Genomic DNA, 54,840 nt, shown 5'->3' on the forward strand with positions numbered 1-54,840 from the left:
GTGGGGGGGGGGGGGGGGGGTGGTGGGGGGGGGGGGGGGGCGGGGGGGTGGCTCGCGCAGTTCCCCGCGCCCCCGAAAGCTTTCGGGGGCGCGGGGAACTGCGCGAGCAGCCACGACGGATCCGCACCGGACCACCACGGCGAGCCACCACGTCGCACCCGGGCACCGGCTACCGCGCCCCGCGAGCCGTCGTCACCGTGAACTGGGCACCGTCCGGATCCCGCAGGATCGCCTCGGTGTCCCCCTCGCTCAGCACACTGCCACCGTGTTTCTCGGCGATCCGGGCGCACGCCGCCACGTCGCTCACCGCGAAGTGGATCTGCCAGTGCGGCCGTACCGACGGATCGGGGGCCGCCTCCACCGCCCCCGAGTCGATACGGGCCACGGCGTCGCCGCGGCTGCGCAGCACCACCTCGCCACCCTCGTACTCGACCTCGCAGCAGCCCGGTTTGTCCGAGGCCCAGCCGAGGACCTCGCCGTAGAAGATCGCCGAGTCGAAGGCGTTGCGGGTGTGCAGGCGGATGAAGGTCGGTGCGGCCTGCCGCCAGGTCTCCCAGTTGGCGACCAGTTCCCCCTCCCAGATGCCGAAGACCGCACCGTCCCGGTCGGCGATCAGCGCCGCCCGGCCGGGCGGGAAGGACAGCGGCCCCACCGCCGGGGTGCCCCCGCGCTCCCGGGCCCGGGCCACCGCCTCGTCCGCGTCGGGCACCGCGAAGTACGGCGTCCAGGCCACCGCCATCTGCCACATCGCGGCGACCGCGGCGATGCCCGCCACCGGAACCCCGTCCGCCAGGGCGATCCGGAAGTGGTCGCCGAGCCTGACGCTTCGCCATCGCCAGCCGAGCACGGCGCTGTAGAAGTCCTCGGTCGTCTGCAGGTCGCGGCTGGTCAGGCTCACCCAGCACGGGGCACCGAAGACCGAGTGCGTGGAGACCACCGGCCGCTTCTTCTGCGCGGGTCCGGTCTGCGCGGGTCCTGGGGGAGGCGTGTCGTCGTTCATGGCACTCGCGTCCTGGTGTCGGGGCCGGCAGGGCGACCGGTCTGCCACCAGTCTCCAACCGGAAGCGGTGGGAATGCCTGCCGAGTACCCCGGTGGCGCGGAGCCAGACGGGTGACACGATGGATGGATGGGAGAGAGCGAGCCGGACCGGATCTTCCGCCTGGAGGCCGAGGTCGACCAGCTCAAGGAGGCCGTAGCCTCCCATGCCGTGGTGGACCAGGCCATCGGGATGATCGTCGCGATCGGCCGGGTGACGCCCGACGAGGGCTGGGAGGTGCTCAAGGAGGTCTCCCAGCACACCAACATCAAGCTGCGCAACGTCGCCGAACTGATCCTCGTCTGGGGGCGCACCGGCGACATGCCCGCCGAGATCCGCGTGGAGCTGGCGGAGGCCATCGAGCGGTACGGCCCCACCCAGATCCCCGGCGCACCGCCCGCCGGGTGACCCTCAGCCGGCCTCGGCCAGCAGCTCGTCGCGCAGCCGGTCGAAGCAGGCGCTGAGCAGGCGGGAGACGTGCATCTGCGAGATGCCCAGCTGCTCGGCGATCCGGCTCTGGGTCATACCGCGGAAGAACCGCAGGTAAAGGATGAGCCGGTCGCGCTCGGGCAGGCCCTGGAGGCAGGGTTCCGCGGCCGCACGGTCGACGATCAGGTCGTAGCCGGGGTCCAGGGCGCCCAGGGTGTCGCCGAGCGCGTAGCCGTCGCCGCCGGGCACCTCGGCGTCCAGCGACAGCGCCGAGTAGCACTCCAGGGCCTCCATCCCGGCCACCACCTCTTCCTCGGTGAGCTGGGCCAGGGCGGCGACCTCGGCCACGGTGGGCGGGCGCCCGGGGGTCGCCTGGTCCAGCTCCTTGAGGGCACTCCGGACCCGGTTGCGCAGCTCCTGGACCCGGCGCGGCACGTGCAGGGTCCACATGTGGTCCCGGAAGTGGCGCTTGATCTCGCCGGTGACGGTCGGCACGGCGTACGCCTCGAAGGCCCGGCCGCGCGCCGGATCGTAGTGGTCGACGGCCTTCACCAGACCCAGCGCGGCGACCTGGTAGAGATCCTCCAGGGTCTCCCCCCGGCCGCGGAACCGTACGGCGATCCGCTGGGCCATGGGCAGCCACAGCTCGACCAGTTCGTCCCGCAGTGCCCGGCGCTCCGGGCCCTCGGGCAGTTCGGCCAGCCGGACGAAGGCCCGGGCCGTGTCCGGGGCGTCGTCGTGCGGATGGGACCTGGGTGTGCAGGCGGTACGCATCATGCGCACCTCCCTCGGCGGGTGGTGCTGGTGGACGGACACCGTGGGAGGAACGCGCTCGGACCCCGGAGAGGACACGGGGCGGCCGGCGGAACCCGGCTCCCACGCACGTGCCTCCGGTCCGAAGCACTGTGCTAGGGATGCCCCGAACGGCGTATAGCGAAACAATTCGGGCAAAAAGCTTAGACGGTTCTCGTTCGGCGGCGGACGGTCTTTCCGTCGGACCTTCCCTTGACCGTCCCTTGGGGGAGATACCTCTGTAGCAGAGGTAACCTTCGGTGTGTGGAATCGGAGACCTTTCCCGAAGAACTCGCCGACGCGTTGGTCGGCATCCAGCGGCTGATCCGCCGCAGACTGCGCCGCGGGCTCACCCGGCCGCGGCTGCGCGGCGCCGAGGTGGAGCTGCTGCGCCTGGTCGAGTCACGGCCCGGGATCGGCATCTCGGACGCCGCCAAGGAGCTGTACCTGGCGAGCAACTCGGTGTCGACCCTGGTCAACCAGCTCGTCAAGGACGGCTTCATGCGCCGGGAGACCGACCCGGCCGACCGCCGGGCCGCCCGGCTGCTGCTCACCGACGACGCCGAGAAGCGACTCGCCGACTGGCACCGCCGCCGCGCGGAACTCGTCGCCGGTCACGTCACCCGGCTGGACGAGGCGGACCAGGAGGCGCTCAGGGCGGCGCTTCCCGCGCTGCGCAGACTGGCCGACACTCTGCACGAGGAGACCGGGGAATCATGACAACGGACACCGCCGCAGTCGCCTGCACCGGCCTCTCCTACTCCTTCGGGGAGACCAAGGCCGTCGACGGTCTCGACCTCAGCGTCGGCGAGGGCGAGGTCTTCGGCCTGCTGGGTCCCAACGGCGCAGGCAAGACCACAGCCATCCGCTGCATCACCACCCTGCTGCCCGTCCCCGCCGGGATGGTCCGTGTCTTCGGCCACGACACCGGCCGGGAGCGGATGGCCGTACGGCGGCTGCTCGGGTACGTCCCGCAGCAGCTGTCCGCCGACAGCGGGCTCACCGGACGCGAGAACGTCGAGCTGTTCGCCCGCGTCTTCGACGTGCCCCGGCGCGAGCGCGCCCCGCGGGTCGCCGAGGCGCTCGCGGCCGTCGACCTCACCGACGCCGCCGACCGGCTCGCCGGCACCTACTCCGGCGGCATGGTCCGCCGCCTCGAACTGGCCCAGGCCCTGGTCAGCGCGCCCCGGTTGCTGATCCTGGACGAACCGACCATCGGCCTCGACCCGATCGCCCGCACCAGCGTGTGGGACCAGATCAACTCCGTACGCGCGGCGACCGGCATGACCGTCCTGGTCACCACCCACTACATGGACGAGGCCGACCAGCACTGCGACCGGGTCGGCCTGATGCACCGCGGCCGCATCCGTGCCCTCGGCACCCCCGCCGAACTCAGGCGCGGCCTCGCCGAACGCCAGGGCACCGACGCCCTGCCCACCCTCGAAGACGTCTTCCGCGACGTGGCCGGCAGCGGCCTCGACGACCAGTCAGGAGGTTTCCGCGATGTCCGAAGCACCCGCCGCACCGCGAACCGTGTCGGCTGAGCACACGGGCACGTCCCTGCTCCTGACCCCGCCCCAGCCGCGCTCCGGCTGGCGGCTGCTGCCCGCCCGGGTCGTCGCCATGTGCGCCGTGGAGCTGCAGAAGCTCCGCCACGACCGCACCGAGCTCTACACCCGCGCGATCCAGCCCGCCCTCTGGCTGCTGATCTTCGGCCAGACCTTCACCCGGATACGGGCGATACCCACCGGCGGCATCCCCTACATCGACTACCTCGCGCCCGGCATCATCGCCCAGTCCGCGATGTTCATCGCCATCTTCTACGGCATCCAGATCATCTGGGAGCGCGACGCGGGCATCCTCAACAAGCTCCTCGTCACCCCCACCCCCCGCTCGGCGCTCATCACCGGCAAGGCCTTCGCGGCCGGCGTGAAGTCCCTGATCCAGGCCGTCGTGGTGATCGTCATCGCCGCGATCCTCGGCGTCTCCCTCACCTGGAACCCGCTCAAGCTCCTCGGTGTCGCCCTGGCCGTCGTCCTGGCCTCGGCCTTCTTCTCCTGCCTGTCGATGAGCATCGCCGGCATCGTCCTCAGCCGCGACCGGCTGATGGGCATCGGCCAGGCGATCACCATGCCGCTGTTCTTCGGCTCCAACGCCCTCTACCCCCTGGCGATCATGCCGGGCTGGCTCCAGGTGGTCAGCAAGATCAACCCGCTGAGCTACCAGGTCGACGCCCTGCGCGGCCTGCTGCTCGGCACTCCGGCCCACCTCGGCCTCGACTTCGCCGTGCTGGCGGTCGCCGCCGCCCTCGGCATCGCCGCGGCCTCCTCGCTGCTCGGCCGCCTGGCCCGCTGAGCCGGTCACGGTGCCGGGTACACCGACGTGATGTGCGGCACGCGCCCGCGACCCGCCCCGGACCCCCGGGGCGGGATAACCGCTGCGCAACGCTTGATCAGCGATCAAAGCGGGCGAACCCCCTGGCCACAGCGCATTCCACTCATTTGACAGTGCGCTGAGCACACAGATAAACAGCGGGGGTCGAGAGGGGCACTGTGTACGAGCCGAACGTGGTCGGGGACTGGCACGAGTACGACGAGCATGCCGGTCTGCGGGTCCGCGTCCACCGCCTGGAGGAGTCCGAGCCGCCGCGCGGCCGGGACGACGCCGCAGCCGGGCTGACGTACTTCAGTGCCCGGGTGACCATCGAGAACCGCGGCTCCGGTCACTTCGGCGTGCAGCTGGAGGACGGCCAGATCGACGTCCGGGTCGGTCCCGACGGCGAGGGCGCGTTCATCGACTGGCGCAACTCCCAGTTCATCGAGGGCTTCGACGTCTACCCGCTGCGCCGCGCGACCGCAGTCCTCTACGCCGCCGCCCCGGAGGCCGCCCTGACCCAGGTGGACATCCAGATCCACCTGCGCGTCGACGAGGAGTGGACGGAACGCCGCCTGTGGGCGGGCGGTATCGGCATTCTGGAGACGACCAACGCCACGGCCTGCCAGACCGCAGCCCCGGGCAGCCTGTCCCACCAGGTCACGGTCTTCCTCAAGGATCAGACGGAGCCGGGCCCTACTACTCCCTGAGCTCGGCAGCGCCCCGAAGGGGCGCTGGGGGCACCCCCGTCCGAAGGCCGGGGGAGGAACTGCGCGACCAGCCACGACGATGCCGCAGACGACCGACGACACAACCCGGCCCCACCCAGCGGAGCGCCTAGTGGGGGATACCGTCGATGATCTCCCGCGCCCCCTGCCGCAGCAGCGCCACCGCGACCGACGTGCCCAGGGTGGCCGGGTCGAGACGGCCCGCCCACTCGTGGGCGTTCAGCCGGGTCTTGCCGTCCGGGGTGAACACGCAGGCACGCAGCGACAGTTCACCGCCGCCGTCGACCCGGGCGTAGCCGGCGATCGGGCTGTTGCAGTGGCCCTGCAGCACGTGCAGGAACATCCGCTCGGCGGTGGCCTCCCGGTAGGTGGCCGGGTCACCGAGCCCGCTCACCACGTCGATCAGGTCGGAGTCGCCCTCCCGGCACTGCAGGGCGAGGATGCCCGCGCCGATGGGCGGCATCATTGCCTCCGGGTCCAGCACCTCGGTGATCACGTCCGTGCGGCCGATCCGCTCCAGCCCCGACATCGCCACCAGCAGCGCGTCGGCCTCACCGGCGGCCAGCTTCTCCAGCCGCCGGTTGACGTTGCCCCGGAAGGGCACGCACTCCAGGTGCGGGTGGGTGGCCGCCAGCTGGGCGACCCGGCGGACCGCGGAGGTGCCGATCCGGGTGCCCGGCGGCAGCTCGTCCAGGGTCAGCCCGCCCGGGTGGACGAGGGCGTCGCGGATGTCGTCCCGCTTCAGGAACGCCGCGAACACCGTCCCGGCGGGCAGCGGCCGGTCCGCGGGCACGTCCTTCACACAGTGCACGGCGAGGTCGGCCGCACCGGCCAGCAGCGCGGCGTCCACCTCCTTGGTGAACGCCCCCTTGCCCTCCACCAGGGACAGGTCGCCCAGCCACTTGTCGCCGGTCGTCTTCACCGGCACGACCTCGGTGCGCACCTGCGGATACAGCGCGGCCAACTCGGCCCGGACGCGGGCCACCTGAGCGAGCGCCATCGGCGAGTCGCGGGAGACGATACGGATCAACTCGGGTACCGACATGGGGACACGATAGACCTTCCCGCCGGCCACCCATTCCGACATCCTGTCGGCCGCCGCCCGGTCCGGCCCGCGTTCGCAGACCGCCCGGCGGTCGGTCCGTGTCCTACGGCGGGTCCTACGGCAGGTCCGCCGCCGACTCCTCCGGCGCGAGGTCCGGGCGGAGCCGGAGCCAGGACGGCTGGCGCAGCAGCCCGGCCCGGGTGCGGGTGCTGTAGCTGACCTCGCCGACCAGCCGGGGCACCACCCAGCGGGCGCCCGGGACCGGCGGCACCGGCTCGAACGGGCACACGTCGGTCCCGGCCGCCCGCAGCAGCGCGGCCAGTTCCGCCCGCTCCGCCGCACTCCAGCCGGTGCCCACGCCGCCGACGTACCGCAGCCGCCCGTCGGCGGACCGCTGGCCGACCAGCACCGCGCCCGGCAGCCCGGTCAGCCGCCCCTTGCCCGGCAGCCAGCCGCCGACGATCATGTCCTCGGCGCGCAGGTTCCGGATCTTGATCCAGGCGCGGGACCGCACCCCGGGCTCGTACACCGAGTCGAGCCGCTTGCAGACCACGCCCTCCAGACCGTGCTCCCGGGTCGCCCGCAGCGCCTCCGCGCCGTGGCCCACGACGGCTCTCGGCGTCGACCAGTGCGGCCCCTCCAGGGAGAGGGACTCCAGGCGCGCCCGGCGGTCCGCGTACGCCATGGTGAGCAGCGGGTCCGACAGCAGCAGCGCGTCGAACAGCACCAGGTGGACCGGGATCCGGGCCGCCATCCGGGCCGCCCGGGCCGGCGCGTGGGCCAGGCCCATCCGGCTCTGCAGCAACTGGAAGTCGGCGCGCCCGTGTTCGTCGACGGCCAGCACCTCGCCGTCGAGGACCGCCGGAGTCCGGCCCAGGGCCTTCGCCAGCGGGCGCAGCTCGGGGTAGGCGGCGGTGATCTCCTCGCCGGACCGGGCGCGCAGCAGCAGGCTGCCGTCGCCGGGCAGGTAGAGGACCGCCCGCTGGCCGTCCTGCTTGGTCTCGTAGGCCCACCGGTCGTCCTGGGCGGCGGGCGGCAGGCGGCCGGGAGTGGCGAGCATGGGCGGGATCACCGGGAGGACGGTCACCCAGGAGATGTGACCCGGCACGGCCGCCGCACGCGCCTTCCGGAGCCGGTTCCCCCGAACAGGCCTCCGCCCCGGACGGTCTCCTGTGGTCCTGGCCCGTGATCCGGCGGGCGGGGCAGGCCGGTCGCCGGTGGTACGGCCCGCCCCGCCGCGGATCACCGTCCGCGGCTCAGTGCACGGACTCGGCCGTGGGCGCTGCCGGGGCCGGAGCGGGGTCCGTGTCCGCGGGCCGGCGGCCCGGCAGGAAGGACGCGAGGACGAAGGCCAGGACGGCCGCGCCCGCACCGATCGCCATGACCACCTTGAAGCCGTTCTCGGAGGGCAGGGTGGTGCCGCCGAGGCTGATGGTCAGCTGGGCCAGGATCACCCCGGCGACGGCGCTGGCCACCGAGGTGCCGATGGACCGCATCAGCGTGTTGAGGCTGTTCGCGGCGGCCGTCTCCGACGCGGGGACCGCGCCCATGATGAGCGCGGGCATCGCGCCGTACGCGAAGCCGACACCGGCGCCGATGATGCAGGAGACCAGGACCAGGTGCCAGACCTCCGACATCAGGACGATGTTGAGGCCGTAACCCGCGGCGACGATCACCGCGCCGGTCATCAAGGTGACCTTCGGCCCCCTGGCCTTGGTGACGGCGGCCGAGAGCGGGGCGAAGGCCATCATGACCAGACCCTGCGGTGCCATCACCAGACCGACCGTCAGCATCGACCTGCCGAGGCCGTAGCCCGTCCGGGTGGGCAGCTGGAGCAGCTGCGGAAGCACCAGGGACATCGCGAACATCGAGAAGCCGAAGGCGATCGAGGCGAGGTTGGTGAACAGGACCTGCCGGCGGACCGTGGTGCGCAGGTCGACCAGCGGCCGGGCGGTGCGCAGTTCGAAGAAGCCCCAGGCGAGCAGCGTGACGACCGCGAGCGCGAACAGACCGAGCGTGGTGCCGCTCGCCCAGCCCCAGTCGGCGCCCTTGGAGACGGCGAGCAGCAGCGAGACCAGGCCGACCGCGAGGCCCAGTGCGCCGACCGCGTCGAAGCGGCCGCCCGAACGCACCCTGGACTCCGGCACCAGCAGCATGACCAGCGCGAACGCGACGACGCCGAGGGCGGCGGAGGTCCAGAACAGCACATGCCAGTCGTAATGGTCCGCGATGAACGCCGCGGCCGGCAGGCCGAGCGCGCCGCCGACGCCCAGGGAGGCACTCATCAGCGCCGTCGAGCCCGCGAGGCGCTCCGGCGGCAGCTCGTCGCGCATGATGCTGATGCCGAGCGGGACCACGGCGGCCGCGAGGCCCTGGAGGGTACGGCCGACGATCATCGGGACCAGCGTGTCGCTGAGCGCCGCCACCACCGAGCCGGAGACCAGCAGCACCAGGCTGACCAGCAGCATCAGCCGCTTGCCGAGCATGTCGCCGAGGCGGCCGGCCACGGGTGTGGCCACGGCGGCGGCGAGCAGGGTCGCCGTCACCGCCCAGGCAGCGTCGGACGCGGAGGCGTTCAGGTACTTCGGCAGCTCCGGGACGATCGGGATCACCAGGGTCTGCATCAGGGAGACGGTGATACCGGACAGGGCCAGCACCGCCACCACCGAGTTCGGCTTCGGTCGTGCCGGTCTCGCGGAACCGGCGGTCTGGACAGGGGCTTCGGACATGGAACTGGTCCTCCGTAGGCGGGAGATGGCGCGACTGGGCTCAGGGGCCATATTTAAGTCAGTCGCTTGACTTAGCGTACTGGCAGGGTGTTTCCGCACTCCGCGGCCCTGCCGCGTAGGCTTCTTCGGCTGGACCCCGCCGCTTCGGGCGGGGCCCCGGTGCGGCTCGCGGGACCGGCCGGACCGGGTGGCGGCCGGTCCCGGAGCGGTGGTGGGCATGGCGGGCAGGACGGCGCGGGCGGACCAGGCCGGCGCGACGCGGGAGGCCATCCTGGACGCGGCGGAGCGGCTCTTCGCCGAACAGGGCGTGTACGCCGTCTCCAACCGCCAGGTCAGCGAGGCCGCCGGCCAGGGCAACAACGCGGCCGTCGGCTACCACTTCGGCACCAAGGCCGACCTGGTCCGCGCCGTCGCCGCCCGGCACTTCGACCGGATCGAGGAGATCCGGGTCCGCCTGCTGACCGAGACCGGCGACTCCGACGACATCCGCGACCGGGTGGACTGCCTGGTCCGGCCGATCACCGAACACCTCGCGAGCCTGGGCAGCCCCACCTGGTACGCCCGCTTCTGCGCCCAGGTCATGACCGACCCCGCCCTCTACGACATCATGGTCGAGGAGTCCCTGACCTCGCCGTCGCTGCGCCAGGCCGTCGAGGCGCTGAACCGGCGGCTGCCGGAACTTCCCGCCGAGGTCCGCGCCGAACGCGGCCTGATGGCACGGACGTTGATCCTGCACACCTGCGCCGAGCGGGAGCGCGCCCTCGCCGAGGGCACCACCACCCCGCGCGCCACCTGGAGCGACGCGGCCACCGGGCTCACCGACGCGCTGCTCGGGCTGTGGCTGGCGCCCGTCTCGGCGGTGCGTCGAAGGTGACCGCGGCTACGCGTCGAAGGTGACGACGACCTTCTCCGCCGCCCCCGGCGTCAGCGCCAGCTCGAAGGCGCGGTGGACGTCGGCGAACGGGACGCGGTGGCTGATGAGCCTCGCGAACCGCTCGTGGTGCTCGACCAGTTCGGGGGTGACCTCGAAGATCTCCGTCGGGTAGCCCTGCGAGGCGACCAGGGTCAGCTCGCTGCGGAGCATGCCGCCGAGGTCGATCTCACCCTTCTTCTGCACGGCGACCATGACCAGCCTGGCGTGCCACCTGGCGTTGGCCACCACGGTGTTGAACACCGCCGGGGCGCCGGCCGCGTCGATGAAGACGTCGGTGCCGGGGCGGGGCTGGCCCAGCGCGTTGGCGCTCTGCCCGTGCAGCTCGGTCAGCCGCGCGGTGACGTCCTCCTCCGCGGAATCGAGCACGGCGTCCGCGCCCACCGCCAGCGCCTTCTCCAGCCGGGCCGGGATGACATCGGCGACGACGACATGCCCGACACCCCGCAGCTTCAGCCAGATCGCCGCACCCAGCCCGATCGGCCCGGCGCCGAAGACGACGACCTTGTCGTCCGGCGCGGCCTGGGAGCGGTTGACGGCGTGGCGGGACACCGCCATCGGCTCGTTCAGGGCGGCGACCTCGAAGGGCACGGTGTCCGGGAACACCGCGACACTCCGGCCGGCCTCGGCGTTCTCGATCAGCAGGTACTCGCTGAGGGCGCCGTACCGGCCGCCGCAGCCGATGATCCCGGTGGGTGCGTCCTGTGGGTTCACCACCACCCGGTCGCCCACCTTGAGGCCCGTGACCTCGGCACCGGCTTCGACGACCTCGCCGGCCGGCTCGTGGCCCAGGGCGAGCGGGACCAGTTCGCCGCCCAGGTGGGCGCGGGCGGGCATGCCGCCCATGTGCAGGAAGGTGACGTCGGTGCCGCAGATGCCGCCCGCGCGGATCCTCAGCAGCACGTCCTTCGGACCGGGCACGGGACGCTCGACGTCCACGACCTCGATCCTGCCGACGCCACCGGTCTGTACGGACTTCATCGTGGCCATGGGTGGCTCTCGCTCTCTGGTGGTGCGTGCGCTTTCCGGTGCTGGATCCCGGTCGGGCCGCGGGGCGGGGGAGATGTCCTCGGGCCGGCCGCCGGACCGGGGGGAGTGGGCCGGCGTCCGGCCCGAGGACCGCGCCGGCTTCCGTCCCCACGGGTGCCGGCGCCCGGGCCCGCCGCGGGCAGGCCCTCGGGGCGGCCTCCGCTCAGAACGACCCCGATTACTTGAGTTAGGCAAGCACATGCGGCTTACTTGAGTCAAGCAATTGAATTGTCCCGGCGCCTCGAACGAATGGGTCACCCCGTGAACGGCAGCTCTCCGCTCTCCTCTCCCTCGCCCACTGCGCTCACCGTGGCAGCGGACAGCGCCTCCTGGCCGCCGTCGGCGACCGGGGGGTAAGGGGGCCAGTGGGGTGAGGGGTGGGTTCGGTCGGTGGTTTACCGCAGCCCGGTGGCGGCTGGTCGTGCAGTTCCTCCCCCGGCCTTCGGCCAGGGGTACCCCCCAGCGCCCCTATCGGGGCGCCAGGCTGACCGCGTTCGCAGCGACCACCGCTCCTATCCCCACCCATGCGGGCACCCCCAGCCCCTGTCCCAGCACCACCCACCCCACCGCCGCCGCCAGGACCGGGTTGACGCTCATGAACAGGCCGAAGGTCTGGGGTGGGACCCGGCGCAGGGTCAGCAGGTCGGCCAGGTAGGGCACCGCCGACGACAGGACGCCCGCCGTCACCGCGCAGAGCAGCGCACCGGCCGTCGGCGGGTGCCGCAGCGCCACCACGATGCCGATCGGCAGGAACGTCAGCGCCGACACGCTCGCGGCCGCGGCCGGGCCCTGGGCACCCGGTATCCGGCGGCCGACCACCCGGTTGAGCAGGATGTATGACGCCCAGCAGCCCGCGGCGACCAGGCCGAGCGCCATCCCCGCGTAGTCCGTGGACGGCTGCGGGCGCATCAGCACCACCACGCCCGCCGCCGCCAGCACGGCGCACCCCGCGTCCAGCCGGCGGCGGGACGCGGCGAGGGCGACGGTGAGCGGGCCCAGGAACTCCAGGGTGACCGCGAGACCCAGGCCGATCCGGTCGATCGCGGTGTAGAGGGTCAGGTTCATCGTGCCGAAGACCGCCGCAAGCAGCAGCACCGGCCACCACTGCCGCCAGGTGAAGGCGCGCAGGCGGGGCCGGCCGACGGCCAAGAGGACGAGTGCGGCCACGTACTGCCGTACCGCCACCACTCCCAGCGGTCCGAGGACCGGGAAGGCGAGGGCGCCGACGGCCGCTCCGGTCTGGTTGGACAAGCCGCTGCCGAACATGGCCGCCATGCCGGAGAGCCGGGTCGGCGCGGAGGGGGAGACCGCGGGGGAGGGGACCGGGCGTTCGAGGGCGCGTCGCATGGGAGGAGGGTCCGCCCGATCCGTGCTTGCGCAAAATGCATGAGTGCCGGGATCTATACGCTTGGCGCATGAACGAGGTCGAGCTGCGGCAGCTGCGCTGTCTCGTCGCCATCGTCGACGAGGGCACCTTCACCGACGCCGCGATCGCCCTGGGCGTGTCCCAGGCGGCGGTCTCGCGCACCCTGGCCGGGCTCGAACGGGCCCTGGGCGTACGGCTGTTGCGGCGGACCTCGCGCGAGGTGACGCCGACGGCGGCCGGGGCGCGGGTGGTGGAGCGGGCCCGGCGGGTGCTGGCGGACGTCGCCGACCTGGTCCAGGAGGCCGCCTCCGGGCCGCGCCGGCTGCGGATCGGATACGCCTGGTCGGCGGTGGGGCGGCACACCGTGGCCTTCCAGCGCGGCTGGACCGCCGCGCACCCCGGGACCGAACTGCATCTCGTCCGGGTGAACACGGCCTCCGCCGGGCTCGGTGAAGGGGGCTGCGACCTCGCCCTCCTGCGGCGGCCGTTGGAGGACCGGCGGTTCGACTCGGCCATCGTCGGGCTGGAGCGGCGGCTGTGTGCGCTGGCCGCCGACGACCCGCTGGCCCGGCGCAGGACCGTACGGCTGGCGGACCTCACCGGCAGGGTCCTCCTGGTCGACCGGCGCACCGGCACGACCACCCCGGAGCTGTGGCCGCCCGAGTCGCGGCCGGTCGTCGAGGAGACGCACGACGTCGACGACTGGCTCACCGCCATCGGGGCCGGCCGCGCGGTCGGCGTGACCGCCGAGTCGACCGCCAACCAGTACCCGCGGCCCGGCATCGTCTACCGGACGGTCCGGGACGCGGCGCCCGTCGCCGTCCGGCTGGCCTGGTGGCGGGACGATCCGCACCCCGCCCACCAGGCCGTTCTGGAGCTGCTCAGCGACCTGTACCGCACCGGCTGAGCGCGCCGGGCGCCGGATCTCCCCAGCAATACGGCGGACAAAATTGTTGACAATCTTGTTTGGCTAGATTTACGTTCGACAGGCACTCACTCAGGGAGGGCGCAATGCCGAAGGAAGCCCGTCCGAGCACCGGAGAGCAGGCCAAGCAGCATGCGTTCGCGCAGCTGCGGCAGGCGATCCTGCACGGCGAGATGGCCCCGGCCCAGCGGCTGGTGGAGAACGAGCTCGCCGAGGAGTTCGGTGTGACGCGGGCCAGCATCCGTGCGGCACTGATCGATCTGGAGGCCCAGGGACTGGTCGAGCGGATCCGCAACCGCGGCTCACGGGTGCGGGTGGTGACCGTGGAGGAAGCGGTCGCCATCACGGAGTGCCGCATGGTCCTGGAGGGACTCTGTGCGGCCAAGGCGGCCGTCGCGGCCAGCGACGAGCAGCTCGCCGGCCTCGCCGACCTCGGTACGGCCATGACCAAGGCCGTCGCGGACGGCGAACCGGTCACCTACTCCGAGCTCAACCAGGAACTCCACGCCAGGATCCGGACGATCTCCGGCCAGCAGACCGCCGTGGAACTGCTGGAGCGGCTCAACGCCCAACTGGTGCGGCACCGCTTCCAGCTGGCGCTGCGACCGGGGCGTCCGCAGCACTCCCTGAGCGAGCACCTGGCGATGATCGAGGCGATCAGGGCCAGGGACCCGCAGGCGGCCGAGGCGGCCGTCCGCGCCCACCTCACGAGCGTGATCGAAGCACTGCGCGACTGAGCACGCCCGGGCCGGGTGGGCGCACACCTGTCCACCAAGGAGAGTTTTCCATGACGCACGCCAACGCGCCCGCCACCACCCGACCGCGATCCACCCTGGTCGTCACCGCGCACGCCGGGGACTTCGTGTGGCGGGCGGGTGGAGCCATCGCCCTGGCCGCGTCCCGGGGCGAGAAGGTCACCATCGCGTGTCTGACCTTCGGTGAGCGCGGCGAGTCCGCCAAGGCGTGGCGCGAGGGCAAAAACCTGGAGGAGATCAAGGCGATACGCCGGGAGGAGGCGGAGAAGGCCGCCGCCGCTCTCGGCGCCGAGGTCCGGTTCTTCGACGCCGGCGACTACCCGCTGGTCGCCACCGCCGAGCTGACCGACCAGCTGGTCGCCGTCCACCGGGAGACCCAGCCCGACGTCGTGCTCACCCACCCCGTCGAGGACCCCTACAACGGCGACCACCCGGCCGCCAACCGCATGGCCCTCGAGGCCCGCATCCTCGCGCAGGCCATCGGCTACCCCGGCGCGGGCGACATCATCGGCGCCCCGCCGGTCTTCTACTTCGAGCCGCACCAGCCCGAGATGAGCGGCTTCCGGCCGGAGGTCCTGCTCGACATCACCGAGGTCTGGGAGACCAAGCGCAAGGCGATGGAGTGCCTCGGCGCCCAGCAGCACCTGTGGGCCTACTACACCGACCTCGCCGTCCGGCGGGGCGTCCAGCTCAAGCGGAACGCCGGGCCCAACCTGGGCCTGGCGCACACCACCATGGCCGAGGCGTTCATGCGGCCGTTCCCGCAGATCGCGAAGGAGCTGGCATGAGCGGCGTGATCGTCACCAACCCGCCGAAGGCGGAGCTGAAGGACGTCGACGTCCTGGCCGGCTTCGGTGTCGCCACCGTGAGCGAGGCCATGGGCCGGACCGGTCTGCTGGGCCCGGGGATCCGCCCGGTCCAGCAGGGCGTGCGGGTCGCGGGCACGGCCGTCACCGTGCTCAGCTGGCCCGGCGACAACCTCATGATCCACGCGGCCGTCGAGCAGTGCGGCGAGGGCGACATCCTGGTCGTCACCACCACCTCGCCCTGCACGGACGGGCTGTTCGGCGAGCTGTTCGCGACCGCGCTGCAGCAGCGCGGGGTGCGCGGGGCCGTCCTCAACACCGGCATCCGCGACACCCAGGAGCTGCGCGACATGGGCTTCGCCGCCTGGTCCCGGGCTATCTCCTCGCAGGGCACGGTGAAGGCCACCGGCGGCTCGGTCAACGTGCCGATCGCGATCGACGGCCAGGTGATCCGTCCGGGCGACGTCGTCCTCGCCGACGACGACGGGGTCGTGGTCGTACCCCGCGAGCGCGTCCGCGAGACGGCCGAGAAGTCCGAGGCCCGCGAGGCCAAGGAGGCCGCGACCCGCGCCGCGTTCGTCGAGGGCCAGCTCGGCCTCGACCGGTACGGGCTGCGCGAGACCCTCCAGCGGCTCGGCGTCGAGTACCGGACGTACGAGGAGCAGCAGGAGCAGGGCGCATGACCGGGCCCGCGGAGGTGCGCTGCATGCTGATGCGCGGCGGCACTTCCAAGGGCGCGTACTTCCTGGCCGAGGACCTGCCCGCGGACCCCGCCGCCCGGGACGACCTGCTGCTGCGGGTGATGGGCAGCCCCGACCCGCGCCAGATCGACGGCCTCGGCGGGGCGCACCCCCTCACCAGCAAGGTGGCGGTCGTCTCGGTGCCGGACGACCCGGAGGCGGACGTCGACTACCTGTTCCTCCAGGTCGCCGTCGACCGGCCGGAAGTGACGGACCGCCAGAACTGCGGGAACATCCTCGCCGGGGTCGGGCCGTTCGCCGTGGAGCGGGGGCTCGTGGCCGCCGGTGACGGCGAGACCTCGGTGAGGATCCGGATGCTCAACACGGGGGAGCTGGCCGTCGCGACCTTCCCGACCCCGGGCGGGCACGTCGACTACACCGGGGACGCCGAGATCTCCGGAGTGCCCGGCACGGCAGCCCCGGTGGTGATCGAGTTCCCGCCCGCCGGGAGCCCGCTGCTGCCCACCGGCAACGTCCTCGACACCGTCGCGGGCACGGCGGTGACCTGTGTCGACAACGGCATGCCGACCGTGCTCATCGCCGCGGGCGATCTCGGCGTCACCGGGTACGAGGAGCCCAGGGACCTGGAGGAGGACCTGGCCCTCGCCGACCGCCTCCACGAGATCCGGCTGGCGGCGGGCAAGTTGATGGGCCTCGGCGACGTCGAGACGGCCACCGTGCCCAAGCTCAGCCTCCTCGCACCGCCCCGTGACGGCGGCGCGGTCACCACCCGGACCTTCATCCCCGTCCGCTGCCACACCTCGATCGGCGTCCTCGGCGCCGCCGGTGTGGCCGCGGGGCTCAGGCTGCCCGGCAGCGTGGCGGAGGGGATCGCCCGGCTCCCGGCGCACGGCGACCGCGTCCGCATCGAACACCCCACCGGATTCCTGGAGGTCGACACCAGCGTCGACCCGGGCTCCGGCGGCTCCCCGCCGGCCGTCCGCCGCACCGCGGTCGTCCGCACCGCCCGCAAGATCTTCGACGGCACCGTCTTCCCGCGCGCCGCCGCCCTGCCCGCACAACCTCAAGGAGGCAACGATGGCTCCGCCCCTCGGTGACATCGCCCATATCGGCCATGCCCAGCTGTTCACCCCGGACCTGGACGCCAGCGTCGCCTTCTTCACCGACTTCCTCGGCCTGACCGTCAACGGCCAGGACGGCGAGACGGTCTGTCTGCGGACGTACGACGACTACGAGCACCACAGCCTGGTCCTCACCGCCCGCGACCGGCCCGGCCTCGGCCGGCTCGCCCTGCGCACCTCCAGCCAGGAGGCACTGAACCGCCGTGTGAAGGCGGTCGAGGAAGCGGGCGGGAGCGGCCACTGGGTGGAGGACGAACCCGGCCTCGGCAAGCTCTACGTCACCACCGACCCGGACGGCCACGAGCACGCCCTCTACTGGGAGAGCGAGCACTACCGGGCGCCGGACGATCTGAAGCCCGCGCTGAAGAACCAGCCGCAGGCCAAACCCAACCGGGGCGTCGGTGTGCGCCGTCTCGACCACGTCAACTTCCTGGCCGCCGACGTGCTCGCCAACGCCGAGTTCCAGGAACAGGTCCTCGGAGCCCGGTCGACCGAGCAGGTCCGCCTCGACAACGGGACGATCGCGGCCCGCTGGCTGACCTTCACCCACAAGTCGTACGACGTCGTCTACACGTCCGACTGGACCGGCTCGACCGGGCGGCTGCACCACATCGCCTTCGCGACCGACGGCCGCGAGGACATCCTGCGCGCGGCCGACCTCGCCATCGACAGCGGCGTGTTCATCGAGACCGGCCCGCACAAGCACGCCATCCAGCAGACGTTCTTCCTGTACGTCTACGAGCCGGGCGGCAACCGGATCGAGCTGTGCAACCCGCTCACCCGGCTGGTGCTGGCCCCCGACTGGCCGCTGGTCACCTGGACCGAGGCGGAACGCGCCAAGGGCCAGGCATGGGGTCTCAAGACGATCGAGTCCTTCCACACCCACGGGACACCACCGGTGGGCTGATCCGGTCACAGCAGGCATCCAGGGGGTGGGCGACGCGGTACGACGCGTCGCCCACCCCCTTCGCCACCTGGGGTGTGCTGATTGTTGCTGTGATTGTTGACAAAAGTGTTGACGTTTTTGCCCGCCGCTCCTTAGCGTCTACGCACCACGGGTCAGCCGCACGAGCCGCCTCGACCCCCTCTACCGCTTCCCCTCCAGGGAACGCATCCTGGACGAGAGGAAAACAAAGATGTCCTCCTCAACCGCCCTGTCCGCGCGCGGCAGCAGACTGGCCCTGCTGGTCGTCGGCCTGTGCTGGCTGGCCGTGCTCTTCGACGGCCTCGACATGTTCATCTACGGCTCGGTGCTGCCCCACCTGCTGGAGACCAAGACCTTCGGCATCACCCCGGACAAGGCCGGCGACCTCGGCTCCTACGCCACCTTCGGCATGCTGGTGGGCGCCCTGACCGCGGGCACGGTCGCCGACCGGATCGGCCGCAAGCAGCTGATGGTCGCCTGCGTCACGCTGTTCTCGCTCGCCTCCGGCATCTGCGCCGTCTCCGGGAGCCTCGCGGTCTTCGGCCTCGGCCGCACCCTGGCCGGCGTCGGCCTCGGCGGACTGCTGCCGACCGCGATCAGCATGGTCTCCGACTACGCGAGGGGCGGCCGGATCGCCATCACCATCGGCGTGCTGATGACCGCCCACCACGCGGGCGGCATCCTCTCCGCCTACGTCGCCAAGTGGCTGGTCGACCCCTTCGGCTGGCGCTCCGCCTTCTGGGTCTGCGTGCTCCCGCTGCTCTTCGTCCCCGTCCTGCTGAAGCTCCTCCCCGAGTCGCTGAGCTTCCTGGTCGCCAAGGGCCGCACCGAGGAGGCCACCGCGCTGGCCGACCGCTACGAGGTCGAACTGCCCGCCGTCGCCGGCCGGAAGACCGCCGCCGACCGCTGGGACGCGTTGCTCGGCCTGTTCCGCGGCGGCGAGTGGCTGCAGACCCTGCTGTACTGGCTGGCCTCCTTCGGCGGTCTGCTCCTGGTCTACGGCGTCGCCACCTGGCTGCCCACCCTGATGCGCACCGAGGGCTACGAACTCACCAACGCCCTGACCTTCGTCGTCGTCTTCAACCTCGGCGGCATCGTGGGCATGCTGATCGCGGGCCGCGCCGCCGACCGGTTCGGCGCCCCGCGCATCGCGGCGATCTGGTTCGCCCTGACCGCCGCCGGTGTCTACCTGCTCAGCGTCCACATGCCGATGGGCGTGACCACTCTGGTCGTCTTCCTCACCGGCGTCTTCCTGAACAGCGCCCAGACGATGATCTACGCGACCGTCTCCATCCGCTCCACGGCCGGCAACCGCGCCACCGCCGTCGGCTGGACCTCCGGCATGGGCCGCTTCGGCGCGGTCTTCGGTCCGTGGCTCGGCGGCCAGCTGCTCGCCGCGGGCAACGGGGACTGGGGCTTCACCGCCTTCGCGCTGGCCGGTGTCTCCTCGATGGTGTTCATCGGCATCGCCGCCCTGCGCTCGGCCAGGCAGCCGCAGGCCGGCAACGACCGGGAGAAGCTGGTCGCCGCCCACTGACCGCTCTCCCCGGGGCCGGTCCGGCGCCGCGCTCCTTCCACGGGCGCGGCGCCTTCCTACGGTTCCGCGGTGGAATCCGCCTCCAGCCCGGTGCACGCCAGCTCTCCCGCCACCTCGGCGCACGCCTCCACCCCCCGCGGAGCCGGCACCGCGAGCATCGGGCTGGTGTAGCCGACCGAGTCCGAGGCGGGATAGCTCGCCGAGAGCTCGTCCTCCCCGGCCCGGACCGAGACCTCGCGCGCGACCGGAGTGTGCAGCCGTACCTCGGACCAGGCGGTGCCGCAGGCGGGGGACCAGCGCAGCCGGACGTCGTAGGCGACACCGGTGACGCGGCTCTTGGTCCGTGCGTCCCGGTCGCACGCCGACGCGTCGGGCAACTCGCCCTGGCAGGCGCGGCCGTGACAGCGCGGCGCCGCCGACACCGGCTGCACGCCCGGTGTGCCGCGCCGGTCCGCGACGGTCACGGCCGCCGCCGTCACCCCGGCCACGGCGAGCAGCGCGACCGCGGTCAGCGGCAGCCGCCACCACCGTATCGCCGGCCCCCGCTCCAGGGGCGGCTCGGCGGCCGGCGGCCCCTCGGGGGCCTCGCACAACGCCAGTACGGCGGCGGGATCGGCGCCCGCGAGCCGGGCCAGGGCCTCCACGGCCGCACGCGGCGGCCGCTTGTCGCCGGAGAGATAGCGGTGCCACGCGGACTTGCTGTACGGGGTGCGGGCGGCCAGCGCCGCGAGGCTCAGCCCCGTGCTCTCCTTCAGCTCGCGCAGCCTCGCCGCCGCCGGCTGGTCCGATGGGGTGGTTCTCGCTCCTTCGGGGTGCGGCATGTTGCGTGCCTCGACTTCATTACGCTATGGGCGTTTCGCCCCTGTTGTCGGAATGGCTTCCCATCGGGACCGGGCCCGCAATCGGCGAACAGGTGTGAAGACGGTGAATCAGGGGGTGTATGTCGAAGGCCTGTTCGGGAACGTGGGTTCCCGAACAGGCCTATGCGGTCAGGGGGTACGCCGGTGACGGCCCGTCAGCACCACGGGACGGCGTGGCCGACCCGGACGTAGTGCGCGGAGACGTACCCCTTGTGGTGCGGGAGCCGGTACCAGGTGTGGTTGCCGCGCACCGAGCCGCCGTACGTCTTGCAGGACAGCGAGACGAGCCGGTTGTTGTGACGGTGGCTCACCACGCGGTAGCGGGTGCTCGGGCCGGAGCGGACGTTGAGCCGGACGCGGTGCGTGGTCACCCGGCCCACGGTCCGGTACGTGTAGTGCCGGGTGTGGAGGCGGTGGCCGGCCGGCGCGGGCAGAGTGGTGTAGTTGTAGTACTGCACGATTCCCTGGGGTGCGGGGACCGGGGTGGCGGCGCTCGCGGTGGCGGCCCCGGCCGTGGGCAGGAACGCGAACACCGCGACCGAGGCCAGCAGGCCGTTCTTCAGGATCCGACGGGACATGGAAACCTCCGTGCTGTCGTGCCGGTGACCACGAAGCGTGATCACGACTCGGAGCGTTTCCGTGCCGAACCGTCACCATGTCGTCCCCGCGTGCCCTGGGACGCCTGGGACGTCCCAGGCCACCGCCGGTTCAGCCCATCCGGTCAGCGGCCGACAGGTGTTCGACCGTCTTCCCCGTGGCCGTGAAGGTCCGCGTGACGTACCCCGACGAGTACACCCACAGGATCCGCAGCGGGGTGTCGCCGACGTTGCGGAACAGGTGGGGGACGGGGGACGGGACGTACGTGGTGTCGAACCGGGTCAGCCGGGTCACCTCGCCGTCCACCCACACCTCCGCCTCGCCCTCCAGGACGGTCACGTGCTCGTCGCAGTTGTGCGAGTGCAACGGCGCCCCCGAGCCCACCGGGTAGACGCTCATGCCGCTGGTGACGAGGTTCTCGCCGCCCGCGGACGGCGTGGTGATCAGCGGTGTCGTCACGACCGCGCCGCCCCGGTCGAGCAGGGGCACGGACGCGGCCTTGATGATCGTGGTCATCCGGGGGTTCCTCTCCAGTACGGCGTACCTGACACGCCGACCGACGCTAGGCCGCGCGGACGCGAACGGGTGCCCCGTGGCGTGCAGTTTTACCTTGCGCTCCGGGAGGTGTGAGCGGCCGCGGAGCGGCTGTAGCGTCCACACCCGGCATCCACGGCCGCCGGAGATCCACGGCCGCCGGAGAGAGAAGGCAGGTACCGGCCCCATGAGGCTCCCCGTTCTCAGTGAAGACGACATGAACCCCCGCCAGCGCGAGCTGGCCGCCCGGATCGCGGGCCGCCGCGGCGCCGTCCGCGGCCCGTTCCGGGTCTGGCTGCACAGCCCGGAGATGTGCGAACGCGCGGAGTCCCTCGGCGCCTTCGCCCGCTTCGACTGCAGCCTCCCGAAGCACCTGCGCGAACTGACCCTGCTGATGGCCGCCCGCAACTGGGACGCCCAGTACTCCTGGAACGCCCACGTCCGCCAGGCGATCGAGGCCGGCATCCCGGAAGCGGCCGTGGCGGCCATCGCCGAAAAGCGCGAGGCGGTCTTCGCGGACGAGGCCGACCAGGCGTTCTACCAGTTCTGCCGGGAGGTCCTGGAGGAGCACTTCGTCACCGACGCGACCTTCGCCCGCGCCCTCGCGCACTTCGGCCCCAAGGGACTGGTCGACACGATCGGCGCGCTCGGCAACTTCACCATGCTCGGCATGTGCCTCAACACCTTCCAGGTGGACCTCCAGGCCGACCGGGAGCCGCCGTTCCTGGACGTCCGCGGCTACGTCCGGACCACCTCGTCCGAGGCCCCATCCACCGCCTGACCATGAGAAACGCCGCCGATCTTTTAAGCGAACAGCCGTTGACAGAATTGCCGACATTCCATTTGTGTGGGTGACCAGCGCGAGCGAGCCGCACGCGCGTTCGGAGGGAAAATGGACCGCTTGCTCCTCATGCACAGCTTCGTGACCGTCGCCCAGGTCGGCAGTTTCAGCGGGGCCGCGAAGAAGCTCGGCTCGTCCGGCTCCCTGGTGTCCCGGCACGTGGCGGAGCTGGAGCGGCAGATCGGCGTCCGCCTGGTCAACCGCACCGCCCGCTCCGTCAGCCTGACCGAGCCCGGCCTGCGCTACGCGGGGTTCGCCGCCCGCATCCTCGACGAGATCGAGGCCGAGGACGCCGGCATCGCCCAGCTCCACGACCGGCCCGAGGGCACCCTCAGCGTCATCTGCCCCAAGTGGATAGGCAGCCTCGACCTCGGGGACGCCATCGCCGCGTTCTCGGCGACGCATCCGAAGATCCAGGTCCGGTTCGAACTCGGCGGGATGTCGGACCGTACCTACGACTTCCTGGACAGCGGATTCGACGTCGCCTTCCACACCCGGGACCTCAGGGACTCCAGCGTCCGGCTGAAGAAGATCGCCTCGCTGCCGTTCGTGCTGTGCGCCTCCGCGGAGTACGTCGAGCGGTGCGGCACGCTCGCCCACCCCAACGACCTCGCCGCCCACGACTGCCTGGTCCACCTCAACGACCCGGTCTGGCGGATCGGCCACGGGCACGCCAGCACCCTGCACAAGATCCGGAACATCGCGTTCTCGTCCAACTCCTACATCGCCCTGCAGAAGGCGGCGGTGCACGGCCGCGGCATCGCCCTGCTGCCCCAGCGCCCGGCCTACGACGACCTGGTCTCCGGCGCCCTCCAGGTGCTGCTGCCCGGCCTCGCCGTACCCGAGCGCCCGCTGTACGCGATCTACGGACCCGGGCAGGACACCCCGCGCAAGATCAGCGTCTTCCTGGACTTCCTCGCCGAGTGGTTCGCGCAGAACCCGATTCCCGCGATGCGGTCGTAGCCCCAAGCCGCAAGAAACGCTTGCGCATTGCGTACCGCTCACGCCATTGAGCCCCTCGCCGGCCGATATCTACGCTCGCGAGGCGACCCGGAAACGAGGAATCCATGGGAATCCAGAGAATCGAATCGGTCACCTACGGTATCGACGATCTCGACACCTGCGTCCGGTTCTTCGACGACTTCGGGCTGTTCCCGGTGGAACGGACCGACGAGCACGCCGTGTTCGAGACGCGCACCGGACAGACCCTGCATCTCGACACCCTGCCGTCGTCGCTGCTGCCGGCCCCCGTCGAGGACGGGCCGACGCTGCGCGAGGTCGTGTGGGGCGTCGACACACCGGAGGAACTGGCCCGGCTGGTGACGGAGGCGGGCCGGGACCGCGCGGTCCGCGAGAGCGCCGACGGCGTCCACCACACCGTCGACGAGACCGGCTTCGGCGTCGGCCTGACCCTGGCCCGTCCGACGCCCGCCCCGCTCACGCCCCGCCCCGCCAACACACTCGGCAGCGTCACCCGCTGGAACACCGCCCTGGAGCCGATCACCCGGATCCGCCCGCTGCGCATGTGCCATGTCGCCCTGAACATCCCCAAGGCGGGACGCGCGGCGGCCGTCGGCTTCTACGTCGACCGGCTCGGGTTCCGTCCGACCGACGTGGTCGAGCCGATGGGCGTCTTCATGCAGGCCCCCGGCGACGACGACCAGCACACCATGCTGCTGTGCCACCGCCCAGACAAGGCGGGGATCAACCACGTCGCCTACGAGGTGCCCGGCTTCGACGACGTGATCGAGGGCGGCAACCACATGATCGAGCACGGCTGGCGCGAGGCCCGCAGGCTCGGCCGGCACACCATCGGCTCCAACGTCTTCCGCTTCCTGCATGCCCCGTGCGGCGGCCGCGTCGAGTACGCCGCCGACATGGACCGGGCCGACGAGAAGTACGGCACCCGGGTCCACGAGACGGCCCCGCCGCACCACATCTGGGCCCTGCGCACCAACCGCGACCAGGAAGCCCCCAGCGCGTCCTGACCCTGGTCCCGAACCTGAGAGGGCACCCCTTCATGACCACCGACCACGGCTATCCCGCCGTCCGCATGTACATAGCGGGCGAGTGGTGCCGGGGCGGCTCCGGACGGACCGCCCCCGTCGTCGCCCCGGCCACCGGGGAGACGATCGGCGAGGTCCCCCTCGCCACCCCGGCCGACCTCGACCGCGCACTCGAATCCGCCGAGCGCGGATTCGAGGTGTGGCGCGCGACCTCGGTCGCCAGGCGCTCCGCGATCCTCGACCGGGCCGCCGACCTGATCGCCGAACGCGCCGCCGAGATCGGCCGCGTGATGACCCTGGAGCAGGGCAAGACCCTCGCCGAGTCGACGGGCGAGGCGCGGCGCACGGCCGACACCCTGCGCTGGCACACCGAGGACGCCCGCCGCGCGTACGGCCGTATCGTCCCGTCCGCGCCCGGCACGATCCTCACCGTCCGCCGCGAACCCATCGGCCCCGTCGCCGCGTTCGTGCCCTGGAACTTCCCGGTCGGCGGCCCCAACCGCAAGATCTCCTCGGCCCTCGCGGCGGGCTGCTCGCTGATCATCAAGGCCTCCGAGGAGACCCCGGCGACGGCCGCCGCGCTGGTCGAGTGCTACGCGGACGCCGGCCTGCCCGCCGGAGTGCTGAACCTCGTCTTCGGCGAACCCGCCGAGGTCTCCGCCCACCTCGTCGCCTCCCCGGTCACCCGCATGATCGCCTTCACCGGCTCGGTGCCCGTCGGCAAGCTGCTCGCCGCCGAGGCCGGCAAGGTCATGAAGCCCACCCTGATGGAGCTCGGCGGCCACGCCCCGGTCATCGTCTGCGCCGACGCCGACCCCGGGCAGGCCGCCCGGCGCGCAGCCCAGGCCAAGTTCTTCAACGCCGGCCAGGTGTGCACCTCGCCCTGCCGCTTCCTCGTCCACGACTCCTTGGCCGAGGACTTCACCGCCGAGTTCGTGAAGGCCGCCGAGTCGGTGGTCGTCGGCGACGGACTCACCCCGGGCACCACGATGGGCCCCCTCGCCAACGAGCGACGGCTGCGGTCGATCGAGCGGCTGACGGCGGACGCGGTGACCAAGGGAGCCACCGTCCGCACCGGCGGCGAACGGCTCGACCGCCCCGGCTACTTCTTCGCCCCGACCGTCCTCACCGACGTACCGGCGGACGCGGACCTGCTCTCCGAGGAGCCGTTCGGGCCCCTCGCCCCGATCGTGCCCTTCAGTGACCTCGACGACGCGCTGACCACCGCCAACTCCCTGCCGTACGGCCTGGCCGCCTACGGCTTCACCAGGTCGGCCGCCACCGCCGAGAAGCTCTCGGACGGACTGCAGGCCGGCATCCTCTCGATCAACCACTGCGGCGGCTCGGTCCACGAGGCACCCTCGGGCGGGGTCAAGGACAGCGGGTACGGCCGGGAGGGCGGGCCGGAGGCGCTGGACGCCTACCTGATCACCAAGCGCGTCTCCCACCTGCTGACGCCATGAGGTACGCGCGAGTCTCGGTGGAGGGACGGGCGGTCTGGGGCCGGGTGGGGGAGTCCCGCGTCGAACTGCTCGCCGGGTCGCCGCTGGAGGGCGAGCCCGACGTCCTCGGTACGATCCCGGTCGCCGACGCCACCTGGCTGCCGCCCGTCGTACCGGGCGTGTTCTACGCCGTCGGCTACAACTACCCCCGGCACATCGCCCACGCCAAAGCCGCCACACCCGAGCGCCCCGAGGTCGGCTACCGGGCCAACAACGCCCTCATCGGCCACCGTTCGCCGATCGTCAAGCCGGCCGAGGTGACCGGCCGCTTCGAGGCCGAACCCGAACTCGTCGCTGTCATCGGCCGCACGGCCCGGCACGCGACGTACGACGACGCCCGCAAGTCGGTCTTCGGCTGGACCATCGGCAACGACGTCAGCGCCCGCACCTGGCAGCACCAGGACCGCACCCTCTGGCGCAGCAAGAACAGCGACACCTTCAAACCGATGGGCCCGTGGATCGAGACCGACGTCGACGCCCTCGCCCAGACCACCACGCTCCGGGTCAACGGCGAGGTGCGCGCAGCGTTCCCGACCGGGGACATGGTCTTCGACCCCTTCGACTTCATCGTCGAGATCACCCGGCACATCACCCTGCACCCCGGTGACGCGCTGTGGATGGGCGCCGAGTCCACCTGCCGGCTCGAACCCGGCGACACCGTCGAGGTCGAGATCAGCGGCATCGGTGTGCTGTCCAACCCCGTACACCTGGAAGGGAACCACTCATGACCGCGGCACCCCGCTACATCCACCACGTCAACTTCCCCACCACCGACCCCGACCGCACCGCGGCCTGGTACACCAGGGTCTTCGGGATGAAGCGCATCATGCCCAAGTCCAACACCCGCGTGGTGCTGATGACCCGGGGCAACTTCGACCTGCACTTCACTCCCGTCGAGGAGATGGAGCGCATGGCGCCCTACCACTTCGCCGTCGAGGTGGACGACTGGGACGAGTTCCTCGCCCACCTCGAGGAGCTGGGCATCCGGCACACCCGGCCGATCGAACGCCCCGAGAACCAGTCCAAGTTCTGCTACATCCACGACCCCGACCACACCATGATCGAGCTCGTCCACCACAGCCGCCGCCCCGACTAGGCACATCATTACGGGAGTTCACCCCATGCCCATCGCCGACTCCGACGGCACCTCCATCTACTACGAGCGCCACGGCAGCGGCCCGGCGATCCTCTTCGTGCACGGCAGCGGCGGCCACCACGCCGCCTGGTGGCAGCAGGTGGCCGCACTGCGCGGGGAGTTCACGGTCCTCACCGTGGACCTGCGCGGCTTCGGCAGGTCCGACTCGTCGATGGCGGAGTTCGACGGCCAGGACTTCCCCGGTGACGTGGTCGCCGTCCTCGACCAGGAGGACGTCACCGACGCCATGCTGGTCGGCCAGTCCATCGGCTCCGTCGCCGCCCTCCGTGCCGGGCTGCTCCGCCCCGAGCGGGTCTCCTCGGTCGTCCTCGGCCACTCCCTCGGCGGCATCAGCCACCCCGAGCTGCGGGAGCTGGCCGCCGCGGACCGCGCGGAGGCCGTCAAGCTCCCCGTCATCGACCGGCTGCTGACCACATCGTTCCAGCAGGAACGGGCCGACCTGACCTTCCTCTTCCAGCAGATGGGCACGTTCAACGAGGCCAGGATGCAGGACCTGCGCAACCTCGACACCGACGGCCCGACCCTGGAGGAGATCCGCGCCTCCGGCGTGCGCGTCGCCTTCCTCGCCGGGGAGAAGGACGCCGTCCTCAGCGTCAAGACGGTCACCCGCGCCCACGAACTCCTGCCCGGCTCCCACCTGGAGATCGTCCCGGACGCCCCGCACTCCATGTACTGGGAGACGCCCGAGCGGTACAACGCCGCCGTCGCCCGGCTCCGCCGCACCCTCACCGCACCGAAGGAAGCAGCATGACCAGCCTCACCCTGGCCGCCGCCGAGGAGATCATCGGCGCCGCCCACCAGCGCGCCCGGGAGATCGGCAAGGCGGTGAGCGTCGCCGTCGTGGACGCCGGCGGTTTCCCGATCGCCATCCGCCGCCCCGACGGCGCCCGCCCGCTCACCCCCGACATCGCCCGCGCCAAGGCCTACACCGCGGCCGTCATGCAGCGCCCGGGACCCATGCTGAGGGCATGGCAGGAGAGCCAGCCCGTGTTCTTCGCCCAGCTCTCCCAACTCCCCGGCGCCGCACTGCCGATCATGGCGGCCGAGGGCAGCGTCACCATCAAGAAGGACGGCGAGGTCATCGGCGGGCTCGGCATCGCCGGCGGCACCGCGGACGAGGACCAGCGGATCGCCGAGGAGGTCCTGAAGGCGCTCGGCTACGAGCTGGAGTTCGCCGCCTGGGGCGTCACCGGCTCCGGCGGAAGGGACTGACACCATGGCGGACACGTTCAACTACCGCATCGACCACCACGGCAGCCTGGTCCGCCCCGCAGGCCTGTCGACCGCCGACCCGGAGGCCGTGGACGCGGCGGTCCGTGAGGCGGTCGCCTACCAGCGCAAGCTGCGCTCCACCGTCGTCACCGACGGCGACTTCCCGCGCGAGGACTTCCGCAGCGCGGTCCTCGACGGCGTGTCGGGCTTCCGCCGTACCGACGAGACCGACCCGGACGGCCTGGTCCGCTGGGTCGCCGAATCCCTGCCCAAGGCCAACGGCCCCCTGCTCGCCGACCGGGCCGCCCGGCTCGCCGAGCTGACGGTGATCGCCCCGAAGGCATCGCTGCCCTCTCCGGCGTACCTGGCGGCCACCACCTTCCGGCCCGGCCTCGGCGTCTCCTCGGCCCGGGAACTGGGCGAGGCCCTCGCGGAGATCGTCCGCGCCGAGATCGAACTCCTGGTCGCGAACGGCGTGCGCCTCGTCCAGCTCGACAACCCGCTCCTGCTGGCCCAGCTGAGCACCGACCCGGCCGACCCCGGCGCCCTGTCCTTCACGGACGCGCTGGCGGTCGACGCCCTGGCGGCCCGACTGGACGACCGCCCGGAGGGCGTCCGCATCGGGGTCGCCCCCGGCTGGGCGGCCCCGGCCGAGGTGGACCGGGCGCGCGCCGAGCAGCTGTACGCCGGCATCGGCGCCGACCGCTGGATCCTCCCGTTCGACCAGGGCACGCAGGCCGAACTCGACCTGGTCAGGGCACTCCCGGACGACCGCGACTTCTGCCTGGGCGTGGTCGACGCGACGGTGCCGGAGCTGGCGGACATCGACACCGTGATGTTCCGTATCGACGCGGTGGGCGAGTTCAAGGACCTGGAGGACGGCGCGGTATCCCCGTCACGTGGCTTCGCGGACGTGGCTTCGCGGCCCCTGCTGACGGCGGAGGACCAACGCCGCAAGCTGGTGCTGGTCGAGACCATCGCCCGTTACTGCTGGGGCAACGAGTTCTGAGTGCTCCGCCGTCGTGGCTGGTCGCGCAGTTCCCCGCGCCCCTGAAGGGGCGTTTAGGGGCGCGGGGAACTGCGCGAGCCACCACCGACCACCCGCGCCCATTGCACAACACCAGCCCGGCAGACGCTAAATCACCTCGGCAAAAGTCACCGTTCGCTCGGTCAGCAACGGCCACACCACCCCCACCACGACCTCCTTGAAGTGCTCGGCCGCCTTGTGCGCCTCGAACCCCTCCCGGTCGTCATACCGCTCGTACAGCAGAAACCCACCCGGCTCGCCCTCCACCACATGCACCTCGTACATCAGGTTCGCGGGCTCCGTCCGTGTGGCCTCCCGCGCCTTCAGCAGCGCGGCGCGCACCGCGGCCTCGTCGGCGGGTGCGCAGCGATAGCGGGCGACGACTGCGTATGTCATCGGTCTTCTCCTCAGAACGTGTCCGGTCGGCCCGATTCCAGCATGGATCACGCGCCCGACGGCCGCCGCACAGCGCAATCAATGCCTGCTCCCGCGGGGCTGGTCGACCCCCTCCCACATGGTGTGTTGTCGCAGACGGCCCGCACGGCCGGCACCGCGGACGACGAAGGAAGTGATCTCCATGCGCACTCTGGAAACCCTCTCTGGCGGGGAGTGGGTGAGGTCCGGCGAATGGATCGACGTCCACGACCCCGCCGACGTCCGCACCCCCCTCGCCCGGGTCCCGGCCCTGTCCGCCAAGGACGTCGCCCGGGCCTACGACCACGCCGAGCGCGGGTTCGCCGTCTGGAAGCGCACCAGCCCCTTCGAACGGGCCCGGGTCCTCACCGAGGCGGCCCGCCTGATCAGGGCGCGGGCCGGGGACATCGCCGCCGACGTCACCGCCGAGAACGGCAAGACTCTGGCCGAGGCGACCGGCGAGACCCTGAAGGCCGCCGACTTCCTGGAGTACTACGCCGGACTCGCCCGCCAGGGCTACGGCACCCTTCTGCACGACGTACGCCCGGCCCACCGTACGCACACCCAGCGCGAGCCGATCGGCGTGATCCTGGTGATCAGCCCCTGGAACGACCCGTTGATCACCCCGGCCCGCAAGCTCGCCCCGCTGCTCGCCACCGGCAACGCCGCAGTGTTCAAGCCGGCCACCGAGACACCACTGGCGGGGCTGCACTTCGCGGCCGCCCTGCACGACGCGGGCCTGCCCGCCGGCGTCCTGAACGTCGTCACCGGCCGGACCGCCGAGATCGAGGAGGCGCTGCTCGACGACCCCCGGATCGCCGGCATCACCTTCACCGGCTCCAACGCCGTCGGCAACCGCATCCGGCGCCGCCTCGCCGACCGCAACGTCCGCTTCCAGGGCGAACTCGGCGGCAAGAACGCGTCGGTGGTGCTGCGCGACGCCGATCTGCCGGCCGCGGCGAAGGCCGTCGTGGCCGCCGCCTTCGGCCAGGCCGGGCAGCGCTGCACGGCCACCAGCCGGGTGATCGTCGAGCAGCCGGTGTACGACGAGTTCGCCGGCCTGCTGGTGGCGGAGGTGGGGGCGCTCACCGTCGGCCCCGGCACCGACCCGGCCACCACCCTGTGCCCGCTGTCCAGCCCGAAGCAGCGCGACAGCGTCCTCGCCGGCCTGGGCAGGGCGGTCGAGCAGGGCGCGACCGTGCTCACCGGCGGCCGGGCGGACAGCGGACGGCCCCACGGCTGCTACGTGGAACCCACCGTCCTCGCGGGCATCACCCCGGAGATGGCCATCTGGTGGGAGGAGGTCTTCGGACCCGTCCTCGCCCTCCGCGCGGTCGACGACTTCGCCGCGGCCGTGGAAGCCGTGAACGACTCCGAATTCGGGCTCGCCGCAGCCGTGTTCACCCGTGACCTCGGCTCGGCGTACCGCTTCGCGGACGAGGCCGAGTGCGGGCAGGTCGCGGTCAACACCACGACCACCGGCTGGGACGTCCACCTGCCGTTCGGCGGCTTCCACGACTCCGGCACCGGCTACAAGGAGCAGGGCGAGGAAGTCCTGAGGTTCTCCACGCGCGTCAAGACGGTGGCCGTCCACTTCGGTGCCCCGGGGCGGGCCGATGGCTGACGAGACGGTCGGCGTCGTCGGCGCCGGGATCGTGGGCCTGGCCACGGCCCGGGAGATCGCGCTGCGCCGCCCCGGCACCCGGGTCGTGGTGTTCGAGAAGGAGCGGGAGGTCTCCCGGCACCAGACCGGCCACAACTCCGGCGTGGTGCACGCCGGCATCTACTACACGCCCGGCAGCCTCAAGGCCGACCTGTGCGTGCGGGGCGTGTCCCTGCTGCGCGAGTACTGCCAGGACCGGCGGTTGCCGTACGACGAGATCGGCAAGCTGGTCGTGGCGGTCCGCGAGGACGAGCTCGGCCGGATGCAGAACCTGTACGAGCGGGCGAAGAACAACCACGTACCGGAGCTGCGGAAGATCTCGCGCGAGGAGATCAGGGAGTTGGAGCCGCACGTCGGCGGTATCGCGGCCCTGCACTCCCCGCGCACCGCGATCACCGACTACCCGGCGATCGCCCGCGCGTTCGCGAAGGACGTCGTCGACTCCGGCGGCGAGGTGCGCCTCTGCTTCCCGGTCACCTCGATCAGCACCGTGCCCGGCGGCATCGAGGTCGCCTCCGGCCTGGACCGGGTCCGCGTCGGCCGGCTCGTCCTCTGCGCCGGCCTCCAGTCCGACTCCGTCGCCAGGCTCGCCCAGGACGGGCAGGAGCCCCGGATCATCCCGTTCCGCGGCGAGTACCTGCTGCTCAGGCCGGACCGGGCCCATCTCGTACGCGGCCTCGTCTACCCGGTGCCCGACCCCCGCTACCCCTTCCTCGGCGTGCACTTCACCCCGCGCGTCGACGGCTCGGTCGAGGTCGGACCCAACGCCGTCCTCGCCCTCGCCAAGGAGGGGTACCGGCGCAGCAGGGTCTCGCCACGCGACCTGCTGGCTCTCGCCGGCTATCCCGGCGCCTGGCGGATGGCCGGCCGGCACTGGCGTACCGGCATCAGGGAGTACCGCGGCTCCTTCTCCACGGCCGCCTTCATGAAGGACGCCAAGCTGTACGTCCCCGGCGTCGGCGTCCACGACGTGGTACGCGGCGGCGCGGGCGTGCGCGCCCAGGCGCTGGACCGCGACGGCACACTCGTCGACGACTTCCGCATCCACCGGCTCGGCCGGGTCACCGCCGTCCGCAACGCCCCCTCGCCGGCCGCCACGGCCTCCATGGCGATCGCCGAACACATCACCACCGCCGTCTTCGACGACGCCTGACACGGCGGCCGCATGCCCGGCGAACTGCGCACTTCCGCGCAACAACAGCTTGCGCTCCGGGATCTCCGCAAGAGCGCACCGGCCGCCTAGCGTTCCTGCCACACCACCCCCACCACCCCGCTCCGAGAGAAAGAGTCCGGACATGTTCGTCGTCGACACGCAGATCCACATCTGGAAGGAAGAGACCCCGGACCGCCCCTGGGTGCCCGGCGCCCGGGAGCGGATCCGGCTGAACGGCCACCGCGAGGACCCCTTCTCCTACGAGGAGGCCCTGGAGCTGATGGACGAGGCCGGCGTGAACCGTGCGCTGATCCTGCCGCCGTCCTGGGAGGGCGACCGCATCGACTACGCCCTGGAGGCCTGCGAGGCCCACCCGGACCGGTTCGGCATCATGGCCCGCGTCCCGCAGGACAAGCCCGCAGAGGGCAAGGCGATGCTCAAGGACTTCGCCCGGAACCCGCACGTCAAGGGCGTCCGGCTCACCTTCCACCGGCCGCAGGACCGCAACTGGATGATCGACGGCACCAACGACTGGTACTGGCCGATCGCCGAGGAGCTGCGCATCCCGACCATGGTCCACGCGCCGGTCTGGAAGCGCGAGCTGGGCGAGATCGCCGCGAAGCACCCCGAGTTGAAGATCATCATCGACCACATGGGCATCATGGCCCGCTGCGTCGACGACGCGATCGGCTACTGGGTCTCGGAGACCGCCGACCTGCACGTCCACCCGAACGTCTACGTCAAGGTGTCGGCGCTGCCGGGCTACTCCACCCAGCCCTTCCCGAACGGCAACATCCAGAAGTACGTGCGCGAGATGGTCGACAGGATGGGCCCGCAGCGCTGCTTCTACGGCACCGACATCACCCGGCTGCTCGGCCACGGCATCACCTACACCGACACGATCGAGCAGTTCACCAAGCACTGGGACTTCACGGCCGAGGAGCTTGAATGGATCATGGGCCGCGGTATCTCCGAGGTCCTGAACTGGCCGATCGAGGGCTGAGGAAACACCGGCGATGACCAACGACCCACGGATCGACGGCGGCGACGCCGTCGTCTCCGCCTTCGACGCGGCGGGCGCCGACCACGTCTTCTGCTCCTCGGGCTCCGAATGGGCCCCGGTGTGGGAGGCGCTGGCCCGCCGCCACCGCGACGGCGAGCCCGCCCCGCGCTACCTCGACCTGACCCACGAGACGGTCGCCGTCGGCATGGCGACCGGGTACGGGCTGATCGCGCGCCGCCCGCAGGGCGTTCTGCTGCACGCGGCGCCGGGCCTGCTCCAGGGCTCGATGGCCGTGCACGGCGCACTGCTGGCCGGCGTGCCGATGGTGGTCGCCTCCTCGGAGTCGACGACGTACGGCGACGCCCCCGGGCACGACCCGGGCGGCCAGTGGTACCGCAACCTGTCGATCGTCGGCGGCCCGCACGGCATCGCCCAGCCGTTCACCAAGTGGTCGACCGGGGCCGCCAGTGTGCACACGCTTCCGACCATGATCACCCGGGCGGCGGAACTTGCCTGGCGGGCCCCGGCCGGACCGGCCTACCTGAACATCCCCCTGGAGATCCTCCTGGAGGAGTGGGACGGCCGCGAGGCCAAGCCCGTCGTGCCGCCGGGTTCGACGCACAGCTCGCCGGAGGAGGTCGACCCGGTCGCACAGCTGATCCGCGAGGCGGCCAACCCTGTGATCGTCACCGAGACCGTGGGGCGCGAGGCGGGCGGCTTCGAGGCCCTGGTCGCCTTCGCCGAGGCCTGGCACATCCCGGTGGTCGAGCCGGACTCGGCGGTGTGCGGCAACTTCCCGCGCACCCACCCGCTGCACGCGGGCAGTGACATCGGCCCCTGGATGGACGAGGCGGACCTGATCCTCCTCGTCAACTGCCGGGCGCCCTTCTACCCGCCCTCCCGCCGCCCCGCCAAGGCGAAGATCGTCGTCATCGACGAGGTCCCGCAACGCCCGCATGTCGTCTACCAAGTGCTGTTCGCCGACGCCTACTTGGAGGGCAACGTCGCGAACACGCTACGCCAGCTGACCAAGCGGGCCAAGGACCTCGACGAGCGGGCCGTAGCGGTGCGCCGGGCGGCGCAGGAGGAACGGCATGCCGCAGAGCAGTCCGCGATCGCGGCGGCGGAAGCCACGGCGGCCGAGGCCAGGGGCGTCGACCCGGTGCTGGTCGCCGCCACCCTGCGCCGGCTGCTGCACGGGCAGGACGCGATCGTCGTCGACGAGACCATCACCCACAGCCGCGTCGTCAGGCGGCACGCCCAGACCGCGGACCCGGACTCCTACTTCTACGTCCAGGGCGGACTAGGTCAGGGCATCGCGGTCGCCCTCGGCGTCAAACTCGCCGCGCGGGAGCGCCCCGTGGTCCTCACCATCGGCGACGGCGCCTTCACCTACAACCCGGTGATCCCCTCGTACGACGCCTCGGACGCGTACGGACTGCCGTTGCTGATCGTGGTGTTCAACAACCGTGTCTACAAGTCGATGAATCTCAACCACCGCCGCTTCTACCCCGACGGCGCGGCAGCCGAGACCGGCGAGTGGCTCGGTACGGACCTGCACCGGCTGCCCCGGCTGGCCGCCTTCGCCGAGCCGTTCGGCATGCACACCGAGACCGTCGACACGTCGGAGGTGCTCGCGCCGGCACTGGAACGCGCCCTGAAGGCCGTGGCCGAGGGCACCACCGCCGTCGTGGACGTCCTAGTCACCCGCTAGCCAGGAGACACACCGCAACCATGTCCAACACCCCCGCCAGGATCCTGGTGCCCGCCGACGACCTGCGCGCCTTCTCCGCCGCCCTCCTGGAGAAGGGCGGCCTGAGCGCCGAGCACGCCCGGACCACCGCCGACGTCTTCGTCTGGGCCGCGCGGCGCGGCGTCGACTCGCACGGCACCGCCCGCGTCCCCGCCTACCTGGACCTGCTCGCCAAGGGCGTCGCCAACGCGCACCCGGAGATGACGACCGAGTCGACGGCCCCGGCCGCCGCCGTCCTCGACGCCGACCGCGCCCCCGGCCCGGTCGCCCTGACCGCCGCCGCCGACGAGGCGGTACGACGGGCCCGGGAGACCGGCATCGCCTCGGTCGGCGTCCGCCGTACCGTCCACACCGGCGCCATCGGCTACTACGTGTCCCGGATCGCCGAACAGGGCCTGGTCGGGATCGGGTTCGTGGCCGGCATGCCCAACATGGGCTATACCGGCGTCAGGGGCGTGGCCGTCGCCACCAGCCCCCTCGCCGTCGCGGTACCGGCTTGCGAGCACGCCCCGCTGGTGCTGGACATGGCCACCGCCACCATCGCCCTCGGGAAGATCCGGCAGGCGAAGGCGAGCGGCACACCCTTGCCGGAGGGCGCGGCCGCCACGGCGGACGGCATCCCGACGACCGACCCGGAACTGGCGGTCATGCCCCTGCCGCTGGGCGGCGCGAAGGGCTCCGGCATGTCCCTGGCCTTCGAACTCCTGACCAGCGTCGTCGTCGGCGCACCGATCTTCGCGGCCTTCCACGCCGGCGACCGCAGGCACCGCCAGAACGCCCTGCTCATAGCAGTGGACCCGGCGGCCTTCGGCGACCCGGAGGCTTTCACCGCGAACGTCGACGACACCCTGAGCACGCTGAAGGGCCTGCCGGTCGCGGAGGGCGCCGACGGCGTGTTCTACCCCGGTGAGCGCAGCGCGGCCGTGGCCGAGGAGCGGGAGGCGAAGGGCATTCCCGTGACCGCGAAGGTCTGGGGTGAACTCACCGGGCATGCGGACCGGCTGGGCGTGACCGTGCCGCGCCCCTGAACGCCCGCAAGCGTGCCGGTGGCGAGCCCCGCCGCGGTCAGCGGAGGTCCGGGCCCGGTTCGTCGTGGTCGTGGTGCGGGTGGCCGCAGGGGCCGTGTGCGGGCGGCTGCGCCGGCATCGCGGTGCCCTTGAGCGCGGTCACGCACGCGGCGAACTGGGCGCCCTCGATCATCCGCTCGCTGTCGGACGTGGCCTCGGCCAGGCTTGCGCAGGACAGCGCGAGCAGCGCGGCACCCGCGACGAGCGGCAGCGCGCGGCGCGGCGGCGGCGGCGCGAGCAGCGCCCGCACCCGCTGCGGCACGGCGCCCCCGGTCGCCGCGAGCGAGGCACCGGCGGGGGCCTTGGCCGAGGCCAGGGCCGCCCGGCCCACCGCGCGGGCGACGACCGTCCGGTCCCCGACGTGTTCCGCGGCCTCCTCGTCGGCCCAGCGCTCCAGCACGAACCCGCCGGTCCCGGCGAGCGGCCGCAGCAGGGGGCAGGCGGCGGCGGTGAGCCGCCAAGCGGTCTGGAAGAGGTGGTGGCGGCCGCGGAGATGGGCGCGTTCGTGTGCCAGCAGGGCCTCCCGCTCGGTGCCGCCCAGGCAGCGCAGCATCCCGTGCGAGACCACGATCCGGCCCGGCGCCCCGGGGAGCGCGAAGGCGTGCGGCGAGGCGTCGTCGAGCACGGCCAGCTCCAGGTCCCCGGGCAGCCGTGCGCACTCCCGGCGGGCCCAGAGCAGATGCCGGACCTGCCGCACGGCGGACACCGCGAGGCCGGTGAGGGAGGCGAGCAGGGTGACCGTCGCGACCGCGGACACGGTGAGGTAGACGGGATCGTCCGCCCGTAGCGCCGTCACCGACCAGCGGCCCTCTTCCGCGACCTCGGGGATCTGCGCGAGCCCGGTGAACGTCAGCAGCACCAGCGAGCCCAGCCAGCCGAGCGCCGCCACCAGTGCGCCGCCGGCCAGTGCCCAGGCCGCCGGGCGCGGCGCGAACCGCGTGGCGAGCCGGGGCGCGAGCACCGCGAGGACCACGGTGACCAGGAAGGGGACGTAGACGCTGACGGTCATCGGCTCACGGTCCTTCGCCCGCGGGACCGCCGTCGTGTTCCCCGAGCAGGCGCTGCAGCAACTGCTCGTCCTCCGCCGAGAGTTCGGAGACGAACCGGCTGAGCACGGCCTCCCGGTCGGAGCCGCGCTCCAGCAGGGTGTGCATCCGCTGGGCGGTGTCGGACGCCTCGTCGCGGACCGGCGCGTACGCGTAGCCCCGGCCGGCCCGCTGCCGTACCAGCATGCCCTTGTCGTGCAGCCGGGACAGGATCGTCAGCACCGTCGTGTAGGCGAGGTCCCCGGGCAGCCGTTCCTGGACCCGGCGGGCGGTCAGCGGCTCGGACGCGGCCCACAGGGCGGCCAGCACCCCGCTCTCCAGCTCGCCGCGGGCCCGCCGGCCGGATGCCTCGCCGGTCTCGTCGATCTTCCCGTCGCGCACCGTTCACCGTCCTTCAACCTGCGTTCGAGCACACAGCCTACCCGGACTGCTACTACGGCATGTAGAACCGGGTTCCGGCAGGGCCGGCCGCGCGAACGCCGTCTGCCGCAACCTGTGTCAGATTATCTACTACATGTTGTAGAGTTTCGCCGCTCCACTCCACCTGCGGAGTGCTCTGCGAAGGAACCCACCCATGCCCCACCTCGGAAGTACGGTGCATCTGCGCGCCCTCGCGGCCGCCGCCCTGCGTCCCCGGCCCGCCGCCCCCCGGCCCGTGACGCCGGCCGAGCGCGTCGTGATCGTCTCCGCGAGCATCGGCGCGGGCCACGACGGCGCCGCGCGGGAACTGGAACGCCGGCTCACGGCGGCCGGTGTCGCGGTCGACCGGTGCGACCTGCTCGACCTGCTGCCCGCCCGGCTCGGCCGGGCCGTCCGCGACGGCTACCACCGGATGCTCGTCCGGGCGCCCTGGGTCTACCAGCGCGTCTACACCAGCACCGAACGCGCCGGAGGCGGCGGCCCGCTGGCCCGCGCCCTGCTGCGCACCGCCGAGCACCGCCTGCGCGCCGCCCTCCCGGCCGACACCGGCGCCGTCGTCTCCACCTACCCCGGCGCCAGCCGCGTCCTGGGCAGACTGCGGCTGACCGGCCGACTCGACGTACCGGTGTTCACCTACCTCACCGACTTCTCGGTGCACCCGCTGTGGGTGGCCGAGGGCGTCGACGTCCACCTGGCCCTGCACGCCGTACCGGCCGCGCAGGCCCGCGCCCTGGGTGCCCGGGACGTCCGGGTCGGCGGCCCGGTCGCGGACCCGCGCTTCCGTCCCGCCGACCCCGGGCGGCGCCGGGCGGCACGGGCCCGTTTCGGGCTCCCCGCGGACGCCCCGCTGGCGCTGCTGGTCGCCGGCTCCTGGGGGGTCGGCCCGGTCCGGCAGGTGGCCCTGGAGCTGCGCGACTGCGGCGCGGCCGTACCGGTCGTCGTCTGCGGCCGCAACGAGGAACTCGCCCGGCAGTTGCGCGCCGACGGCATCGAGCACGCCTACGGCTGGGTCGACGACATGCCGGGCCTGATGCACGCGGCCGACGTGCTGGTGCAGAACGCGGGCGGCCTGACCTCGCTGGAGGCCTTCGCCGCCGGTCTGCCCGTCGCGAGCTACCGCTGCATACCGGGCCACGGGCTCACCAACGCCGCGGCGCTCGACGAGGCCGGGGTCGCCGCCTGGATCCGCGACCCGGCCGAACTCAAGGACGTCCTGGCCGACCTGATCGACGGCCCGCGCGGCCTGCTGCAACGCGAGGCGGGCCGCGCCCTCTTCGCAGCCGCCGGGGCGGGCCCCGCGGACGAGATAGCCCGCGCCTGGCGCACGGCCGGGCCGCCGCAGGTGCCGCCCGCCCTCGGCCGGCTGCTCTCGCCCCCGGCGGACCCGGCCGGCCACGCCCCCGGCGGCGCGTCCGCCCGGCGCAGGGCACGCCAGGCCGTCCGGCGCCTCGCCGTCAGCGGGGCCGTCGCCTGTGCCCTCTGGGCCGGCGCGGTCGGCACCGCGGTCGCCACGACCGGCAGCGCCCCGGGCGTCATCCACGCCATCGGCCACACCCTGGACCTCGACGGCGACGGCCACCCCGGCGGCCCGCACCAGGAGGACCACCACTCGTGACCGCCCCCGTACGCCTGCTCCGCGCGGCCGCCCTCGCCACCCTTCCGGCACTCGCCCTGCACGCGGCTCCCGTGGTCTCCACCTTCGGGCCGCTGCGCAACCGCGCCATGCCCCGCCTCGCCGGCCGGGGCCGGGCCGACCACGTCGCCCTCACCTTCGACGACGGCCCGGACCCGCTGTCGACCCCGTTCTTCCTGCGTGCCCTGGACGAGCGGCGGGTCCGGGCCACCTTCTTCCTGCTCGGCTGCCAGGCCCGCCGCTCACCCGGCCTGGTCCGTGAGATCGCCGCGGCCGGGCACGAGGTGGCGGTCCACGGCTGGCAGCACCGGCCGCTCCTGCTCCGCGGCCCCCGCGCCACCCACGACGACCTCGCCCGGGCCAGGGACACCGTCGGCGAGCTCACCGGGCAGCTCCCGCGGCTGTTCCGGCCGCCGTACGGAGTGATGTCCACCGCGGCCCACCTGACCGCCCGCCGGCTCGGTCTCACCCCGGTGCTCTGGACCTGCTGGGGCGAGGACTGGACCGCCCGCGCCACCCCGGACTCCGTCCACCGCACGGTCGTCCGGGACCTGGACGGCGGTGGCACGGTCCTGCTGCACGACTCCGACTGCACCTCGGCGCCGGGCGCCTGGCGCTCCGCCCTCGGTGCGCTGCCACGCCTCCTGGACAGCTGCGACCGGCGCGGACTCACTGTCGGGCCGTTGCGCGAGCACGGGATCTGACAGTTCCTGCGTCCGCACGGGGCAGTACCGCGGCCAACCCGCGCTGTAATTTACTTGAGTTACGCAACGATATGGTAAACTGGCCGGTATGCCCACAGAACCGCTGCCGGACGTCCCCGCCGCCACCCCGGAGGTCGTGGAGATCGAGCGCGCCCTGACACGCATCACCTACCTCAGCACCCGGGCCCGTCAGCACGAGCGGCTGATGGCCCTGGCCGGGGTGCCGCTGGACCGCGCCGCGGTGGCCCTGCTGCGCCAGGTCGCCGACTCCGAGCCGCTGCGCCCGGGGGAGCTGGCACAGCGGCTCGGGGTGGAGGCGTCCCACGTGACGCGCACGGTGCAGCAGCTCCAGCGGTCGGGCTACGTCACCCGCGTCCCCGACCCCGACGACCGCCGCGCCCAGCGGATCGAGCTCACCGACGCCGGCCGGGCCGCCGTCGACCGGGTCCGGGACGCCGGGGCACGGGGCATGCAGCTGGCCCTGAACGGCTGGGAGCCCGAGGAACTGCGGCAACTGGCCGTCCTCTTCCACCGCATGGTCGACGACTTCCTCTCCTACGCGGCCGAGGACGAGGCCGTTCAGGAGACCACCGGGACGGCGCCCCCGGCCTCCCGGACCGCGTGAGGCGCCGGCGCGGACGCGGGACGGCCGACCCGGCGCGGTGCGGGCCGGTACCGCCCGGTAATATCCGGCGGCAGGTCGTCAGAGGAGGCTTCGTGGCCCGGTCCGAACGTTCACCCCTGCTGCTCGCGGGACTGCTCGCCACCGCCGGTGTCGCCCACTTCGCGGTGCCGAAGCAGTTCGACGCGACGATCCCGAAGGCGCTGCCGGGATCCCCGCGGGCCTGGACGTACGGCAGTGGTGCCGTGGAGCTGGCGCTGGCGGCGGGAATCGCCCTGCCGCGTACCCGCAAGGCGGCGGCCCGGGCGGCCGCCGCCTTCTTCATAGGTGTGTTCCCGGCCAACGTGCAGATGGCCGTCGACTGGCAGAAGCGGCCCGAGCCGCTCAGGACCGCGGCGCTCGCCCGGTTGCCGCTCCAGATCCCCCTGGTGCTCTGGGCGCGCGGGGTCGCACGCAACGAGGAGGGCCGATAGATGGCGGCACCTGTCGAGGTGGGAAGCAGGATCGAGGACTTCGCGCTGCCGGACGAGACCGGTACCCCGCGGACCCTCACGGAACTGCTGGCCGACGGGCCGGTCGTGCTCTTCTTCTACCCGGCCGCCCTGTCGGCCGGCTGCACCGCCGAGGCCTGCCACTTCCGGGACCTCGCCGCCGAGTTCGCGGCCGCCGGCGCCCGGCCCGTCGGGATCAGCGGGGACAGCGTGGAACGCCAGCAGGAGTTCTCCGGGAAGCACACGCTCGGCATGCCGCTGCTCTCCGACACGGACGGCACCGTCCGGGAGCTGTTCGGCGTGAAGCGGGGCTTCTCACTCGCCCCGACCAAACGGGCCACCTTCGTGATCGCCCAGGATCGCACCGTCCTGGAGGTCGTCCGCAGCGAGCTGCGCATGAACACCCACGCCGACCGGGCGCTGGCCGCCCTGCGCGCCCACCACCAGGGCTGAGCCGACGCAGCTGGTCCGCGCTTGATCCGCCGGGACATAGGTCTCATCCTGGGGCGTATGGAGCGTGTCGCCGCCGCGGCGATCATCGATGCCCTGGGCCGGGTGACGGGGTGGAGCGAGGGTGCGCGGATGCTCACCGGGCACCGGGCGGAGGAGGTCGTGGGGCGACCCGCCACCGACCTCCTCGCCGAGCAGGTCCCTGCCGAGGTGCTGGCCGCCCGCTGCGGGACCGTGGCCCTGCGGCGCGCCGACGGCCGCCGCATGGACATCGTTCTGACCGCCTGCCCCGTCCTCGGCCCCGACGGCGCGACCACCGGCTACGTGCTCACCGCCGCGCCGCCCTTTCAGGCCGACCCCACCCTCGCCGGCCAGGCCTTCCAGCAGGCCTCCATGTCCATGTCGGTCTTCGACCTCCGCCGGCGCTACCTCCGCGCCAACGACGTCGCCTGCCATGCCCTGGGCGTCCCCGAGGAGGCCCTGCTGGGCCGTTCCTTCCCGGACACCGTCGAGGAGGCCCCGCACCGCGAGGGCTTCCTTCGTCATCTGCGCCAGGTCGCCGAGACCGGCCGGCCCGTCCGCTACGAGAGCTTCACCGGCTCCCCCACCCTGAACCGGGAGCACGCCTGGAGCATCGAGATGTGGCCGCTGCGCGACCCCGCAGGCGAACTCACCGCCGTCGCCCTCGCCGCCTTCGACAGCACCGAGCAGTACCTGGCCCGGCTCCGGCTCGCCCTCCTCAACGAGGCGGCCACCTCCATCGGCACCACCCTGGACGTGGTGCGCACCGCCGAGGAACTCGTCGAACTCCTGGTGCCGCGGTACGCCGACTTCGCCAGCGTCGACCTGCTCGACTGGGTCCTCGGCGCCGAGGAAGCGCCGCCCGTGCCGGACGGCGACATCGCGCTGCGCCGGGTCGCCCACGGCTCCGCGACCGAGGGCACCCCCGAGGCCGCCGTCCGGCTGGGCGACGCCGAGGTGCACCCGGCCGCGTCACCGCCGGCGCGGGCGCTGCGGGAGCGGCGGGCCGTGGTCGCCCAGTCCGGCGAGCCCGAGTTCCACCGCTGGGTCGACGAGCGCAACACCCGCACGCCCGCGGGCCGGCCCTACCGCGAGGGCGTCCACTCCATGATCGCCGTACCCCTGCAGGCCCGGGGCGTCCTGCTCGGTGCCGTCGTGGGCGTACGCATCCGCCATGCCGACGCCTACGTCAGCGACGACACCGTCTTCGCCGAGGAACTCGCCAGCCGCGCCGCCGTCTGCATCGACAACGCCCGGCGCTTCGCCCGCGAGCGCTCCACCGCCCTCGCCCTGCAGCACAGCCTGCTGCCCCGCGGCCTGCCCCAGGCCGCCGTCGAGGTCGCCCACCGCTACCTGCCCTGCGGCTCGCAGGCCGGCATCGGCGGCGACTGGTTCGACGTGATCCCGCTGTCCGGCAGCCGGGTCGGCCTGGTCGTCGGCGACGTCGTCGGCCACGGCATCCGCTCCTCAGCCACCATGGGCCGCCTGCGCACCGCGGTACGCACCCTCGCGGACGTTGACCTGCCCCCCGACGAACTCCTCACCCACCTGGACGACCTGGTCACCCACCTGGCCGCCGACGGCTCCGGCGAGGAGGTCGCCGAGCTGGGCGCCACCTGCCTGTACGCCGTCTACGACCCCGTCTCGCGGCGGCTCAGCCTCGCCGCCGCCGGGCACCTGGCGCCCGCGGTCGTGCTGCCGGGCGGCGCGGCCGAGCTGATCGCGATGACCGCAGGGCCGCCGCTCGGCGTCGGCGGTCTGCCCTTCGAGGCGACGGAGCTCGAACTGCCCGAGGGAGCCGTCGTCGCCCTCTACACGGACGGTCTGGTCGAGGACCGCGACCGGGACGTGGACCGCGCCACCGAGGAGATGTGCCGCGCCCTGAGCGCGTCCGCCGACTCCCTGGAGGACCTCGCCGACTACGTCCTCAAGGCCGTCATGCCGGAACAGCCGGCCGACGACGTGGCCCTGCTGCTGGCCCGCACCCGGGCTCTCGGCGCCGACCGGGTCGCCACCTGGGACGTGCCGCCCGACCCGGCCGCGGTGGCGCACTTCCGGCAGGCGGCCGTCGAACGGCTCGCCGACTGGGGCCTGGACGAGGAGGCGTTCGTCACCGAACTCGTCGTCAGCGAACTCGTCACCAACGCCATCCGCTACGGCGAACCGCCCATCCAGCTGCGCCTGATCCGCGACCGCGCCCTCATCTGCGAGGTCTCCGACGGCAGTTCCACCTCACCGCACCTGCGCCGGGCGCACGCCTTCGACGAGGGCGGCCGCGGCCTGCTCCTGGTCGCCCAGCTCACCCAGCGCTGGGGCAGCCGGCAGGCGGGCAGCGGCAAGACGATCTGGGCCGAACAGCCGCTGCCCGAAGGCCCGTTGCCGGTCGCCGGCGAGTGACCGGCTCGGCGCCGCTATTCGAAGTCGCAGCCCGGGTTCGGTACCGACTCCGAGTACGGCGAGCCGTGCGGCAGAACGTACAGCACGTCGAGGACCAGGTCGGTGTGACCGAGGTTGGCGCCCAGGTGCACGTCGCCCGGCCCGCCCGACTCGTAGACGGTGCCGCCCCGCCGGTAGACGCCGTCCTCCTTGCAGTCCGAGTGGAAGTGGCTCAACGTGCCCTGCCGGACGTACCCGTAGACCGGGCCGTCGTGGTAGTGCCAGCCGGTGGTCTGGCCGGGCGGGACGGTGATCTCCCGCAGAACGTAGTCCGTGTCGCCGACGGTGGTCTGGCTGATCACCCTGCCGGTCACGCCGGGTCCCGCGGGGGTGGCATGGGCGGTGCCGCAGGTCAGCAGAGTGCCGGCGGCCACCGCCCCGGCCATGGCGGTACGGAGCGCGGTACGCATGTGTGGGGGCCTCCTGAACCGAAGATCGAGTATCTTCGTGAACATAGGCCCCCGCGCGGCCGGGCGGAGGGGGAACGGCTCAATCCGCGTACGCGGAGGGGACGTTGGAGTCCATCCGGCCGGCTGCCGCCCGTCACCCCTCGCCGGCGTCCGCCGCGACCTGGGCGAGGGTGCGGCCGGAGCGCACCGAACGGGCCCGCCGGGGGTCGGGCGTACCGTGGCCGTCCGAGCGGCCGGCCCCCTTCTTCACCAGCAGCCAGGCGTCCTCGCCGTCGCGGCCCCGGAACCGGGTCAGGGCGTACTCGCCGTGCAGCTTGGAGCCGTGCAGGCGGAAGGTGGCGTGCCCGCGCTCGAGCGACTCCGCGAAGCCGACCGGGTGCCCCCTGCGGTCGTGACTGACCGGCTCGTACCAGCCGTGGTCCCAGACGATCACGGTGCCACCGCCGTACTCGCCCTTCGGGATCACGCCCTCGAAGTCCTCGTACTCCAGCGGATGGTCCTCCGTGGGCACCGCCAGCCGCTTGTCCCCGGGGTCGGCGGACGGGCCCTTCGGGACCGACCAGGACTTCAGGACGCCGCCGACCTGCAGCCGGAAGTCGAAGTGCATCCGTCGCGCGTCATGGATCTGCACCACGAACCGGAGCCGGTCACCGGCCCCCGCCGCCTGCCCCGACGGCTCCCCGGTCCGCAGGAAGTCACGCTTGTCACGGTACCTGCGCAACCGGTCGTCGCTGTCACCCACCACGGCTCCTTCCCTCGGACCTGCGCCCCGAGTACCCGGCGGCCCGTTCAGAACTCCTCGCGGCGGTCCGGGTCGCCTTCTCCTACTCCAGCCGGGTGAGGTGCTCCTCGGTGAAGTCGGAGACGCCGTGCCCTCCACCCTCGGGACATGGCGGGCAGCGATCAAGTGGGACGGACGGCGTGGGACACCGGGCGCCACGGTTGCGAGGCGCCCGGGGCGGAGTAGCCTGGACATGATCGTTGCCACCTGGCTCTGGAGGTAGGCGATGTTGATCCGATTCCTGCGGCGCCGTATGCCGCACGGCCTTGTCCTGCTCGGGAACGGCCGTCTGATCCGGGGGTTCAGCGGCGGCGACTACGACGGTCACGGATACCAGTCCTGACGCGCCCGCACCTGTGAGCACGGGAGGAGGCGCGGTGGAACAGGACACCGATGCCCTCGCGGCCATGACGCGCATCCTTTCACCGCACTGCCGCGTCACCAGACTGTCCGGCGGTGCCCTCATCGCAGACTGGAGACGGACGCGTTTTCTCGGCATGCCGACGGCCGATGTGCAGACGTTCGCCGACGGCAACGCCGAAGAACGCGCGGAACTCGTCACCGGTCTCGTCCGTGCCGGATGCGCGCCGGCGCGCCGAAGGGCCTATACCGACGGCCAGATCGGCATGTGGCTGCGTGGCGTGTTCCTGCTGATCCGCACGCTGGGCTTCGGACGGGTCCTCCGGCTGCTGCCGTTGGCTGCCCCCGGCTACGCCCGTGCGGACGTCCCTTCCGCACAGGACGTGGCAAGGCTGAAACGAGTGGTCGAATCGCACAGCCGTGGCAGCTGGTTCGTCGGCGACGACTGCAAGGCCGAGGCCGTGACGGCGTTCGTCCTCCTGCGGCGGTGCGGCTTCGAGGCCACGCTGCACGTCGGCGTGCGGGAGCACCCGTTCGCCCTGCACGCCTGGACGTCGGCGGCCGGGCTGTGCGTTCCCGCCGCCGACCCGCGAGGGCACGTCTTCACGCCGGTACTCTCGATCGGCTGCGGAAACCACTGAGATGGAGGCGCTCCGACTCGAATGGTCCGGGGACGCGGCGAGCCTCTGGACCGCCGAGGCCATGGTGCGTCAGGGGCTGGTGACGACGGTCACCGCACCGGCCGGCACCGCGGCGGTCGTCGGCTGGGTCGGCTCGGTCCAGGACCGCCTGGCAGGTGCTCGTGCCCTCCTCGACGCCTTCGACCGTCCCGGAGCCGAACCGCCGCTGCCGACCGGTGACTTCGCGGCCGTTCTCATGTACCGGGACCGCGTGCTGCTGATGCGGGACGCGCAGGCGCGCATCCCGCTGTTCTTCCGGGAGTCCGGCGGCCGGGTGAGCGCCGTGAGCACCTCGGCGCGCGGCCTGGGTCGCGCCGCCGAGCTGGAACGCCGTTACTTCTGCCGCTACCTGACCGGGAACATGGCCCAGCCGCATACGCGGCTGACCCCGTTCGCCGGGGTGTACCGGGTGCTCGGCGGCGAGGTGGTGGAGCTTTCGGTCACCGGGCGGCTGCGCGGCCGGACGGTGCTGCGGGCCCGTCGGGCCGGCCTGCCGGCGGCACCGCCCGCAGACCGGCCCGATCCCGGCGCGGCCGGGCAGGATCTGCGCCGAGCCCTGGAGCAGTCGGTCGCGCGCCGCCTCGGCAGGACGACCGCGTGCCACGTCTCCGGCGGCACCGACTCCACCAGCGTCGCGTTGCTCGCGGCGCGTCTGCTCGCCGAAGGCGAGGACCCCGACGCGGAACTGATCCTGCTCGCCGGGCGCTTCGGCGGGGGAGAACTGGCCGGGGAGCGGCCCTACCTCGAAGAGGCCGTCGACGCGGTCCGCCGGCTTGCACCCGCGGCCCGTCCGGTGATCGTCGATGCCGACGACGTGGCCGACTTCGACGACTTCGAGTACCACGCGGGAGACTCGGACGAGCCGCACGCCCACGCCTTCCGCGCCCCGTTCTGGAGCAGGCTGCATGCCGTTGCGGCGGAGCAGGGCTGCGACATCCTGCTCACCGGTTGCGGAGCCGATCCGGTCGTCGACTCCAACCCGCTGCACCTGCACCGGCTGGCCCGCTCCGGAAGGCTCCGGGAGCTGACCGGGCAGGCACGTGCCCATGCCGCAGCCAGTGAACGGGGAATCCGTGAGATCTTCGGCACCCACGTGGTGCGCCCGGCGCTTCCGCTGGCGATCGAACGGTTCGCGAGGCTCGTTTGTCGCGGAACAGTGCTCGGGGGACTCGGCAACTTCACTCGGCCGCCCTGGCTGCGCCCCGGATTCGCGCGGGCTCACGGCTACCGGGCGGCCAGCATCGCCGAGAGCCGCTTCGCCTTCGGGCGCAGGCCGGAGCAGTCGCTCTACGACGCGGCCAACTACCTTGCCGCACCCGACCCGTTGTCCTGGCGCCACGCACGGCGGAACGGGTTCTTCCTCTCGCACCCTTTCCTCGACCCGGAGGTGATCGCGACGATGCGGCGTCTCCCCGCCGAGGCCGCCATGCGAGGGGGCCGGTCGAAGGCGGTGCTGCGCGAGGCCATGGCGGATCTGCTGCCGCCCCGGATACACGGCCGAACGGCCAAGATCCCCTTCAACGACCTCTACGTCCGCGGACTACGGGCACACGGAGACGAACTCGTCGACCGCTGCCGCTCCGCGCGGCACCCCCTCACCGCGGAGATGTTCGACATCGACCTGCTGTGCCGCGCGGTGCGGGAGGCCCAGTGGGGGATGGGCGACTCGTACGCCTGGGACCGGGTGAACTCCTCGCTCGCGGTGGTGGTGTGGCTGGAGAGGCTGGGGGAAGGGCGTTTTGCGGAACCTGGGGCCGCCGTGCCGGTCATTATCGGCCCTTGATGTCCCAGAGGGTCCGTTCGACCGGACCTGCCTCAATGATGCGGATGCCGTACCGGTTCTGCCCCTCTTCACCTGACTCCAACTTGCCGTGGTTGACGCTGATACTCTCCAGGATGTTTGCGCCGTGCGTGCCGAACTGCCAAAAGACATCAATGTACCGAGGGTCTCTCGTTTCCCTGTCGATCGCGTTGTTCTCGTGAATCCTGCTCTCGTACATGATGGAGTCGTAACCCTTTTTTCCCTTCACCCATTGGGGCACTTGGTTGCCGCTCCAGCTGTAACCCATGTGAACGAGATGATCAAGGGACACACGATCCTTGCGCGTGAGGTGGGCGCTGGCATAGAACGCGACCTGATCGTAGGGTGTGTCCATAGGTAGTTGCACAACCACCCGGGCCGTGAGGACGTCGTTCGCGCCGATCTGATCTCCGTAGCGCATCCACGGTTGGGCCTCCACCAACTGGCCCGGCTGATGTACCTCTCTGCGTGACAGCGGATCCGTTCGCTCGAATGAGGTCCATTTCTCGGCGTCGATTCGCCACTGGCGACGGAGTCGGTCCTCCTGGCTCAGTGACACCTTCTGCGCCATGGCGTGCAATTCGGTGCCGAGCACGTCGAAACTCACATCGCTGTGGTTCTCAAGGGTGATGTTGACCGGAACGGAGAAAGCCTTGTGATCCTTGCTCGGCACGGGATCGTCCATGGTCAGCTTGATGATGGGCTTGATCTCGCGCTGGGACGGCAGATAGAGGTTCTGGTAGCCGAAATTTGCCAACGCGATGACGGTGGTGGCGAGCAGTGCTGTCGCCACTCGCTTCGGAGTGGGAATCACCTTCAATGTCCGCCCCACGGCAAATACTGCCCACGCTGAACCTGCCGTGAGGGCGCCGAACAGTACCTTGTATCTGATCGCATCGGCGTCCCTCAGCAACTCGACGAACAGAAGTGAGTTGGCAAGGAAAGTCACGAAAGTGGCAAATAGTGCGATAAGTCCAGAATGGTCGCAGGTGTGCCGCAGCCAGTGATCCATCAGTGCGCCGACGCCCAACAGTGCGGTGGCTGCGACCACGATGAGTACGGCACCGGTGAGGCGACCGGGAAAGGTAAGAGCGCTGAGCAGGTCCCTGGCGCCGAAATTGCCCAGCGCCGCGGCCGTTAGCAGCAGGACCACCGTGATCACGATCAAGGACACGCGTGATGGATTCTTCCGTTCCAGCGCTAGTTGCGCCCGCTGGCGTGAGACGTCGCGCGAGTTTTTGCGAAGGCTCATGCGGCCACCCGCTGACGCGGCAGGCTGTGAAGCCCCATGCCGACGGTAAGCGGCCTCACCGGTCGGCGTCGACCTGCGTCAACCGTTTTCACGGGTGCCTCCTTCGTGGACCACAGCAGACCGAGGGGCCTGCCTTCAGTGATTTCGTGATCATCGTCTGTGGTCATCCGTTCGATCGCCACCCGCGTGCCTCCGGATGCAGGAGCGCCGGGTGCATCACCGCGTCCCGACCCGGGGTACCTCTCCAGAGGCCGGTACCGACGACCAGCGGAGCGCACATGACGACGGGAAGCCGTACGAGGAACCATGCGGCCGAGGTGAGGCCCGCTGCCGGGCACATCGGCGCCGAGATCACCGGGGTCGACCTCGCTCAGGACCTCGACGACGCCGTCGTCGCGGCGATCCGCGAGGCCGTGCTGCGCTGGAAGGTCGTCTTCTTCCGGGACCAGCGGCTCGACCACGCCGGGCACGTCGCCTTCGCCCGCCGTTTCGGCGAACCGGTCGTGCTCGGCAGGCGCGGCAGCGCATCGCCGGCCGGGTTCCCCGAGGTGGAGACCACCGCCGACCGCCTGGAGCTCGGCGGCCGGTTCGGGATGGAGCACGAGGAGTGGCTGCAGCGGCGTCGGCACACCCTGCTGCGCGGCTGGCACTGCGACCACGGGGCACGGATCGACCCGCCCGCCGCGACCATCCTGCGCGCCGAGACCGTACCGCCGTACGGCGGCGACACCACCTGGGCCAACCTGGCCGCCGCCTACGCCGGCCTCTCCGCGCCCGTGCGCGCCTTCGTCGACGGCCTGCGCGCCGAGCACCGCCTCGGCGTCGGCTACCAGCCCCGCCCCGGCGACGACTCCTACCTGCGCCACCTCCTCGACCACCAGGTGGCCTCGGTGCACCCGCTGGTCCGCGTCCACCCGGAGACCGGGGAGCGGGTGCTGTACGTCAACGGCTACTACGTCGAGCAGATCGCCGACGTCTCCCGCCCGGAGAGCGCCGCTCTGCTGGAGATGCTGCTCGAACAGGCCGTACGGCCCGAGTACACGGTCCGCTTCCGCTGGGAGCCCGGCAGCGTCGCCTTCTGGGACAACAGGGCCACCATCCACCTCGCGCCCAGCGACAACGCCCACCTCGGCTTCCCCCGCGTCATGCACCGGGTGATGCTGCACGGCGAGGTGCCGGTCGGGGTGGACGGCAAGCCGTCGGAGCCGGTGACCGGCACGGAGGTGCGCCGCTGGTGACTCAGGCCGCTGCCGCCGGGCGCCAGCCGAGCGCCGGCCCCAGACGGGTCGCCATGTCCGTGAGTATCTGCACGTAGTCCTCGTGCTCGAAGGTGAACGGCAGGGCGAAGGCCACCTCGTCGACCTCGCGGAAGGCGGCGTGTGCGTGCAGCTGTTCGACGATCTCCGCCGAGGTGCCGACGATGTCCGGCGCGAAGAGCAGCCGGCCGGGACCCTGCGGGGCCGAGGTGCGGGGCAGCCGCTTGGCCGCGTACGCCTCGTACTTGGCGCGCTGCCCGGGCGTCGCGGAGTCGGTGGGGATGACGACCAGGCCCTGGGAGACCCGGGCCGCCTCGCCGTCCGGGTGACGGGCGCGGAACTCGCGGATGTGCGAGAGCTGGATCCCGGCGAAGTCGTACGCGTCCGCCTCTTCCCCGGCCCGTACGACACTGCTGGTCAGGAAGTTCATGCCGTGCTCGCCCGCCCAGCGCGCCGAACCGAGACTGCCGCCGCCGTACCAGAGCCGCCGCCCGAGGCCCGCGGAGTGCGGCTGGACGACGTCGGAGAACACCTCGAAGCCCTCCACCCCGCTGAAGTCGGTGGCCGGCTTGCCCCGGACGAAGTCCAGCAGCCGTCGCACCCGCTCGTAGCTGAAGTCCTCGACGTCGGCCGTGCCCGGGTAGAGGGCCTCCCTGACCTGCTCGTAGTGCATGGGCGGGCCGACGCTCACCCCGGGGTTCAGGCGGCCGCCGGACAGGAGGTCGACGGTCGCCAGGTCCTCGGCGAGCCGCAGCGGGTTCTCCCAGCCCAGCGGGATCACCGCGGTGCCCAGCTCGATGCGGCTGGTGCGCTGCGAGGCCGCCGCGAGCACGGCGACCGGCGACGAGATGCCGTACTGGAGGTGCCGGTGACGCACCCAGGCGCTGTCGAAGCCCAGCCGCTCGCCCAGCTCGATGATCTCCAGCGTGGACTCGTGCCCGCGGCCCGGATCCGCGCCGTCGAACAGGCCGATGGTGAGGAAGCCCAGTCTGCGCAGGGGACGGGGGGTGGACGGCACGGGTCCTCCAGCGGTCGTACGTCAGTTCTGCCCCGATTGTGGCACCTGAACATTGCGGGAGTGTGATCAGCTTCGGATCAGCGCAGTGGGATGGTGACCTCGTCCTCGACCGGCGGGTCCAGCTCCTGCGGGCGGTTCCCGGTGGCGGCGAAACAGCGCAGCCGTACCGCGTCCGGGCTGACGTCGAGGCGCAGGAAGCACTTGAAGAAGGGCGGGCTGTAGGTGGCCGAGCCGGGGGAGAACAGCTGGGTGTAGATCTTCTTCACGGGCAGCCGGAAGCGCGGCCCGCGGTCCGGGCGGCTGCCGGCGCCCAGCAGGGTCGCGACCAGGCGGGCGCGGCGGGTGACCCGGGTGTCCTCGGCGGGCGTACGGCCGGGCCTGATGCCGAGCCGCTCGGTGATCACGGCCGTCGCCTCCGCCTCGGTGAGCGTGAAGAAGCGGCGCAGCCGCAGCCGGCGGCCGTACAGCCGGCTGTAGAACGCGAGCGAGTCGCCGCGCAGCGGGTAGCAGCGGAAGTCGTCCTCGGTGACGTTCGCGACCGACACCGGGGGGATGGTGTGGGTGGCGTGCATGAAGGCGCCGCCGCCGCCCGCGACCACGTACTGGATGGTGCGCCCGGCCACGTCGACGGGGTAGCGCTGGTAGTTGTGGATGTCGCCGCCGATCGCGGCCACGTAGTGGTGGGCCGGGTCGCGGACGATGTCGTCGACCGTGCCGCCGCCCTCGATCGCGCACGGGTGGTGCTCGCCGTCCACGTACAGCGGGGAGCCGGTGACGAGGATCTTCGGACGCGGCCCCCGGGACACCTCCCGCAGCCAGGCGCCCTGTTCGGCGTCGATGGTGCCGAGCAGGCCGGTGTCGATCCCGACGATGCGGACCGGCCCGGCGTCGATCGCCCAGTACGGCCCCGGCTGCACGGCCGTCTGTTCCTGCCGCCCGCGCAACTTCCTGGCGTCGGCCAGGAGTTGTTCGTCCGCCGGACGCGGACGGTGCCACAGCAGGGCGCGCCACCAGGCGCGGGTGAGCGGGCGAGGCCCCGGTTCGGCCGGCAGCGCCGGGGTGTCGTCGCAGAAGACGCGCATGAACGCGCCGAGGTCCTCGTACCAGTCGTGGTTGCCCGGTATGGCGTAGATCGGGGCCGGATAGTCCCGGTACGGGCGGAAGAACTTGGTGCCGTAGTCGTCGGTGGCGCCGACCGGATAGATCACGTCGCTCGCGATCACCGCGAAGTCGGTGTCCTGACTCGCCTGCAGGAACCCCGGCACGACGGCGTACTGGGAGTCGTCGCCCTCACCGGTGTCACCGATCACCATGAACGAGAACCGGTCCGCCTCATGACGCCGGATCAGCTTGTCGGCGGGCGCCCCGGCAGCCGCCCGTTGCGCCACCCAACGGCTGCGGGTACGGCCGGTCGGGTCGCCGAACCAGGAGGCCAGCACACCGTTGCGGGCGGCCCACATGGTCCTCGGGTTGAACCAGAACAGCTTCTCGCCATGGTCGGGCATAAGTTGGCGGTAGGCGCCGCGCTCGGTCTCGCCCCAGCCGGCGCCTTCTGCGGTATCGCGTGAGGAGTCAGACACGCGGGAACCGTACAACGATCAACGGATGGCCGCGGGACGGGGGTTCGGGCCGGACCCGGTCACCACTCGTAGGGGTTCGAGTGGGCGCCGTAGGGGGACTGCGGTCCGGGTGGTCGGGGGTGCTGAACCGGCCGTTGCCGCCCGATGCGGGCGGGCCCTGCATGTGTGCAACTCCCCCCAGAGCCACGTCTGTTGTGGGGGACGGTACTACGCGCCGGGGGCGTTGGCCGGGGCAGTCACCGGGACTTCGGCTGCCTCTGGGGAAGCAGGGGCCGAAGCCGCCGTCGACCGGCCGCGGCGCGGGCGGGCCCGGGGAGCTCAGGGTGCGACGATCTTGATCGCGCTCATCCAGCCGTGCCCCCCGGGCCGGGTCTGCAGGGCCATGTGCAGCAGCTGGATGCCCTCCAGCTCCCGGGCGTGCCGCAGCCCGCCGACGACCACCGGATTGAGCCCGCCGGAGGCGACCAGCTCGGCCACCTGGTCGCGGGCCGCCGCGTCGTCGCCGGCGATGAACACGTCCAGCGGCAGCCCGCCGACCTCGCCCGCGACCAGCGAGCCCGCGAACGTGGTGTTGAAGGCCTTCACCAGATGCGTGCCCGGCGCCGCGGCCTCGGCCAGCTGCTGGGCGCCGGAGCTGTCCGCGGGCACCGTCAGCGAGTCGAAGGTCGAGAAGTCCACGGGATTGGAGATGTCGACGACGGTCTTCCCGGCGAGCCGGTCCCCGTACTCGGTCACGACCTCCTTCGCCGCGTCGAACGGCACGGCCAGCACCACCACGTCCGCCGACCCGACCGCGTCCGGCACCGCGGGCGCCACGTCAGCCCCCGGCGTCCGCTCGGCCAGGGCGTCGGCGAGTGTCATGGCCTTGGCCGGGTCCGTTCCGACCAGCCGGACCGTGTGCCCGCCCGCCAGGGTCCGGGTGGCGATACCGCCCGCCATGTTGCCCGTGCCGACGATGAAGACCCGCATGCGTGCGCCCCTTCCGTGCGGTGGGAGCTGCCGACGGTCCCGTTCGTCCTGAACCAGGATAAATCGGTCGGCCTGGCCTGGCTCGGGCTGGTGCTCGAAGCCGGGCGTGCGCGTCGACGGTCCGCCGGCCGCGTCGGATAGCGTGTCCACGATGGGGGACTGGACGATGCGGCCGGCGTCGGACGCGGACGTCGAGGCGGTGGCCGAACTGCGTGCCGTCGTCATGCGGGGCGACCTGGAGCGGCTCGGGCGGTACGACGAGCGGCGGGTCAGGCAGCGGCTGCGGGACGGGTTCGGTGCGGCCCACACCTGGGTGATCGAGGTGCGCGGCGCCTTCGCCGGCTGTGTGGCGCTGCGGCCGGCCGGTGATGCCCGGTGGCTGGAGCACTTCTATCTGGCTCCGCACGCGCAGGGCCGGGGCATCGGCTCGGCCGTGCTGCGCGCGCTGCTGGAGCGGTGCGACCGCGACGGCGTCCCCGTCCGGCTGAACGTGCTGCAGGGCGGCGCGGCCCGGCGACTGTACGAGCGCCATGGGTTCGTGGTCGAGACCGAGGACCGGGTCGACGTGTTCATGGTGCGTCCGCCGTCCCCGTGAGCGCCGTTCCGTCCCGGCCGCCCCGCCGTGCATAGGGAAAACCCTCGAACGCCCGCGTGGTGCTGACATGTGCGGGTCAATTCTGGAATCCTCGCTCAGCACACGCTCTCTCCCCGGCGTGTCCACGGATCACGGACCACGCACCCCGGTCCCCGGATCCCGGTTCCCGCACAGCTCAGCTCTTCCCGGACAGCACATCCCCGTCTGCCCGGTCTGTCACCGGCCGCGACCCGGCGGCCGCAGCAGGAGGAGTACGAGTGAGACGTCTTCCCCACAGACGGGCCACGGTAGGAGCCGC

57 protein-coding genes (1 of these 57 cut by a window edge) are annotated in these 54,840 nt (G+C 72.3%); 38 read left to right on the top strand and 19 right to left on the bottom strand.

Features of this window, described 5'->3' with window-relative positions; all coding sequences use genetic code 11:
• Positions 1–169: 169 nt before the first annotated feature.
• Positions 170–1,000 (bottom strand): VOC family protein, encoded by an 831-nt coding sequence (locus tag ACFY0K_RS36025; protein ID WP_390643376.1) that lies wholly within the window; start codon positions 998–1,000, stop codon positions 170–172.
• A gap of 127 nt (positions 1,001–1,127) precedes the next feature.
• Here ACFY0K_RS36025 and ACFY0K_RS36030 point away from each other — a divergent pair, with 127 nt between their 5' ends.
• The gene (locus ACFY0K_RS36030) at positions 1,128–1,445 is read left to right on the top strand and encodes an ANTAR domain-containing protein (RefSeq protein ID WP_390643377.1); all 318 of its coding nucleotides are present in this window, start codon (positions 1,128–1,130) and stop codon (positions 1,443–1,445) included.
• Positions 1,446–1,448: 3 nt separating this feature from the next.
• On the opposite strand, the gene ACFY0K_RS36035 is transcribed toward ACFY0K_RS36030, so the two are convergent.
• Positions 1,449–2,240 (bottom strand): RNA polymerase sigma factor SigF, encoded by a 792-nt coding sequence (locus ACFY0K_RS36035; protein WP_390643678.1) that lies wholly within the window; start codon positions 2,238–2,240, stop codon positions 1,449–1,451.
• 282 nt (positions 2,241–2,522) lie between these two features.
• On the opposite strand from ACFY0K_RS36035, the gene ACFY0K_RS36040 reads away from it, so the two are divergent.
• From ACFY0K_RS36040 to ACFY0K_RS36055, 4 genes are all read left to right on the top strand, one after another.
• Entirely contained in the window at positions 2,523–2,978 is a 456-nt protein-coding gene (locus tag ACFY0K_RS36040) for a MarR family winged helix-turn-helix transcriptional regulator (protein ID WP_382727614.1), read from the top strand.
• Positions 2,975–3,802 (top strand): ABC transporter ATP-binding protein, encoded by an 828-nt coding sequence (locus tag ACFY0K_RS36045; RefSeq protein WP_390643378.1) that lies wholly within the window; start codon positions 2,975–2,977, stop codon positions 3,800–3,802. Before ACFY0K_RS36040 ends, ACFY0K_RS36045 begins: the two co-directional genes overlap by 4 nt.
• A complete protein-coding gene (locus ACFY0K_RS36050; RefSeq protein WP_390643379.1) occupies positions 3,762–4,613 on the top strand; it encodes an ABC transporter permease in 852 nt (283 codons plus the stop codon). Before ACFY0K_RS36045 ends, ACFY0K_RS36050 begins: the two co-directional genes overlap by 41 nt.
• Positions 4,614–4,810: 197 nt before the next feature.
• A complete protein-coding gene (locus ACFY0K_RS36055) occupies positions 4,811–5,341 on the top strand; it encodes a hypothetical protein (RefSeq protein WP_390643380.1) in 531 nt (176 codons plus the stop codon).
• A 127-nt stretch (positions 5,342–5,468) separates the two neighbouring features.
• Here ACFY0K_RS36055 and hemC read toward each other — a convergent pair whose 3' ends face one another.
• From hemC to ACFY0K_RS36070, 3 genes are all read right to left on the bottom strand, one after another.
• Positions 5,469–6,404, bottom strand: a complete 936-nt coding sequence (hemC, locus tag ACFY0K_RS36060; RefSeq protein ID WP_351961486.1) for a hydroxymethylbilane synthase — start codon at positions 6,402–6,404, stop codon at positions 5,469–5,471.
• A gap of 115 nt (positions 6,405–6,519) precedes the next feature.
• Positions 6,520–7,464, bottom strand: a complete 945-nt coding sequence (locus tag ACFY0K_RS36065) for an ATP-dependent DNA ligase (RefSeq protein ID WP_390643679.1) — start codon at positions 7,462–7,464, stop codon at positions 6,520–6,522.
• Positions 7,465–7,660: 196 nt separating this feature from the next.
• On the bottom strand, positions 7,661–9,133 hold the full coding sequence (locus ACFY0K_RS36070) for an MFS transporter (RefSeq protein ID WP_390643381.1): 1,473 nt from the start codon (positions 9,131–9,133) through the stop codon (positions 7,661–7,663).
• A gap of 217 nt (positions 9,134–9,350) precedes the next feature.
• Here ACFY0K_RS36070 and ACFY0K_RS36075 point away from each other — a divergent pair, with 217 nt between their 5' ends.
• A complete protein-coding gene (locus tag ACFY0K_RS36075; protein ID WP_390643382.1) occupies positions 9,351–10,007 on the top strand; it encodes a TetR/AcrR family transcriptional regulator in 657 nt (218 codons plus the stop codon).
• Positions 10,008–10,013: 6 nt separating this feature from the next.
• On the opposite strand, the gene ACFY0K_RS36080 is transcribed toward ACFY0K_RS36075, so the two are convergent.
• Complete coding sequence (locus ACFY0K_RS36080) at positions 10,014–11,054, bottom strand: zinc-binding dehydrogenase (RefSeq protein WP_390643383.1); 1,041 nt, start codon at positions 11,052–11,054, stop codon at positions 10,014–10,016.
• Between the two features lie 507 nt (positions 11,055–11,561).
• A complete protein-coding gene (locus tag ACFY0K_RS36085) occupies positions 11,562–12,368 on the bottom strand; it encodes a DMT family transporter (RefSeq protein ID WP_390643680.1) in 807 nt (268 codons plus the stop codon).
• A gap of 140 nt (positions 12,369–12,508) precedes the next feature.
• Between ACFY0K_RS36085 and ACFY0K_RS36090 the strand changes: the two genes are divergently transcribed.
• The 7 genes from ACFY0K_RS36090 to ACFY0K_RS36120 all read left to right on the top strand — a co-directional run bounded on the left by ACFY0K_RS36090 (position 12,509) and on the right by ACFY0K_RS36120 (position 19,229).
• The gene (locus ACFY0K_RS36090; protein WP_390643384.1) at positions 12,509–13,366 is read left to right on the top strand and encodes a LysR family transcriptional regulator; all 858 of its coding nucleotides are present in this window, start codon (positions 12,509–12,511) and stop codon (positions 13,364–13,366) included.
• 104 nt (positions 13,367–13,470) lie between these two features.
• Entirely contained in the window at positions 13,471–14,121 is a 651-nt protein-coding gene (locus ACFY0K_RS36095; protein ID WP_390643385.1) for a GntR family transcriptional regulator, read from the top strand.
• A 50-nt stretch (positions 14,122–14,171) separates the two neighbouring features.
• Complete coding sequence (locus ACFY0K_RS36100) at positions 14,172–14,927, top strand: PIG-L deacetylase family protein (RefSeq protein ID WP_390643386.1); 756 nt, start codon at positions 14,172–14,174, stop codon at positions 14,925–14,927.
• Positions 14,924–15,628: a 4-carboxy-4-hydroxy-2-oxoadipate aldolase/oxaloacetate decarboxylase gene (locus ACFY0K_RS36105; RefSeq protein ID WP_390643387.1), complete on the top strand. Its 705-nt coding sequence runs from the start codon at positions 14,924–14,926 to the stop codon at positions 15,626–15,628. Before ACFY0K_RS36100 ends, ACFY0K_RS36105 begins: the two co-directional genes overlap by 4 nt.
• Complete coding sequence (locus tag ACFY0K_RS36110) at positions 15,625–16,743, top strand: 4-oxalomesaconate tautomerase (RefSeq protein ID WP_390643388.1); 1,119 nt, start codon at positions 15,625–15,627, stop codon at positions 16,741–16,743. The genes ACFY0K_RS36105 and ACFY0K_RS36110 overlap by 4 nt, the downstream gene beginning before the upstream one ends.
• Complete coding sequence (locus ACFY0K_RS36115) at positions 16,724–17,674, top strand: VOC family protein (protein WP_390643389.1); 951 nt, start codon at positions 16,724–16,726, stop codon at positions 17,672–17,674. The genes ACFY0K_RS36110 and ACFY0K_RS36115 overlap by 20 nt, the downstream gene beginning before the upstream one ends.
• A gap of 229 nt (positions 17,675–17,903) precedes the next feature.
• The gene (locus ACFY0K_RS36120; protein ID WP_390643390.1) at positions 17,904–19,229 is read left to right on the top strand and encodes an MFS transporter; all 1,326 of its coding nucleotides are present in this window, start codon (positions 17,904–17,906) and stop codon (positions 19,227–19,229) included.
• A gap of 56 nt (positions 19,230–19,285) precedes the next feature.
• Here the strand turns inward: ACFY0K_RS36120 and ACFY0K_RS36125 are convergent, their stop codons facing one another.
• The 3 genes from ACFY0K_RS36125 to ACFY0K_RS36135 form a co-directional block, all read right to left on the bottom strand.
• A complete protein-coding gene (locus tag ACFY0K_RS36125) occupies positions 19,286–20,050 on the bottom strand; it encodes an XRE family transcriptional regulator (RefSeq protein WP_390643391.1) in 765 nt (254 codons plus the stop codon).
• Positions 20,051–20,244: 194 nt separating this feature from the next.
• Entirely contained in the window at positions 20,245–20,667 is a 423-nt protein-coding gene (locus ACFY0K_RS36130; protein ID WP_390643392.1) for an SH3 domain-containing protein, read from the bottom strand.
• Positions 20,668–20,797: 130 nt separating this feature from the next.
• Positions 20,798–21,202, bottom strand: a complete 405-nt coding sequence (locus ACFY0K_RS36135) for a cupin domain-containing protein (RefSeq protein ID WP_351961472.1) — start codon at positions 21,200–21,202, stop codon at positions 20,798–20,800.
• A 235-nt stretch (positions 21,203–21,437) separates the two neighbouring features.
• Here ACFY0K_RS36135 and ACFY0K_RS36140 point away from each other — a divergent pair, with 235 nt between their 5' ends.
• The 9 genes from ACFY0K_RS36140 to ACFY0K_RS36180 all read left to right on the top strand — a co-directional run bounded on the left by ACFY0K_RS36140 (position 21,438) and on the right by ACFY0K_RS36180 (position 28,946).
• Positions 21,438–22,001: a carboxymuconolactone decarboxylase family protein gene (locus tag ACFY0K_RS36140; RefSeq protein ID WP_390643393.1), complete on the top strand. Its 564-nt coding sequence runs from the start codon at positions 21,438–21,440 to the stop codon at positions 21,999–22,001.
• Positions 22,002–22,112: 111 nt separating this feature from the next.
• Positions 22,113–23,024 carry a LysR family transcriptional regulator gene (locus ACFY0K_RS36145; RefSeq protein WP_351961471.1) on the top strand — a complete coding sequence of 304 codons (912 nt, stop codon included), beginning with the start codon at positions 22,113–22,115 and terminating at the stop codon, positions 23,022–23,024.
• Positions 23,025–23,128: 104 nt separating this feature from the next.
• Positions 23,129–24,049 (top strand): VOC family protein, encoded by a 921-nt coding sequence (locus tag ACFY0K_RS36150; RefSeq protein WP_390643394.1) that lies wholly within the window; start codon positions 23,129–23,131, stop codon positions 24,047–24,049.
• A gap of 32 nt (positions 24,050–24,081) precedes the next feature.
• Positions 24,082–25,530, top strand: a complete 1,449-nt coding sequence (locus ACFY0K_RS36155; protein ID WP_390643395.1) for an NAD-dependent succinate-semialdehyde dehydrogenase — start codon at positions 24,082–24,084, stop codon at positions 25,528–25,530.
• A complete protein-coding gene (locus ACFY0K_RS36160) occupies positions 25,527–26,297 on the top strand; it encodes a fumarylacetoacetate hydrolase family protein (RefSeq protein ID WP_390643396.1) in 771 nt (256 codons plus the stop codon). Before ACFY0K_RS36155 ends, ACFY0K_RS36160 begins: the two co-directional genes overlap by 4 nt.
• Complete coding sequence (locus ACFY0K_RS36165) at positions 26,294–26,665, top strand: VOC family protein (protein WP_390643397.1); 372 nt, start codon at positions 26,294–26,296, stop codon at positions 26,663–26,665. The genes ACFY0K_RS36160 and ACFY0K_RS36165 overlap by 4 nt, the downstream gene beginning before the upstream one ends.
• 25 nt (positions 26,666–26,690) lie before the next feature.
• On the top strand, positions 26,691–27,476 hold the full coding sequence (locus ACFY0K_RS36170) for an alpha/beta fold hydrolase (protein ID WP_388603896.1): 786 nt from the start codon (positions 26,691–26,693) through the stop codon (positions 27,474–27,476).
• On the top strand, positions 27,473–27,937 hold the full coding sequence (locus tag ACFY0K_RS36175) for a heme-binding protein (RefSeq protein WP_390643398.1): 465 nt from the start codon (positions 27,473–27,475) through the stop codon (positions 27,935–27,937). The genes ACFY0K_RS36170 and ACFY0K_RS36175 overlap by 4 nt, the downstream gene beginning before the upstream one ends.
• A 4-nt stretch (positions 27,938–27,941) precedes the next feature.
• The gene (locus ACFY0K_RS36180) at positions 27,942–28,946 is read left to right on the top strand and encodes a methionine synthase II (cobalamin-independent)-like protein (RefSeq protein WP_390643399.1); all 1,005 of its coding nucleotides are present in this window, start codon (positions 27,942–27,944) and stop codon (positions 28,944–28,946) included.
• A 126-nt stretch (positions 28,947–29,072) separates the two neighbouring features.
• On the opposite strand, the gene ACFY0K_RS36185 is transcribed toward ACFY0K_RS36180, so the two are convergent.
• The gene (locus ACFY0K_RS36185; protein WP_390643400.1) at positions 29,073–29,360 is read right to left on the bottom strand and encodes a putative quinol monooxygenase; all 288 of its coding nucleotides are present in this window, start codon (positions 29,358–29,360) and stop codon (positions 29,073–29,075) included.
• 181 nt (positions 29,361–29,541) lie between these two features.
• On the opposite strand from ACFY0K_RS36185, the gene ACFY0K_RS36190 reads away from it, so the two are divergent.
• The 5 genes from ACFY0K_RS36190 (at position 29,542) to ACFY0K_RS36210 (ending at position 35,978) form a co-directional block, all read left to right on the top strand.
• Positions 29,542–31,002, top strand: coding sequence for an aldehyde dehydrogenase family protein (locus ACFY0K_RS36190; RefSeq protein WP_390643401.1), 1,461 nt, complete (start codon positions 29,542–29,544; stop codon positions 31,000–31,002).
• Positions 30,995–32,194, top strand: coding sequence for an L-2-hydroxyglutarate oxidase (gene lhgO, locus ACFY0K_RS36195; protein ID WP_390643402.1), 1,200 nt, complete (start codon positions 30,995–30,997; stop codon positions 32,192–32,194). The genes ACFY0K_RS36190 and lhgO overlap by 8 nt, the downstream gene beginning before the upstream one ends.
• A gap of 142 nt (positions 32,195–32,336) precedes the next feature.
• Positions 32,337–33,197, top strand: a complete 861-nt coding sequence (locus ACFY0K_RS36200; protein ID WP_390643403.1) for an amidohydrolase family protein — start codon at positions 32,337–32,339, stop codon at positions 33,195–33,197.
• A gap of 13 nt (positions 33,198–33,210) precedes the next feature.
• Positions 33,211–34,911, top strand: coding sequence for a thiamine pyrophosphate-dependent enzyme (locus tag ACFY0K_RS36205; protein ID WP_390643404.1), 1,701 nt, complete (start codon positions 33,211–33,213; stop codon positions 34,909–34,911).
• A gap of 20 nt (positions 34,912–34,931) precedes the next feature.
• Positions 34,932–35,978, top strand: a complete 1,047-nt coding sequence (locus tag ACFY0K_RS36210; protein WP_390643405.1) for an Ldh family oxidoreductase — start codon at positions 34,932–34,934, stop codon at positions 35,976–35,978.
• Between the two features lie 37 nt (positions 35,979–36,015).
• Here ACFY0K_RS36210 and ACFY0K_RS36215 read toward each other — a convergent pair whose 3' ends face one another.
• Positions 36,016–37,026, bottom strand: coding sequence for a M56 family metallopeptidase (locus tag ACFY0K_RS36215; protein ID WP_390643406.1), 1,011 nt, complete (start codon positions 37,024–37,026; stop codon positions 36,016–36,018).
• 4 nt (positions 37,027–37,030) lie between these two features.
• Positions 37,031–37,444, bottom strand: a complete 414-nt coding sequence (locus ACFY0K_RS36220) for a BlaI/MecI/CopY family transcriptional regulator (protein WP_390643407.1) — start codon at positions 37,442–37,444, stop codon at positions 37,031–37,033.
• 193 nt (positions 37,445–37,637) lie between these two features.
• On the opposite strand from ACFY0K_RS36220, the gene ACFY0K_RS36225 reads away from it, so the two are divergent.
• The 6 genes from ACFY0K_RS36225 to ACFY0K_RS36250 all read left to right on the top strand — a co-directional run bounded on the left by ACFY0K_RS36225 (position 37,638) and on the right by ACFY0K_RS36250 (position 43,801).
• A complete protein-coding gene (locus tag ACFY0K_RS36225; protein WP_390643408.1) occupies positions 37,638–39,098 on the top strand; it encodes a glycosyltransferase in 1,461 nt (486 codons plus the stop codon).
• Complete coding sequence (locus ACFY0K_RS36230; RefSeq protein ID WP_390643409.1) at positions 39,095–39,820, top strand: polysaccharide deacetylase family protein; 726 nt, start codon at positions 39,095–39,097, stop codon at positions 39,818–39,820. The genes ACFY0K_RS36225 and ACFY0K_RS36230 overlap by 4 nt, the downstream gene beginning before the upstream one ends.
• Before the next feature lie 88 nt (positions 39,821–39,908).
• Complete coding sequence (locus ACFY0K_RS36235) at positions 39,909–40,445, top strand: MarR family winged helix-turn-helix transcriptional regulator (RefSeq protein ID WP_390643410.1); 537 nt, start codon at positions 39,909–39,911, stop codon at positions 40,443–40,445.
• Positions 40,446–40,537: 92 nt separating this feature from the next.
• Positions 40,538–40,915, top strand: coding sequence for a DoxX family protein (locus tag ACFY0K_RS36240; protein WP_351961452.1), 378 nt, complete (start codon positions 40,538–40,540; stop codon positions 40,913–40,915).
• Entirely contained in the window at positions 40,916–41,386 is a 471-nt protein-coding gene (locus ACFY0K_RS36245) for a peroxiredoxin (RefSeq protein ID WP_390643411.1), read from the top strand.
• Between the two features lie 57 nt (positions 41,387–41,443).
• Entirely contained in the window at positions 41,444–43,801 is a 2,358-nt protein-coding gene (locus ACFY0K_RS36250; RefSeq protein ID WP_390643412.1) for a SpoIIE family protein phosphatase, read from the top strand.
• Positions 43,802–43,815: 14 nt separating this feature from the next.
• Here the strand turns inward: ACFY0K_RS36250 and ACFY0K_RS36255 are convergent, their stop codons facing one another.
• Both ACFY0K_RS36255 and ACFY0K_RS36260 read right to left on the bottom strand, forming a co-directional pair.
• The gene (locus ACFY0K_RS36255) at positions 43,816–44,250 is read right to left on the bottom strand and encodes a cupin domain-containing protein (protein ID WP_390643413.1); all 435 of its coding nucleotides are present in this window, start codon (positions 44,248–44,250) and stop codon (positions 43,816–43,818) included.
• Positions 44,251–44,383: 133 nt separating this feature from the next.
• A complete protein-coding gene (locus ACFY0K_RS36260) occupies positions 44,384–44,992 on the bottom strand; it encodes a DNA polymerase ligase N-terminal domain-containing protein (protein WP_390643414.1) in 609 nt (202 codons plus the stop codon).
• Between the two features lie 416 nt (positions 44,993–45,408).
• Between ACFY0K_RS36260 and ACFY0K_RS36265 the strand changes: the two genes are divergently transcribed.
• Positions 45,409–46,032, top strand: a complete 624-nt coding sequence (locus tag ACFY0K_RS36265; protein WP_390643415.1) for a lasso peptide biosynthesis B2 protein — start codon at positions 45,409–45,411, stop codon at positions 46,030–46,032.
• A 1-nt stretch (position 46,033) separates the two neighbouring features.
• Entirely contained in the window at positions 46,034–47,854 is a 1,821-nt protein-coding gene (locus ACFY0K_RS36270) for an asparagine synthase-related protein (RefSeq protein ID WP_390643416.1), read from the top strand.
• Here the strand turns inward: ACFY0K_RS36270 and ACFY0K_RS36275 are convergent.
• Positions 47,841–49,124 carry a hypothetical protein gene (locus ACFY0K_RS36275; protein ID WP_390643417.1) on the bottom strand — a complete coding sequence of 428 codons (1,284 nt, stop codon included), beginning with the start codon at positions 49,122–49,124 and terminating at the stop codon, positions 47,841–47,843. The two genes, ACFY0K_RS36270 and ACFY0K_RS36275, sit on opposite strands and share 14 nt — an antisense overlap.
• A gap of 278 nt (positions 49,125–49,402) precedes the next feature.
• Between ACFY0K_RS36275 and ACFY0K_RS36280 the strand changes: the two genes are divergently transcribed.
• A complete protein-coding gene (locus ACFY0K_RS36280) occupies positions 49,403–50,362 on the top strand; it encodes a TauD/TfdA dioxygenase family protein (RefSeq protein WP_390643418.1) in 960 nt (319 codons plus the stop codon).
• Between the two features lies 1 nt (position 50,363).
• On the opposite strand, the gene ACFY0K_RS36285 is transcribed toward ACFY0K_RS36280, so the two are convergent.
• From ACFY0K_RS36285 to ACFY0K_RS36295, 3 genes are all read right to left on the bottom strand, one after another.
• Entirely contained in the window at positions 50,364–51,398 is a 1,035-nt protein-coding gene (locus ACFY0K_RS36285; protein WP_390643419.1) for an LLM class flavin-dependent oxidoreductase, read from the bottom strand.
• Between the two features lie 77 nt (positions 51,399–51,475).
• A complete protein-coding gene (locus tag ACFY0K_RS36290) occupies positions 51,476–52,978 on the bottom strand; it encodes a metallophosphoesterase family protein (RefSeq protein WP_390643420.1) in 1,503 nt (500 codons plus the stop codon).
• Positions 52,979–53,296: 318 nt separating this feature from the next.
• Positions 53,297–53,947: an NADPH-dependent F420 reductase gene (locus ACFY0K_RS36295; RefSeq protein WP_390643421.1), complete on the bottom strand. Its 651-nt coding sequence runs from the start codon at positions 53,945–53,947 to the stop codon at positions 53,297–53,299.
• Positions 53,948–54,098: 151 nt separating this feature from the next.
• Between ACFY0K_RS36295 and ACFY0K_RS36300 the strand changes: the two genes are divergently transcribed.
• A complete protein-coding gene (locus tag ACFY0K_RS36300) occupies positions 54,099–54,542 on the top strand; it encodes a GNAT family N-acetyltransferase (RefSeq protein WP_390643422.1) in 444 nt (147 codons plus the stop codon).
• A gap of 257 nt (positions 54,543–54,799) precedes the next feature.
• On the top strand, positions 54,800–54,840 hold the start of the coding sequence (locus ACFY0K_RS36305; protein WP_390643423.1) for a M4 family metallopeptidase. 2,365 nt of this gene lie beyond the right edge of the window; 41 of the gene's 2,406 nt are visible here — the first part of the coding sequence; the start codon lies at positions 54,800–54,802; the stop codon falls past the right edge of the window.

Origin of the sequence: Streptomyces sp. NPDC001507, from assembly GCF_042894765.1 — a bacterium.
In the GTDB taxonomy this organism is placed as follows: domain Bacteria; phylum Actinomycetota; class Actinomycetes; order Streptomycetales; family Streptomycetaceae; genus Streptomyces.

Coding starts and splice junctions, on each gene's coding strand:
- ACFY0K_RS36140 (WP_390643393.1), top strand. CDS start 21,438: ATGAACCCCCGCCAGCGCGAGCTGGCCGCCCGGATCGCGGGCCGCCGC.
- ACFY0K_RS36235 (WP_390643410.1), top strand. CDS start 39,909: ATGCCCACAGAACCGCTGCCGGACGTCCCCGCCGCCACCCCGGAGGTC.
- ACFY0K_RS36135 (WP_351961472.1), bottom strand. CDS start 21,202: ATGACCACGATCATCAAGGCCGCGTCCGTGCCCCTGCTCGACCGGGGC.
- ACFY0K_RS36295 (WP_390643421.1), bottom strand. CDS start 53,947: ATGCGGGTCTTCATCGTCGGCACGGGCAACATGGCGGGCGGTATCGCC.
- ACFY0K_RS36245 (WP_390643411.1), top strand. CDS start 40,916: ATGGCGGCACCTGTCGAGGTGGGAAGCAGGATCGAGGACTTCGCGCTG.
- ACFY0K_RS36215 (WP_390643406.1), bottom strand. CDS start 37,026: ATGACCGTCAGCGTCTACGTCCCCTTCCTGGTCACCGTGGTCCTCGCG.
- ACFY0K_RS36065 (WP_390643679.1), bottom strand. CDS start 7,464: ATGCTCGCCACTCCCGGCCGCCTGCCGCCCGCCGCCCAGGACGACCGG.
- ACFY0K_RS36085 (WP_390643680.1), bottom strand. CDS start 12,368: ATGGCGGCCATGTTCGGCAGCGGCTTGTCCAACCAGACCGGAGCGGCC.
- ACFY0K_RS36160 (WP_390643396.1), top strand. CDS start 25,527: ATGAGGTACGCGCGAGTCTCGGTGGAGGGACGGGCGGTCTGGGGCCGG.
- lhgO (WP_390643402.1), top strand. CDS start 30,995: ATGGCTGACGAGACGGTCGGCGTCGTCGGCGCCGGGATCGTGGGCCTG.
- ACFY0K_RS36070 (WP_390643381.1), bottom strand. CDS start 9,133: ATGTCCGAAGCCCCTGTCCAGACCGCCGGTTCCGCGAGACCGGCACGA.
- ACFY0K_RS36180 (WP_390643399.1), top strand. CDS start 27,942: ATGGCGGACACGTTCAACTACCGCATCGACCACCACGGCAGCCTGGTC.
- ACFY0K_RS36100 (WP_390643386.1), top strand. CDS start 14,172: ATGACGCACGCCAACGCGCCCGCCACCACCCGACCGCGATCCACCCTG.
- ACFY0K_RS36210 (WP_390643405.1), top strand. CDS start 34,932: ATGTCCAACACCCCCGCCAGGATCCTGGTGCCCGCCGACGACCTGCGC.
- ACFY0K_RS36130 (WP_390643392.1), bottom strand. CDS start 20,667: ATGTCCCGTCGGATCCTGAAGAACGGCCTGCTGGCCTCGGTCGCGGTG.
- ACFY0K_RS36145 (WP_351961471.1), top strand. CDS start 22,113: ATGGACCGCTTGCTCCTCATGCACAGCTTCGTGACCGTCGCCCAGGTC.
- ACFY0K_RS36150 (WP_390643394.1), top strand. CDS start 23,129: ATGGGAATCCAGAGAATCGAATCGGTCACCTACGGTATCGACGATCTC.
- ACFY0K_RS36025 (WP_390643376.1), bottom strand. CDS start 1,000: ATGAACGACGACACGCCTCCCCCAGGACCCGCGCAGACCGGACCCGCG.
- ACFY0K_RS36030 (WP_390643377.1), top strand. CDS start 1,128: ATGGGAGAGAGCGAGCCGGACCGGATCTTCCGCCTGGAGGCCGAGGTC.
- ACFY0K_RS36110 (WP_390643388.1), top strand. CDS start 15,625: ATGACCGGGCCCGCGGAGGTGCGCTGCATGCTGATGCGCGGCGGCACT.
- ACFY0K_RS36250 (WP_390643412.1), top strand. CDS start 41,444: ATGGAGCGTGTCGCCGCCGCGGCGATCATCGATGCCCTGGGCCGGGTG.
- ACFY0K_RS36300 (WP_390643422.1), top strand. CDS start 54,099: ATGGGGGACTGGACGATGCGGCCGGCGTCGGACGCGGACGTCGAGGCG.
- ACFY0K_RS36105 (WP_390643387.1), top strand. CDS start 14,924: ATGAGCGGCGTGATCGTCACCAACCCGCCGAAGGCGGAGCTGAAGGAC.
- ACFY0K_RS36155 (WP_390643395.1), top strand. CDS start 24,082: ATGACCACCGACCACGGCTATCCCGCCGTCCGCATGTACATAGCGGGC.
- ACFY0K_RS36185 (WP_390643400.1), bottom strand. CDS start 29,360: ATGACATACGCAGTCGTCGCCCGCTATCGCTGCGCACCCGCCGACGAG.
- ACFY0K_RS36090 (WP_390643384.1), top strand. CDS start 12,509: ATGAACGAGGTCGAGCTGCGGCAGCTGCGCTGTCTCGTCGCCATCGTC.
- ACFY0K_RS36255 (WP_390643413.1), bottom strand. CDS start 44,250: ATGCGTACCGCGCTCCGTACCGCCATGGCCGGGGCGGTGGCCGCCGGC.
- ACFY0K_RS36275 (WP_390643417.1), bottom strand. CDS start 49,124: ATGAGCCTTCGCAAAAACTCGCGCGACGTCTCACGCCAGCGGGCGCAA.
- ACFY0K_RS36045 (WP_390643378.1), top strand. CDS start 2,975: ATGACAACGGACACCGCCGCAGTCGCCTGCACCGGCCTCTCCTACTCC.
- ACFY0K_RS36190 (WP_390643401.1), top strand. CDS start 29,542: ATGCGCACTCTGGAAACCCTCTCTGGCGGGGAGTGGGTGAGGTCCGGC.
- ACFY0K_RS36225 (WP_390643408.1), top strand. CDS start 37,638: ATGCCCCACCTCGGAAGTACGGTGCATCTGCGCGCCCTCGCGGCCGCC.
- ACFY0K_RS36175 (WP_390643398.1), top strand. CDS start 27,473: ATGACCAGCCTCACCCTGGCCGCCGCCGAGGAGATCATCGGCGCCGCC.
- ACFY0K_RS36095 (WP_390643385.1), top strand. CDS start 13,471: ATGCCGAAGGAAGCCCGTCCGAGCACCGGAGAGCAGGCCAAGCAGCAT.
- ACFY0K_RS36125 (WP_390643391.1), bottom strand. CDS start 20,050: ATGCCGCACCCCGAAGGAGCGAGAACCACCCCATCGGACCAGCCGGCG.
- ACFY0K_RS36035 (WP_390643678.1), bottom strand. CDS start 2,240: ATGCGTACCGCCTGCACACCCAGGTCCCATCCGCACGACGACGCCCCG.
- ACFY0K_RS36205 (WP_390643404.1), top strand. CDS start 33,211: ATGACCAACGACCCACGGATCGACGGCGGCGACGCCGTCGTCTCCGCC.
- ACFY0K_RS36075 (WP_390643382.1), top strand. CDS start 9,351: ATGGCGGGCAGGACGGCGCGGGCGGACCAGGCCGGCGCGACGCGGGAG.
- ACFY0K_RS36170 (WP_388603896.1), top strand. CDS start 26,691: ATGCCCATCGCCGACTCCGACGGCACCTCCATCTACTACGAGCGCCAC.
- ACFY0K_RS36280 (WP_390643418.1), top strand. CDS start 49,403: ATGACGACGGGAAGCCGTACGAGGAACCATGCGGCCGAGGTGAGGCCC.
- ACFY0K_RS36120 (WP_390643390.1), top strand. CDS start 17,904: ATGTCCTCCTCAACCGCCCTGTCCGCGCGCGGCAGCAGACTGGCCCTG.
- ACFY0K_RS36200 (WP_390643403.1), top strand. CDS start 32,337: ATGTTCGTCGTCGACACGCAGATCCACATCTGGAAGGAAGAGACCCCG.
- ACFY0K_RS36050 (WP_390643379.1), top strand. CDS start 3,762: ATGTCCGAAGCACCCGCCGCACCGCGAACCGTGTCGGCTGAGCACACG.
- ACFY0K_RS36270 (WP_390643416.1), top strand. CDS start 46,034: ATGGAGGCGCTCCGACTCGAATGGTCCGGGGACGCGGCGAGCCTCTGG.
- ACFY0K_RS36080 (WP_390643383.1), bottom strand. CDS start 11,054: ATGGCCACGATGAAGTCCGTACAGACCGGTGGCGTCGGCAGGATCGAG.
- hemC (WP_351961486.1), bottom strand. CDS start 6,404: ATGTCGGTACCCGAGTTGATCCGTATCGTCTCCCGCGACTCGCCGATG.
- ACFY0K_RS36115 (WP_390643389.1), top strand. CDS start 16,724: ATGGCTCCGCCCCTCGGTGACATCGCCCATATCGGCCATGCCCAGCTG.
- ACFY0K_RS36165 (WP_390643397.1), top strand. CDS start 26,294: ATGACCGCGGCACCCCGCTACATCCACCACGTCAACTTCCCCACCACC.